Source organism: Nitrospirota bacterium (genome assembly GCA_040757595.1).
Taxonomy (GTDB): Bacteria; Nitrospirota; Nitrospiria; order Nitrospirales; family Nitrospiraceae; genus JBFLWP01.
On the sequence record JBFLWP010000004.1, the window covers coordinates 57,672 to 115,342 of the forward strand.

General features: G+C 66.1%; 49 protein-coding genes, 3 tRNA genes and 2 pseudogenes (2 of these 54 cut by a window edge). 12 read left to right on the top strand and 42 right to left on the bottom strand.

The features are described 5' to 3' along the window. From AB1411_05230 to AB1411_05265, 8 genes are all read right to left on the bottom strand, one after another. A protein-coding gene (locus AB1411_05230) for an O-antigen ligase family protein (GenBank protein MEW6542998.1) crosses the window boundary here: on the bottom strand, positions 1–184 show its beginning. The gene continues 1,772 nt to the left of window position 1, outside the view; only the first 184 of its 1,956 coding nucleotides appear in the window; the start codon lies at positions 182–184; the stop codon falls past the left edge of the window. Between the two features lie 223 nt (positions 185–407). Then, positions 408–941 carry a prepilin-type N-terminal cleavage/methylation domain-containing protein gene (locus AB1411_05235; GenBank protein MEW6542999.1) on the bottom strand — a complete coding sequence of 178 codons (534 nt, stop codon included), beginning with the start codon at positions 939–941 and terminating at the stop codon, positions 408–410. Positions 942–1,218: 277 nt separating this feature from the next. Further along, entirely contained in the window at positions 1,219–1,737 is a 519-nt protein-coding gene (locus tag AB1411_05240; protein MEW6543000.1) for a prepilin-type N-terminal cleavage/methylation domain-containing protein, read from the bottom strand. Between the two features lie 171 nt (positions 1,738–1,908). Beyond that, a complete protein-coding gene (locus AB1411_05245) occupies positions 1,909–3,768 on the bottom strand; it encodes a tetratricopeptide repeat protein (protein ID MEW6543001.1) in 1,860 nt (619 codons plus the stop codon). 90 nt (positions 3,769–3,858) lie between these two features. Beyond that, entirely contained in the window at positions 3,859–5,208 is a 1,350-nt protein-coding gene (dnaB, locus tag AB1411_05250; protein ID MEW6543002.1) for a replicative DNA helicase, read from the bottom strand. 75 nt (positions 5,209–5,283) lie between these two features. Then, on the bottom strand, positions 5,284–6,600 hold the full coding sequence (gene hisZ / locus AB1411_05255; GenBank protein ID MEW6543003.1) for an ATP phosphoribosyltransferase regulatory subunit: 1,317 nt from the start codon (positions 6,598–6,600) through the stop codon (positions 5,284–5,286). Positions 6,601–6,743: 143 nt separating this feature from the next. After that, the gene (gene serA, locus AB1411_05260; protein ID MEW6543004.1) at positions 6,744–8,327 is read right to left on the bottom strand and encodes a phosphoglycerate dehydrogenase; all 1,584 of its coding nucleotides are present in this window, start codon (positions 8,325–8,327) and stop codon (positions 6,744–6,746) included. Positions 8,328–8,367: 40 nt separating this feature from the next. Then, entirely contained in the window at positions 8,368–9,513 is a 1,146-nt protein-coding gene (locus AB1411_05265) for an alanine--glyoxylate aminotransferase family protein (GenBank protein ID MEW6543005.1), read from the bottom strand. Positions 9,514–9,734: 221 nt separating this feature from the next. On the opposite strand from AB1411_05265, the gene AB1411_05270 reads away from it, so the two are divergent. Next, complete coding sequence (locus AB1411_05270; GenBank protein ID MEW6543006.1) at positions 9,735–11,075, top strand: transglycosylase SLT domain-containing protein; 1,341 nt, start codon at positions 9,735–9,737, stop codon at positions 11,073–11,075. A gap of 12 nt (positions 11,076–11,087) precedes the next feature. On the opposite strand, the gene AB1411_05275 is transcribed toward AB1411_05270, so the two are convergent. Next, positions 11,088–11,876: a tetratricopeptide repeat protein gene (locus AB1411_05275; protein ID MEW6543007.1), complete on the bottom strand. Its 789-nt coding sequence runs from the start codon at positions 11,874–11,876 to the stop codon at positions 11,088–11,090. A gap of 136 nt (positions 11,877–12,012) precedes the next feature. Here AB1411_05275 and bioF point away from each other — a divergent pair, with 136 nt between their 5' ends. From bioF to AB1411_05290, 3 genes are all read left to right on the top strand, one after another. Then, positions 12,013–13,173, top strand: coding sequence for an 8-amino-7-oxononanoate synthase (gene bioF / locus AB1411_05280; protein MEW6543008.1), 1,161 nt, complete (start codon positions 12,013–12,015; stop codon positions 13,171–13,173). Between the two features lie 158 nt (positions 13,174–13,331). After that, the gene (locus tag AB1411_05285) at positions 13,332–14,396 is read left to right on the top strand and encodes a type IV pilus twitching motility protein PilT (protein ID MEW6543009.1); all 1,065 of its coding nucleotides are present in this window, start codon (positions 13,332–13,334) and stop codon (positions 14,394–14,396) included. A 33-nt stretch (positions 14,397–14,429) separates the two neighbouring features. Further along, complete coding sequence (locus AB1411_05290) at positions 14,430–15,602, top strand: PilT/PilU family type 4a pilus ATPase (protein MEW6543010.1); 1,173 nt, start codon at positions 14,430–14,432, stop codon at positions 15,600–15,602. A gap of 22 nt (positions 15,603–15,624) precedes the next feature. On the opposite strand, the gene AB1411_05295 is transcribed toward AB1411_05290, so the two are convergent. The 4 genes from AB1411_05295 to AB1411_05310 all read right to left on the bottom strand — a co-directional run bounded on the left by AB1411_05295 (position 15,625) and on the right by AB1411_05310 (position 18,074). Beyond that, positions 15,625–16,215, bottom strand: a complete 591-nt coding sequence (locus AB1411_05295; protein MEW6543011.1) for a c-type cytochrome — start codon at positions 16,213–16,215, stop codon at positions 15,625–15,627. A 48-nt stretch (positions 16,216–16,263) separates the two neighbouring features. Continuing rightward, the gene (locus AB1411_05300; protein MEW6543012.1) at positions 16,264–16,797 is read right to left on the bottom strand and encodes a thioredoxin family protein; all 534 of its coding nucleotides are present in this window, start codon (positions 16,795–16,797) and stop codon (positions 16,264–16,266) included. A 108-nt stretch (positions 16,798–16,905) separates the two neighbouring features. Continuing rightward, entirely contained in the window at positions 16,906–17,769 is an 864-nt protein-coding gene (locus tag AB1411_05305) for an SUMF1/EgtB/PvdO family nonheme iron enzyme (GenBank protein MEW6543013.1), read from the bottom strand. Positions 17,770–17,996: 227 nt separating this feature from the next. Continuing rightward, positions 17,997–18,074, bottom strand: a tRNA-Glu gene (locus AB1411_05310). A 406-nt stretch (positions 18,075–18,480) separates the two neighbouring features. On the opposite strand from AB1411_05310, the pseudogene AB1411_05315 reads away from it, so the two are divergent. After that, positions 18,481–18,932, top strand: a pseudogene (locus tag AB1411_05315) (hypothetical protein). Further along, on the top strand, positions 18,916–19,350 hold the full coding sequence (locus tag AB1411_05320) for a hypothetical protein (GenBank protein ID MEW6543014.1): 435 nt from the start codon (positions 18,916–18,918) through the stop codon (positions 19,348–19,350). The pseudogene AB1411_05315 and the gene AB1411_05320 overlap by 17 nt, the downstream one beginning before the upstream one ends. Before the next feature lies 1 nt (position 19,351). Here the strand turns inward: AB1411_05320 and msrA are convergent, their stop codons facing one another. The 8 genes from msrA to AB1411_05360 form a co-directional block, all read right to left on the bottom strand. Then, positions 19,352–19,912 carry a peptide-methionine (S)-S-oxide reductase MsrA gene (gene msrA / locus AB1411_05325; protein MEW6543015.1) on the bottom strand — a complete coding sequence of 187 codons (561 nt, stop codon included), beginning with the start codon at positions 19,910–19,912 and terminating at the stop codon, positions 19,352–19,354. A 311-nt stretch (positions 19,913–20,223) separates the two neighbouring features. Then, positions 20,224–23,922: a PAS domain S-box protein gene (locus AB1411_05330; GenBank protein MEW6543016.1), complete on the bottom strand. Its 3,699-nt coding sequence runs from the start codon at positions 23,920–23,922 to the stop codon at positions 20,224–20,226. A 10-nt stretch (positions 23,923–23,932) separates the two neighbouring features. Then, on the bottom strand, positions 23,933–24,751 hold the full coding sequence (locus AB1411_05335; protein MEW6543017.1) for a response regulator: 819 nt from the start codon (positions 24,749–24,751) through the stop codon (positions 23,933–23,935). Positions 24,752–24,760: 9 nt separating this feature from the next. Next, a complete protein-coding gene (locus tag AB1411_05340; protein ID MEW6543018.1) occupies positions 24,761–28,087 on the bottom strand; it encodes a PAS domain-containing protein in 3,327 nt (1,108 codons plus the stop codon). Between the two features lie 195 nt (positions 28,088–28,282). After that, on the bottom strand, positions 28,283–28,816 hold the full coding sequence (locus AB1411_05345) for a sigma 54-interacting transcriptional regulator (protein MEW6543019.1): 534 nt from the start codon (positions 28,814–28,816) through the stop codon (positions 28,283–28,285). 383 nt (positions 28,817–29,199) lie between these two features. Then, positions 29,200–30,594, bottom strand: a complete 1,395-nt coding sequence (locus AB1411_05350) for a sigma-54 dependent transcriptional regulator (protein ID MEW6543020.1) — start codon at positions 30,592–30,594, stop codon at positions 29,200–29,202. Between the two features lie 212 nt (positions 30,595–30,806). Beyond that, the gene (locus AB1411_05355) at positions 30,807–31,061 is read right to left on the bottom strand and encodes a type II toxin-antitoxin system RelE/ParE family toxin (GenBank protein MEW6543021.1); all 255 of its coding nucleotides are present in this window, start codon (positions 31,059–31,061) and stop codon (positions 30,807–30,809) included. Further along, a complete protein-coding gene (locus tag AB1411_05360; protein ID MEW6543022.1) occupies positions 31,058–31,324 on the bottom strand; it encodes a type II toxin-antitoxin system Phd/YefM family antitoxin in 267 nt (88 codons plus the stop codon). The genes AB1411_05355 and AB1411_05360 overlap by 4 nt, the downstream gene beginning before the upstream one ends. A 98-nt stretch (positions 31,325–31,422) precedes the next feature. On the opposite strand from AB1411_05360, the pseudogene AB1411_05365 reads away from it, so the two are divergent. Next, positions 31,423–31,638, top strand: a pseudogene (locus tag AB1411_05365) (hypothetical protein). Between the two features lie 6 nt (positions 31,639–31,644). Here AB1411_05365 and AB1411_05370 read toward each other — a convergent pair. Together AB1411_05370 and AB1411_05375 are read right to left on the bottom strand one after the other, a co-directional pair. Next, a tRNA-Lys gene (locus AB1411_05370) sits at positions 31,645–31,720 on the bottom strand. 103 nt (positions 31,721–31,823) lie between these two features. Continuing rightward, on the bottom strand, positions 31,824–33,137 hold the full coding sequence (locus AB1411_05375) for an adenylosuccinate synthase (GenBank protein ID MEW6543023.1): 1,314 nt from the start codon (positions 33,135–33,137) through the stop codon (positions 31,824–31,826). Between the two features lie 319 nt (positions 33,138–33,456). Between AB1411_05375 and AB1411_05380 the strand changes: the two genes are divergently transcribed. Both AB1411_05380 and AB1411_05385 read left to right on the top strand, forming a co-directional pair. Beyond that, positions 33,457–33,532 (top strand) — tRNA-Ala (locus tag AB1411_05380). Positions 33,533–33,690: 158 nt separating this feature from the next. Beyond that, the gene (locus AB1411_05385; protein MEW6543024.1) at positions 33,691–35,544 is read left to right on the top strand and encodes an ABC-F family ATP-binding cassette domain-containing protein; all 1,854 of its coding nucleotides are present in this window, start codon (positions 33,691–33,693) and stop codon (positions 35,542–35,544) included. A gap of 6 nt (positions 35,545–35,550) precedes the next feature. Here the strand turns inward: AB1411_05385 and AB1411_05390 are convergent, their stop codons facing one another. Then, positions 35,551–36,852, bottom strand: a complete 1,302-nt coding sequence (locus AB1411_05390) for a replication-associated recombination protein A (protein MEW6543025.1) — start codon at positions 36,850–36,852, stop codon at positions 35,551–35,553. Between the two features lie 129 nt (positions 36,853–36,981). On the opposite strand from AB1411_05390, the gene AB1411_05395 reads away from it, so the two are divergent. Then, positions 36,982–37,809: an alpha/beta fold hydrolase gene (locus tag AB1411_05395; protein MEW6543026.1), complete on the top strand. Its 828-nt coding sequence runs from the start codon at positions 36,982–36,984 to the stop codon at positions 37,807–37,809. Between the two features lie 58 nt (positions 37,810–37,867). Here AB1411_05395 and folE read toward each other — a convergent pair whose 3' ends face one another. The 9 genes from folE to AB1411_05440 form a co-directional block, all read right to left on the bottom strand. Continuing rightward, on the bottom strand, positions 37,868–38,500 hold the full coding sequence (gene folE, locus AB1411_05400) for a GTP cyclohydrolase I FolE (protein ID MEW6543027.1): 633 nt from the start codon (positions 38,498–38,500) through the stop codon (positions 37,868–37,870). Further along, a complete protein-coding gene (locus AB1411_05405) occupies positions 38,497–38,946 on the bottom strand; it encodes a 6-carboxytetrahydropterin synthase (GenBank protein MEW6543028.1) in 450 nt (149 codons plus the stop codon). Before AB1411_05405 ends, folE begins: the two co-directional genes overlap by 4 nt. A 147-nt stretch (positions 38,947–39,093) precedes the next feature. After that, complete coding sequence (gene erpA / locus AB1411_05410; GenBank protein ID MEW6543029.1) at positions 39,094–39,414, bottom strand: iron-sulfur cluster insertion protein ErpA; 321 nt, start codon at positions 39,412–39,414, stop codon at positions 39,094–39,096. 42 nt (positions 39,415–39,456) lie between these two features. After that, on the bottom strand, positions 39,457–39,816 hold the full coding sequence (locus AB1411_05415) for a 2Fe-2S iron-sulfur cluster-binding protein (protein MEW6543030.1): 360 nt from the start codon (positions 39,814–39,816) through the stop codon (positions 39,457–39,459). A 20-nt stretch (positions 39,817–39,836) separates the two neighbouring features. Continuing rightward, the gene (gene nuoF, locus AB1411_05420) at positions 39,837–41,153 is read right to left on the bottom strand and encodes an NADH-quinone oxidoreductase subunit NuoF (protein MEW6543031.1); all 1,317 of its coding nucleotides are present in this window, start codon (positions 41,151–41,153) and stop codon (positions 39,837–39,839) included. Between the two features lie 230 nt (positions 41,154–41,383). Next, positions 41,384–41,968 carry a urate hydroxylase PuuD gene (locus AB1411_05425; GenBank protein MEW6543032.1) on the bottom strand — a complete coding sequence of 195 codons (585 nt, stop codon included), beginning with the start codon at positions 41,966–41,968 and terminating at the stop codon, positions 41,384–41,386. 106 nt (positions 41,969–42,074) lie between these two features. Then, positions 42,075–43,016 (bottom strand): malate dehydrogenase, encoded by a 942-nt coding sequence (gene mdh, locus AB1411_05430; GenBank protein MEW6543033.1) that lies wholly within the window; start codon positions 43,014–43,016, stop codon positions 42,075–42,077. A 108-nt stretch (positions 43,017–43,124) separates the two neighbouring features. Further along, positions 43,125–43,535, bottom strand: coding sequence for a hypothetical protein (locus AB1411_05435; GenBank protein ID MEW6543034.1), 411 nt, complete (start codon positions 43,533–43,535; stop codon positions 43,125–43,127). A gap of 110 nt (positions 43,536–43,645) precedes the next feature. Then, positions 43,646–46,705 carry a VWA domain-containing protein gene (locus AB1411_05440; GenBank protein ID MEW6543035.1) on the bottom strand — a complete coding sequence of 1,020 codons (3,060 nt, stop codon included), beginning with the start codon at positions 46,703–46,705 and terminating at the stop codon, positions 43,646–43,648. A 101-nt stretch (positions 46,706–46,806) separates the two neighbouring features. On the opposite strand from AB1411_05440, the gene AB1411_05445 reads away from it, so the two are divergent. Together AB1411_05445 and AB1411_05450 are read left to right on the top strand one after the other, a co-directional pair. Continuing rightward, on the top strand, positions 46,807–47,226 hold the full coding sequence (locus AB1411_05445; protein ID MEW6543036.1) for a ferredoxin-thioredoxin reductase catalytic domain-containing protein: 420 nt from the start codon (positions 46,807–46,809) through the stop codon (positions 47,224–47,226). Between the two features lie 41 nt (positions 47,227–47,267). After that, complete coding sequence (locus AB1411_05450) at positions 47,268–48,557, top strand: M28 family peptidase (protein ID MEW6543037.1); 1,290 nt, start codon at positions 47,268–47,270, stop codon at positions 48,555–48,557. Positions 48,558–48,569: 12 nt separating this feature from the next. Here AB1411_05450 and AB1411_05455 read toward each other — a convergent pair whose 3' ends face one another. The 9 genes from AB1411_05455 to AB1411_05495 form a co-directional block, all read right to left on the bottom strand. After that, positions 48,570–48,923 (bottom strand): DsrE family protein, encoded by a 354-nt coding sequence (locus AB1411_05455; protein ID MEW6543038.1) that lies wholly within the window; start codon positions 48,921–48,923, stop codon positions 48,570–48,572. A 13-nt stretch (positions 48,924–48,936) separates the two neighbouring features. Further along, a complete protein-coding gene (locus AB1411_05460; GenBank protein MEW6543039.1) occupies positions 48,937–49,584 on the bottom strand; it encodes a methyltransferase domain-containing protein in 648 nt (215 codons plus the stop codon). Further along, positions 49,581–50,396: a sterol desaturase family protein gene (locus AB1411_05465; protein ID MEW6543040.1), complete on the bottom strand. Its 816-nt coding sequence runs from the start codon at positions 50,394–50,396 to the stop codon at positions 49,581–49,583. Before AB1411_05465 ends, AB1411_05460 begins: the two co-directional genes overlap by 4 nt. Before the next feature lie 12 nt (positions 50,397–50,408). Further along, positions 50,409–51,476 (bottom strand): AIR synthase family protein, encoded by a 1,068-nt coding sequence (locus AB1411_05470; protein MEW6543041.1) that lies wholly within the window; start codon positions 51,474–51,476, stop codon positions 50,409–50,411. A 12-nt stretch (positions 51,477–51,488) separates the two neighbouring features. Further along, on the bottom strand, positions 51,489–51,794 hold the full coding sequence (locus AB1411_05475) for a DUF167 domain-containing protein (protein ID MEW6543042.1): 306 nt from the start codon (positions 51,792–51,794) through the stop codon (positions 51,489–51,491). A 42-nt stretch (positions 51,795–51,836) separates the two neighbouring features. Continuing rightward, positions 51,837–52,277, bottom strand: coding sequence for a hypothetical protein (locus AB1411_05480; GenBank protein ID MEW6543043.1), 441 nt, complete (start codon positions 52,275–52,277; stop codon positions 51,837–51,839). Positions 52,278–52,390: 113 nt separating this feature from the next. Next, positions 52,391–53,230, bottom strand: coding sequence for a CbbQ/NirQ/NorQ/GpvN family protein (locus tag AB1411_05485; protein ID MEW6543044.1), 840 nt, complete (start codon positions 53,228–53,230; stop codon positions 52,391–52,393). Positions 53,231–53,264: 34 nt separating this feature from the next. After that, positions 53,265–55,448 (bottom strand): ATP-binding protein, encoded by a 2,184-nt coding sequence (locus tag AB1411_05490; GenBank protein MEW6543045.1) that lies wholly within the window; start codon positions 55,446–55,448, stop codon positions 53,265–53,267. Then, on the bottom strand, positions 55,445–57,671 hold the 3' portion of the coding sequence (locus AB1411_05495) for an ATP-binding protein (protein MEW6543046.1). It continues 860 nt past the right edge of the window; 2,227 of the gene's 3,087 nt are visible here — the last part of the coding sequence; its start codon lies off the right edge, out of view — the gene reads right to left on this strand; the stop codon is at positions 55,445–55,447. The genes AB1411_05490 and AB1411_05495 overlap by 4 nt, the downstream gene beginning before the upstream one ends.

Consider the following 57,671-nt stretch of genomic DNA (forward strand, 5'->3'; position numbering starts at 1 on the left):
GCGCGGAGACAGCGCCCAGCGCGAGAAAGGCAAGGATAGTCGGGCCGACCCGAAGCGACGCCCAGGGGAGCGTGCCGGTCCTGATGCCTCCGGCCAGCCAGAGGCCGACCAGGGCCAGAATCAGGAGTCGGATCACCATGACCGCCTGATGGGTCGTGCCCCCCTCCAGCAACGGGGTGAACATCACGAGCCCGCTCAGCAGGAGCAGCCAAGGAGGCCAACCGGACAGGAGGGGCTGAACCGACGAGACCGAGACCAGAGAGCCAGTCGAGAGTCGACCGAGGGGAAGTTGGCGCGGTGGGACAGGGTAACCGTTCACATCGTCAGGCGTCAGGGAAGCTCGTGAGCAGAAAGGGTGCGGGGAGGAGATCAGGAAGCTCCTCCCCGCCGGAGACCGCTCCCGGTTATTAGCCGGTCACGTCGTTCCGATCCGCGTTCTGGAGATTCTGCTTGATGTCGTTGACGTACCACCGATCCAGCGTGGGGTCATTGTCCAGGTTGGCCCAGGCTGCCGATGTAAAGCCGACCGTGGTCGTGCTCGCGCCGGCCACGGCACCCACCGTGCTGCCGGGATCGTCGCCCGGATCGGGAATCCCGGTCCCGACGAAGATGCAGCTCGTGGTCAGGTTGGTCGCTGCGCAGGAGGTCGGTGCGGCAGCGTTTCCGCCGTTCGGTGCAGCGGAGTACTTGTACCGGTTGCTGGTCCCGGCCAGGGCGAATCCGATCTCCTGGAAGCTCCCGAATCGGGACTGCTCGCCGAAATAGGAGGTTTCGGCGACGAAGATGCCGCCCAGGTTCGTCTTGGCCTCAGCCTGACGGGACTGAGCCTGGTACCTCAAGAAGTTGGGAATCGCGATGGCGGCCAGAATGCCGATGATCGCCACCACGATCATCAACTCGATGAGGGTGAAACCCTTTTGACTGCGCAATGACTTCAACATGATCCCTCCTCCTTCCGTTTGTTTCCCCCGGCTCATCCCGACATCCATAGTTACGTGGGTCCTTAATGGAGCCGCCTCCTCGCGAGCCTCCAAGCAGGAGAATGTGCGCTGGACTAGAGAAGTGAGCAGGTTTCATGCCGTACCGTCCTGCCCGGACATTCAGGAGATTTTCAAAAGAAACCGTCTGGTTAGCGCATGAGACGGGCATGAGAAACGGTGCCTTGCCCTCGGGGTCTCCATTTTTCGTCCTGATATGCCGAGAATTGGCAGCACGGCCCTAAAATGCCACGTCATCCTGGTCCGCCGCGGCGAGCCCCTGCTTGAGGTCGTTGACGTGCCATTGATCGACCGTCGCATCGGTGTCCAGGTTGCCGGCGGCGGTCGCCGTGAAGCCCGGCGGTGACAGCGATCCCATCGCGACGAGCCCGGCGGTTCCCTGTCCGTCGGCGGCCGAGGTACCGATCCCGGACAAGATGCAGGAGGATGTGGTGGCTCCCCCACAGGAGGCCCCGGAGTTCCCCCCGTCGCCCGGGCTGCGGTAGGTATAGCGATTGGACGCGGCCGCCAAGGCGAAGCCCACTTCCCCGAAGCTGCCGAAGCGCGAGTTGGCTCCGTAGTAGGACAGTTCGGCGGCGAAGATGCCGCCCAGATTCGTCTTGGCTTCCGCCTGTCTGGATTGGACCTGCCACCTCAAGTATTGCGGAACGGCGATGGCGGCCAGAATGCCGATGATCGCCACCACGATCATCAACTCGATGAGGGTAAAGGCTTCTTGCTCGCGCAGACGATTTCGCATTGCCCACCTCATTCTTGCTGAGACCGCCCATCCAAGTTGAAGGCACAGGGATACTGGGGATAAGCACATTCAGTGCCAGAGCCGTGGCTCGTGCGACGATGGGCCGGCCCTCCGAGAACTAGCTCAATGTTTCCAGGGCTTTTTTGTACGGAGGCAGACGGTCAGAAAGGTTCACGGGGTGGGCTGCGGGGACGTGCCGCCGTGCTGGGAGACACGGTTCTTTGCCTGACGGACCCGCTCCTCCGAGGCCGGATCCCCCATGCCGCTCGCACGGAATCGCTCCATCAGCTTGACGTTGGTCGGATCCAGTTCCAGCGACCGGAGCCAGGCCTCTCGCGCTTCCGTGAGCCGGTGCTGCTTGAGGTAGATCTCGCCCAGGTGCTCGAAGATGACCGGATCGTCCTTGACCAGCGACACAGCCTTCTTCATCTCCGCCAGAGCCTCGTCGAACCGGTTCATCTTGAAGAAAGCCCACGCGAGGCTGTCGATGTAATACCCGTTGTTGGGCTTCAGGGACACGGCCCGCTGGATCAGCGACAGCGCCTCCTCGATCTTGATGCCGCGCTCGGTGTAACTGTAGCCAAGGTAATTCAGCGCGTCCGCGTGCTGTGGGTCCAACTTGAGCGCCGCTTCCATCGCCCGGACCACGTCGTCGAAACGGTTCAGCTTGTCGTAAGCGGTCCCCAGGTTGAAGTGGAGGTCCGCGCTTCCAGGATGCTGGCGGATGCCCTCCTCGAACACCTGCGAGGCTTGCGCGTACTGCTCGATCTGCAGGTAAGTCAGCCCCAAGAGCAGGTGCGCGTCAGGCTGCTTGGGATTCAGCCTGACGGCCTCGGCGAAATGCGTAATCGCCTCCTGGTACCGCTTCAGCCGGTACTGCAGGAACCCCATGTGCATGTGCCCGTCCACGTATGCTGGCTGCATCCGGACATTCTGTTCGTACGCGGCCATCGCCTGGTCGTACTGCTTGAGCTCCTCGTACATCAGTCCCAGGTAGTCCCGAACCCGCAGCTCGGCCGGACGGGCCGCCAGGATCTTCTGCAGCCGCTCGATGGCTTGGGGATAGTCCTTCATCTCGCCGAAGATCAGACCGATGCGGAGCTGGGTGTCCAGGTCGTCGGGGTCCTCGCGGAGCATGACCTCCAGCTCGTCGAGGGCCTCGCGGTAGAGCCGATCCTGCAGGTACAGGCGAATCAGGTGCTGCCGGACCTCCCGGCTGTGCGGGCTCACGGCCTGGAGGTACCGACGATACACCGAGGCGGCCTTATCCCGCTCCTCCCGGGTTTCGTACACCGACGCCAGCGCGATGTAGGCCGGCTCGAAGCTCGCGTTGACGGCGATGGCCCGCTCGAAGTTCGCGATGGCCCGCTCGTGCTGCTTGGTTTCGACGCCGATACGCCCCAAGTAGTAGTAGCCGAGCGGAGATCCCTGGGCCTTCTCGACCCCCTGCTCGAACGCCCGCTCGGCCTCGGGCAGCCGCTTCAGATTGACGAGCAAGACGCCCTTCGAGAAATACGGCTCGCTGCTCGCCGGATGGTGCTGGATCGCGCGATCGTAGAGGGCCAGGGCCTTGCCCGCCTGTCCCGCCCCTGCAAAGACGCCGGCCATCTGCAGGAGAATGTGCAGGTCGCGCACGTCCGCCTCGGCCACCCGGTCGGCGAATCGCACCGCCTTGACGACGTCGCCGGTTGCAAAGTAGAGCGAGGCCAGCCTGGATTTGAGCACGACCGAGGAGGGATCGCCGCGGAGGGCCGCGAGGTATTCCTTGATCGCCTGCTCGGAGTCCTTCTCCAGCTCAGCCTGGTAACCGAGAATGAAGTGGTAGTAGGAACGGGGATCGGCGGGAGGAGCTTGCGGCACCGGGCCGGCCGCCTGCTTGTCCGGCGCCGGGCCGGCCTCCGTGCCCGCTTGCGGCACGGTCGTGCAGGACACGACGATCGAGAGAATCAGGACGAGGCTGGCCAGCGACCGGGCCCATGCCCTCCGGAGCCGCCGCGGCGCGGTCACGCAGCCTCCCCCCCCGTTCGTCACGATTCTGTCCTTCCCCGTTGAGGCGCGCGAAATCGGCGCGATGGCCCGTCCTTCGAGTGACCGGATTATACGGGCTCCCCGGAGGGGGAGTCAAACGGCGTGGTCCTCTTCCATGTTCTCGAATTTCGCGAACTTGTCGAGGAAGACCAATTGGCGATCGCCGGTGGGCCCGTTCCGGTGCTTTCGGATGAGAATGTCCGCGATGCCCTTGCGCTCCGTCTCGGGCTCGTAGACGTCCTCGCGATAGATGAACATGACCACGTCGGCGTCCTGCTCGATGGCCCCGCTCTCCCGGAGATCGGCGAGCATCGGGATCGGCGGTTTGCGGCTCTCCACGGCGCGGCTCAACTGGGACAGGGCCATCACCGGCACGTTGAGCTCCTTCGCCAGGGCTTTCAGGGAGCGGGAAATGTCCGAGATCTCCTGCTGGCGCGACTCGGCGTCGGTGCGTCCCTGCATGAGCTGCAGATAGTCCACGATGATGAGGTCGAGGCGCTTTTGCTCCGCCAACAGCCGCCGCGCCTTGCCCCGCATCTGCTGCACGGTCAGCGAGCCCGTGTCGTCGATGAAGATGGACGCCTGCTCGAGCCTCCCGGCCGCCTCCGCCAGCCGCCACCAGTCCTCCTTCTGGAGCTTGCCGGTCCGGAGAAGGTGCGAGTCCACGCGAGCCTCCGAACTGAGCATCCGCAAGACCAGCTGGGCTTTCGACATTTCGAGGCTGAAGATGCCGACCACTTTCTGATGGTGGATGGCCGCGTGCTGGGCCATGCCCAGCGCCAGGCTGGTCTTGCCCATGCTGGGACGGCCGGCGACCACGATGAGGTCCGAGGGCTGCAATCCCGCGGTCAAATCATCCAGTCGTTCGAACCCGGTCGGAACCCCCGTCACCTTTTCCTTCCGCCGGGAAAGCGTATCGACGATGTCCAGGCTCTCCTTGATGATGTGCTTGAGCTCGGTGAAGGACCGGCCCAGCTTGCCCTGCGCCAGGCTGAAGACCGAGCGTTCCGCGAAGTCCAGCAGCTCGTCGACCGGCACGGTCCCGTCGTAACCCCGCTCGATCACGTCGGTCGAGGTCGTGATCAGCCCCCGCAGCAGCGCCTTGTCGCGCACGATCTTGCAGTGGTACTTGACGTTGGCGGCCGTCGGCACGACCTGGACCAGCTCGGCGAGATAGGCCGAGCCGCCCACCGACTCCAGCTCGCCCTTGGTCTTCAGGTGCTCGGTCAGCGTGATCTGGTCGATGACCTCGCCGTGCTCCGACAGGTCGAGCATGGCCTGGTAAACTTTGCGGTGGGCGGTCCGGTAGAAGTCCTCTTCCGTGAGCAACTCCATGGCCTTGGCCATGGCGGCATTGTCCAGCAGGATCGCGCCCAGGACGGACTGCTCGGCTTCGAGATTTTGGGGAGGGAGCCTGGGTTCCGACAGGTCCGGAGGCGTCATTTTCGTGATGGGTGATGGGTGATGGGTGATGGGGTCAGTTTAATCCTCATTCGTTCCGCCTTAACTTGTCACGCATCACCGATCACTTTTAATTAAGAGAGCGGGCAGTTCCTTGATCCTGACCGTCCTGCGCACGGACAGCCTTGGACCGGCCGCGACCAGGGCTTCCTCGGCGGACAGGCCCGGCGCGCCGAGAATCACCACGGCCGACGCCGCTTGCGCCCTTCCCTCCTCCACGGCCGACCGGACCGGGTCGGCCCCGGACGGGCGCAGCCGGCCCTGCAGGACCCGGAACCCGGCCTCGCGCAGCAGCCGGGAGACCTGGAACAGCCGGTCGCCCCGGCTCGCTTGGGCCGACACCAGCACGCCGGCGACGGACCGGGCACCCCCGTCCCCCCGATCCAGGGCGCGGAAGAGGCGATCCACGTCGAACGCGAAGCCGGTGGAGGGCAGATCCCGCCCGAACCGGCCGATCAGGTGGTTGTACCGCCCGCCCCCGCCCAGCTCGCAGCCGATCCCGTCGGCAAACACGTCGAAGACCACGCCGTCGTAGTAGTCGAACCCGCGGAACTCCCCCAGATCGAGCACCAGCCGCTGCTTGAGCCCGCAGTCGGCGAGCAGGCGATAGACCCGGGTGAGCCGGTCGAGCGCCGCGCGCAGATCCCGGTCCCGCCCGGCCAGCTTGCGTCCCTGCTCGAGCACGTCCTCCCGCCCGTAGAGGCCGGGCGCCGCCAGAATGCCGCGGGCCTTCGGCTTCGCGACCCGTTCCTCGGCCAGGATTTCCTCGAGCCGGGGCAGGTCCTTGCGCGCGGCGGCCTGCTCCGCCCGCTTCTGAGCGTCCGCCGAGAGGCCGGACTTGGCCAGGAGCCCCTTGAAGAACCCCACGTGGCCCAGCGAGATCGTAAAAGCCGACAGGCCGATCTGCTCCAGACAGTCGATCATCAGCGCGAGGATCTCCCCGTCCATCGCCACGTCGTCGACCCCGATCAGCTCCGCGCCGACCTGGAACAGCTCCCGTTCGCGTCCCGCATGCTCCGGCTCGTCCCGGAACACGGTCGTGCGGTAGCAGAGCCGAAGCGGCCGGTTGGGCTCCAGCAGCCCCATCGCGACGATCCGGGCGATCTGGGCCGTGACGTCCGGCCGCAGGAGCAGAATCCGCCCCGTCGTCCGGTCCGCGAACTTGTAGCACTGCTCGATCACCTCCGGCTCCAGGCCGGCCGAGAGGACGTCCAGGTACTCGAAGGTGGGCGGGATGATCTCCCGGTATCCCCAGCGGCCCAGACAGGCCAGCAGAGTCCCCTCCAGCCGGCGGACCCGCTCCGCGGTCTGGGGGAGGATCGTGGTCATGCCGGCCGGGATCAGGGCGCGGTCGTGGCGGGCGCCGATGGTCACGGGCTCGCGCAATGGGCGCTTGGGTCGACTGGCTTGCGACGGGCGGGGCATGGTGAAACAAGGCACGAGGCGAGAGGCACGGGGCAAGGGGAGGATCGGAACACCTCGCCCCTTGCCTCTGGCCCCGAGCCTCGCGCCTCTCCTTACGAGAGATCAACCAGCTTGACGGAGAGGATGTTCTGCCCGCGCCTGATCGTCTCGAGCATGCCGGACGGCAGGGGCGCGTCCAGCCCGATGATCAGCAGTGCGTTGCCGCCGCGCTCCTCGCGGGAACATTGCATCCTGGCGATGTTGACCTGGTGATCCCCCAGGACCTGGCCGACGCTGCCGATGACGCCGGGCCGGTCCACGTTGAGGATGAACAGCATGTGCCCTTCGGGCGCGACTTCGACGCGGAAGTCGTCGATCTCGATGACCCGGGGATCCTTGCGGTGGTAGAGGGTCCCGGCCAGCCGGTGCGTCTGCTTCCCGGCTTCGACGCGGACCCGGATGACGCTCGTGTAGTCGCCCGCGTCGCTGCTCTTGACCTCTTTGACCTCGATCCCCCGCTCCTTGGCGACCACCGGGGCGTTCACGTAGTTGACGGCGTCCTCCAGGATCGGCGTGAACAGCCCCTTCAGGACCGCGATCGTCAGGGGCGCGACGGCCAGGGCGGCCACGTCGCCGCTGTACTCGACCGTGACGCGCTCGAGCCCGCCCTCGAAGAGCTGGGCCTGCAGCCGGCCGAGCTTCTCCGCGAGCGTCAGGTAGGGCTGCAGTCGCGGCAGCAGCTCCGGGGAAACCGACGGAATGTTCACCGCCCCGCGCGCGATTCCTTTCGTGAAGTAGTCCACGATCTGCTCGGCGATCCCGATCGCCACGTTTTCCTGCGCCTCGGCCGTGGAGGCGCCGATGTGCGGGGTGCAGATGAAGTTGTCGAGGGTCAGCAGCGGATTGTCCGGCTTGACCGGCTCCTCCTCGAACACGTCGAAGGCCGCAGCCGCCACCCGCTTGCTCTTCAGAGCCTCGTAGAGGTCCCCCTCGTTGACGATCCCGCCCCTGGCGCAGTTGACGATCATCACGCCCGGCTTCATCGTCTCGATCACGTCCTTGTTGATCAGCGAACGGGTCTCGGGCGTGAGCGGGGTGTGGACCGAGATGATGTCGGCGCGCCGGAACAGATCCGCGAGATCCACCAGCTCGACGCCCATCTTGCTGGCCCGCTCCTCGGCCAGGTAGGGGTCGTAGGCGATCACGTTCATCGAGATGCCCTGGGCCAGCTTGGCCAGGTAGCCGCCGATCTGGCCGATGCCGACGATGCCGAGGGTCTTGTTGTAGAGCTCGACGCCCATGAACCGCTCCTTCTCCCACTTCCCCCCCTTCATCGAGGCGGTGGCCTGGGGAACGCGGCGGGTCATCGAAAAGATCATCGCCATCGTGTGCTCGGCGGTGGTGACCGTGTTCCCGCCGGGCGTGTTCATCACCACGATTCCGCGTCGGGTGGCGGCCTGGGTGTCCACGTTGTCCAAGCCGGAGCCGGCCCGGCCCACGACCTTCAGCCGCTCGGCCGCCGCGATCACGTCCGCCGTGACCTTGGTGGCGGAACGGACGACGAGCCCGTCGTACTGTTTGATCTCCCTGAGCAGGTCCTCCTTGGACAGCTTGGTCTTCACGTCCACCGTGAAGCCGGCCTTCTGGAGGATCTCGAGTCCCTGTTTCGACAGGCTGTCACTCACCAGAATCTTCATCGAGGTTCGCTCTCAACTCCCAGCTAGCAGACACCCGCCCTCAGCTCTTCACCATCAACAGTTCCTGAGCCTTGGCGACCCCGCTGCCCAGCTTGACCGGGTGTCCCAATCCCTTGAGCACCATTTCGGTCGCGGCCAGCGCCGTGATCACGTCGAAGGTGTCCATGTAGCCCATGTGGGAGATCCGGAAGATCTTGCCCTTCAAATGATCCTGCCCGCCCGCCGCGGTGATGCCGTACTGCACGCGGAGGTTCTTGTAGATCGCCTGGCCGTCCACGCCCTCCGGCGCCGAGACGGCGGTCAGGGCGTCGCTGGGCGACTCCTTCGGAAAGAGCGCGAGGCCGGCAGCCTTGACCCCCTCGCGCATCGCCTGGGCCAGACGGGCCTGGCGGGCGAAGACCGCCTCCAGCCCCTCGGCCTTGAACATCTTCAGGACCTCCTGCAAGCCCAGGATCATGGAGACGGCCGGCGTGTAGGCCGTCTGGTTCTTGCTCTGGGATTCCCGCTCTTTCTTGAAGTTGAAGTAAAAGGCGGCGTTCTTGGCCTTCTCGGCCAGTTGCCAGGCCTTCTCGCTGACGCTCACGAACGCCAGCCCGGGCGGCAGCATGAGGGCCTTCTGGGAACCGGTCACGACCACGTCGAGCCCCCAGGCGTCGGTCTTGATGTCGAAGACGCCCAGCGCCGTGATGGCGTCCACCACCAGGATCGTGCTCTCGCGGGGCTTCACGACCTCGGCCAGCGCCTTCACGTTGTGGGCCACGCCGGTGGAGGTCTCGCTCGCCTGCACGTAGACCGCCTTGATGGCCGGATCCTTCTTCAGCGCGTCGCTCACCTGCTGGGGATCCACCGAACGTCCCCACTCCACCTTGATCTCCGTCACCTGCACGCCGAAGGTCTTGCAGAGCTTCCCCCAGCGCTCCCCGAACTTGCCGCCGTTGACCACCAGCGCCTTGTCGCCGGGCGAGAGGAAGTTGGCCACCGACCCTTCCATCCCGCCGGTGCCCGAAGCGGCCAGGGTCAGCACGTCGTTACGCGTCTGGAAGAGCCACTTCAGGTCCTCCCGAACCTCGCCGAACAACTGGGCGAACTCCGGCGCCCGATGGTGGATCACGGGCCGGGCCATTGCGAGCAGAACCTCGGGCGGAACCGGTGTCGGACCCGGCGCCAGCAAATACCGCTTCAGCATCGTTCGGATCTCCTTCACGAGACGGTGAGCGTGTGAGCGTGCAGGAAGGCCGGTACGCTATCATTCCGGCGCCCCGACTGTCAAGGCAACCGAACCGTCAAAAGGGACTCGCGCGCGCACGATTCCGCCTCTTGCCTTCGGCGCAAGCCGGCAGGTTGACGACCTCCGCCGTCGCCACATCTTTCTTGACAACTTTCGGCGCCGCCATTACTTTAGAGGCCATGTGGAAGCGCGTCTCGTCGCTGTCGCTCCTGGCCGGGTCCGCGTGGTTTCTCTTTGCGGGAGCGGTCCCGATCTATGCCGGTCCACCCGAGGTCCAGGCTCAGACATCCGTGCCGGGCGAGCCGGAGGGAACCGGGCCGGACGCCCAGTCTGGGGATATGGAGCCGGTGGCCACGGCCGTCGCAACCCCGTCGGTGTCCGACGACGCGGAAGGACAGGCCGTCTCCTCCGCTCCGCTCCCTGAGTCCGGGACCCCGGCGCCCCCCACGCCGCCTGCCGAATCGCTCGAGAATCAATTGCCGCCCGTTCCGGTCTCCACCGCAGCCGCGCTCGCCGCGAGCGACTCCCTCTACAACATTCCGGTCGTGCGCGACCACAAGGTGGAAGGCCACCTGCGCTATTTCCACACGACGATCCGCAGCAAGTTCGAGCAGTGGCTGACCAGGCTCGGCCGGTACAAGCCGCAGGTCGAGCGGATCTTTTCGGAGTTCGACCTGCCCAGCGACCTGATCTTCCTCTCCCTGGTCGAGAGCGGCTTCAATCCCAACGCTTACTCCCGCGCCCGCGCGACCGGCCCCTGGCAGTTCATGAAGGGCACGGCAAAGCTCTACGGGCTGCGGGTGGACCAGTACGTGGACGAACGGCGGGACCCGATCAAGTCCACGGTCGCAGCCGCGCGGTATCTGCGCGACCTGTACGACCTGTTCGGCACCTGGCCGCTCGCAATGGCCGCCTACAACGCCGGCGAGGGCAAGGTCCTGCGCGCCTTGCAGAAGTCCAGCGCCGACAGCTTCTCGGAGATCGCCGAGACCAGGCACATCCGGCGGGAGACCAAGGAGTACGTGCCCCGCATCATGGCGGCCACGATCATCGCCAAGAACCCGGCCGAGTTCGGGTTCAGCCTGGACGAGCCGGTGCTGCACGAATTCGAGGAAGTGGTGGTCCACCGGGCCGTGCACCTGCGCGAGGTGGCGCAGGTCGCCGGCCTCTCTTTCGCCGAGCTGAAACGGCTGAACCCGGAGCTGCGTCGGGACGTGACCCCGCCGGACGATTCCGAATACCACCTCAAGGTCCCGGTCGGCACCAGGACGCTCGTCGGGCAGAAACTGGCTCAGGTTCCGACCTGGAAGCCACCGGCCCGTTTCGCGAAGATTTCCAAGCGGAAGGGTCACGCGGAATCGGCGGATGAATCGAGCGGCTGGTATCGGGTACGGGTGGGCGACAGTCTGTGGACGATCGCGAAGCGTTTCCGCGTGTCCGTCCGGGAGTTGAAGGAGCTGAACAACCTCTCCGGCCGCCGCATCAGGATCAAGCCCGGCGACCTGCTCGCCATCCGCTAGGATTCGTTCCGCCTACTTGGTCGGTGCCGAGGCGGGAGGGCTTCCGGCCGGAGCCCCGGCCGCCGGCTCAGCCGGCTGAGTCCCTTCCGGAGCCTTCTTCACTTCCAGCGCCTTGATCCTGATCGCAGCCTCGTTGGCGAAGGGCGAGGCGGGATAACTCTTCGTGAGGTCCTGGTACCGGGCCAACGCCCCTTCCGGGCGAGACTGGGCCTCCTCCAGCTTGCCGAGCTCGAACAGCGCCTGGTCCTTGTTCAGCGCGCCGGTCACCTCCAGCACCGCGGAGAAGGCCTTTTCCGCCTGGCTCCGATCGCCATTCAGCAGATACGCATAGCCCAAACGTTGATAGACCAATCCCAGCATGTTCTTGTTGGCCCCGTAGGTCGCGACGTATTTCTTGTACGCCTCGATCGCCCCGGAAAGATCGTTGATCTGCACGAGCGCGTTGCCGAGATGATAGAGGGCCAACTGGCCCGCGACGGTCCGGGGGTACTGGTCCGCCACCGCACGGAGTTGGCCGACGGCCTTCTTCAGATTCTCGTCCGCGAGCGCCGGCTTGTCGGCCGGACGGTTTAGGTAGAGCGTCATGGCTTGGTGGGTCAGTTCCATGGCCTCATCGGCCTGGCGATTGTAGTACCAGACCGCCGCCGCTACCGCCGCCACCACGGTGATCAGCACCGTGCCGGCCAACAGGACCCACCGGCTGTGCTGCTCGACGAGGACCAGGAGCCGCTCCATCCCGCTCAGGAGCTGCGCCTCGTCCGGAGTCGTCCGTCTGGGCTCGGTCTTGATCTTGAAAGACATGGTGCGGCTCGCCGCGCCGTTATACAAGGTTGCCGGAAGCGATGTCAATTCACGCAATCGGCCGGCTCCCGTCCCTTCACTCGTTGACAGAGCTGCACTGCCGGTATAGCGTACCGTCTACCGTTCTCCGCGTCCCATGTTTGAAGACCGACTCCAAGATCTGACCGAACGACACCTCCTGCGCCGGCTCAGGCTGGTCGAGTCGCCTCCCGGCCCGGAGGTCGTCGTGGACGGCCGCCCGGTCGTCCTCCTGGCGTCCAACGACTACCTGGGGTTGGCCACGCATCCGGCTCTGAAACAGGCGGCCGTCGCCGCGATCGACCGGTTCGGCGTCGGTTCCGGCGCGTCGCGGCTCGTCTCCGGAACCCTCCCGCCCCATCGGGAGCTGGAAGACGCGCTCGCGCGATTCAAGGGGACGGAGGCCGCGCTGACCTTCGGGTCCGGGTATCTGGCCAACGTGGGCCTCATCCCCGCGCTGATCGGCGCCGGCGGCCTGATCCTGGCCGACCGGCTCTGCCATGCGAGCCTCCTGGACGGCTGCCGGCTGAGCGGGGCCGACCGCCGGCGGTTCCGGCACAACGACCCGGATCACCTGGCCTCGCTCCTCGCCAAGCGCCCGGTCGGACGCGAGACCCTGATCGTCACCGAGGGGGTCTTCAGCATGGACGGAGACCTGGCCCCCCTTCCGGACCTGCTGGCTCTGGCGGAGCGGTACGAGGCGCGCCTCCTGGTGGATGACGCCCACGGGACCGGCGTCATGGGCCCCAACGGACGGGGAACGATAGAGCACTTCGGCTTGGAGTCCCGTCTCCCCTTTCACATGGGGACCCTGAGCAAGGCCTTGGGGACGAGCGGCGCTTACGTCGTCGGGCCGGCCGCGCTCGTCCAGTATCTGGTGAACACGGCCCGCTCCTTCATCTACACGACGGCCCCGCCGCCCGCCTGTGCGGCCGCGGCTCGGGCGGCGCTGGCGGTCTTGAGCGCCGAGCCGGAGCGGCGCACCAGGCTCTGGGACAACCGGAAACGGCTCCACGCGGGACTGACCGCCCTGGGCTTCCGTACGACCGACACGCAGAGCCCGATCATGCCGGTCCTGATCGGGGACGCCGAGCGGACCGTCGCCCTCGCCGACCGGCTGCTGCAATTGGGGGTCTACGCCCCGGCGATCCGCCCCCCCACGGTGCCCCAGGAGACCAGCCGCATCCGGACGACCGTCACTGCGGACCACCGGCCCGAACACATTGACCGGGCGCTGGCTGCCTTCCGTCAGGCAGGCAGCGAGCTGGGCCTGATCTAGTCGCCGTTCCCGTCGCCTCCCGGAATCGTTTTTTCCGTTCACTTGCCCGGGCAGTATTGGTATAGTTTCATCCACCGAACTCATGGCCCGCGCCCCGGGCGGCCCCTCTCCTATTTCCCCCGGGCGGTCCGGCCGAGCCTGGCGCAGCAGGAGGTTATATGGACATTACGCAGCTCCTCACCTTCGGCGTCGAACAGGGCGCCTCGGACTGCCACCTCAGCTCGGGCGAGCCGCCCATGTTGCGCATCCACGGAGACCTGAAGAAGCTGGACCATCCCCCCCTCTCCAAAGAGGAAGTCCACGACATGGTCTTCGACATGATGAACGACCTCCAGCGGAAGATCTTCCAGGAGCACCACGAGTGCGACTTCTCGTTCGAGATGGGCGAGATCGCGCGCTTCCGGGTCAACGTGTTCATGCAGCGGCGCGGCGAGGCGGCGGTCTTCCGGACCATCCCGACCAAGATCCTGGCCCTGGAGCAGCTCGGCATGCCACCGATCCTGCGGCAGCTCTGCGAGAAGGAGAAGGGCCTGATCCTCGTGACCGGCCCGACCGGCTCGGGCAAGTCCACGACTCTGGCCGCCATGCTCGACTTCCTGAACGACACCTTCGAAGGCCACATCCTCACGATCGAGGACCCGATCGAGTTCGTGCACAAGTCCAAGAAGTGCCTGGTCAACCAGCGGGAGCTGGGCCCGCACACCCATTCGTTCGCCAACGCGTTGAAGTCCGCACTGCGCGAGGACCCGGACATCATCCTGGTCGGCGAGATGCGCGACCTGGAGACGATCCAACTGGCCCTGACGGCCGCCGAAACCGGCCACCTGGTCTTCGGCACCCTGCACACCTCCAGCGCGCCCAAGACCGTGGACCGGGTCATCGACGTGTTCCCGCCGAACCAGCAGGCCCAGGTCCGCGCGCAGTTCGCCGAGTCCATCGAGGGGGTCATCACCCAGACCCTGCTCAAGAAAAAGGGCGGCGGGCGGTGCGCGGCGCTGGAGATCATGGTCGGCACGACGGCCGTGCGGAACCTGATCCGCGAGGCCAAGCTCCATCAGATTCCGGGCATCATGCAGGCCAGCAAGAAGGACGGGATGCAGACCATGGACATGGCCCTGGTGGACTTGGTCACCAAGGGGCTCGTGACCAAGGCGGAAGCCCAGGCCCGGAGCATGAACCCCAACCTGTTCGGCGGCGTGGCCGGGGCCGGCGGCGCCGCGTGATGTCCGGGTCGGCTCGATGAGGTCGTCGTCATGATCGACATCCACGAGGTTCTGAAGGTGGTGGTGGAGAAGGACGCGTCGGACGTGTACCTCACCGTGGAGTTGCCGCCGATGTACCGCATCCAGGGCGTGACCCAGCCGGTCGGCACCCAGCCGCTCACGAACGAGGAGCTCGAAGCCCTGGCCCAGAGCGTGATGCGGGACAAGCAGAAGAAGGAGTTCGAGCAGACGAACGAGATGAACCTGGCGCTCTACTATCCCGACCTGGGCCGCTTCCGCGTGAACATCTTCCGCCAGCGCGGAAACGTCGGGTTCGTCATCCGGCAGATCAAGGTCGAGATCGTCCCGATCGACAAGCTGGGGCTGCCCCCCATCATCAAGGACATCGCGATGACCAAGCGGGGCCTCGTCCTCTTCGTCGGCGCGACGGGCTCCGGCAAGTCCACCTCGCTGGCCGCCATGATCGACCACCGGAACGCGAACTCGCCCGGCCACATCATCACGGTCGAGGACCCCATCGAGTTCGTGCACCGGCACAAGAAGTCGGTCGTCACCCAGCGGGAGGTCGGGTTCGACACCCTGTCGTTCCAGGCCGCGCTGAAAAACACCCTGCGGCAGGCGCCGGACGTGATCCTCATCGGCGAGATCCGCGACACCGAGACGATGGAGGCCGGGATCGCCTTCGCCGAGACCGGGCACCTCTGCCTGGGCACCCTCCACGCGAACAACGCCAACCAGGCCATCGAGCGGATCATGAACTTCTTCCCCTCGGAGCGCCACGCCCAGATCTACCTGCAGCTCTCGATGAACCTGCGGGCCATCATCTCCCAGCGGCTCGTTCCGGGCGTGGACGGCAAGCGGGTGGCGGCCCTGGAGATCCTCATGGATACCCCGCGGGTCAAGGACCTGATCAAGAAGGGGGAGACGGACAATCTCAAGGAAGCGATGGAACAGGGGATCCAGGAGGGCTGCCAGACCTTCGACCAGGTCCTCTTCACCCTCTACCGGGACGGCAAGATCACCCTGGACCAGGCCTTGATCAACGCCGACAGCGCCAACAACCTGCGCCTGAAGATCAAGCTCGCCGGATTGAAGACCGACGAGACGCCCGGCGGCAAGATCGAGCCGGAGAGGCAGCAGGAGAAGCCCAAGGGCTTCCAGATCCAGGGCTTGCCGCCGGGCGGCGGCACCTTCCGCAAGCTCTGACCCCTCTCCCCTCGCCTCGCGCCTAGCGCCCCTCGCCGGGTTGCGGCGCATCTTCGGTCAATGATTCCAGGTAGGCTGCGACCTGGTCCAGCGCCGTCGCGCTGAGCTTCTGCCCGTACCAGGCGGGCATCGTCCGGTCCGGATAGCCGGGCACCACGTAGGCGCTCGGCTCCACGACCGACTCGACGATGTAGTCCCGCACCGTCTTGGCTTTCCCCCGATAGGACGGATCGGCCAGCCGCTGCCGGCCCGTCGTGCCGAGCGTGAGCGGGGGCCCGACCCGGCCGTCGGCTCCCTTGATGCCGGGAATCGTGTGACAGACCGGGCAGCCGGCCTTGACGAAGAGCTGGTCGAGCGGCTCCTCGCCGGTGACCAGCGGCACCATGGCCTGGGTCAGTTGGGGAAGGCCCCGCGCCGTCTTGGGGATCTCCGTCGGCCGTTGCGGCTTCTTTGCCGACGTCGTCAGTTCTCGAAAGGACCAGAGGGCCGTCAACAGCACGACCCCGACCACGAGGAACACCAGGGCCGTCTGGTTGGAACGGTCCTCCCCATCCTTCTTTGAGACCGGTCCGGACGGTTGCCGGTCCTCGTGCCGGTCGGACTGTTCGCCCAATGACTTCTCCTTCTTCTCGACGAGAGGGGATCGGACGGAGGGATCCGGCTAAGAGGCCCACTTGATCGTACAGCCGATGGCGTAGGTCGTCGGCTCGGCCGGCTCGGCCCCTTCGAGCAGGGCGTCGAGGGCCTCGCGCAGATAGTGGCGCGTCACGGCCCGGGGATTCTGCCAATTGTCGTCGATCTTGCCGGTGTAGGCGAGCCGGCGCCGGCGGTCAAACACGAAGAGCTGCGGCGTGTGGGTGGCGCCGTACGCTCGCGCGACCTCCTGCGAGGCGTCCCGCAGGTAGGGGAAGTTGAACCCCTTCGCCTTCGCGCGCGCGATCATCTCCGGGAAGCCGTCTTCGGGATAGCCCACGTCGTCGTTCGAGTTGACGGCGACCAGTTGCACCCCGCGCGCCGCATAGTCCCGCTGGATCGCCACCAGCCGGTCTTCGTACGCCTGGACGTAGGGACAATGGTTGCACGAGAAGATCACGACGAGGACCGGCTTGTCGGCGAAGCCGGCCAGGCTGGCCGTCCGCCCGTCCACGCCGGAGAGTGAAAAGTCCGGCGCCGGATCACCGATGTGGAGCGGCATGGGAGATCCAAGAGCAAATGGCTGATGGCTGATGGCCAATGGTTGGGCCCCTCTTCTTGTCCTGATTCTCAGGCGTGTGCCATACGCCATTCGCCATAGGCTCTTATCCTACTTCGGCACGTCCATCGCGCAGCGGAACCCGATGGTCCGGTCCTGAAAGTCCGGCTCCGCGGAAAACCGGGCCGTGACGCGGATGTTGCGCGGGGGGTCGTTCCAGCTTCCCCCGCGGAAGACCTTGCGCTCGCCGCTCGGAGGCCCGGTCGGGTTCTCCTTGGGGCTCTTCTGGTAATACTCGCGGTCGTACCAGTCCGCCACCCACTCGGCCGCGTTGCCGGCCATGTGATAGAGCCCGTAGGGGCTCTTCCCGCCGGTCTTCAACCCGTGCCGGATGCTCATCCCCTCCACGCCGCCGGTGACCGCCACGAGTGTGATCGCGTCGCTGACCCAGGCCCCCCGGTTGTAGTCCGCGATGTCCACGAACGGCTGCATGTCCCCCCAGGGATAGCGTCGGCCGTCCGTCCCCCTGGCCCCCTTCTCCCACTCGGCCTCCGTCGGCAGACGCTTGCCGGCCCATTTGCAGTAGGCCTCCGCATCCGTCCAGCTTACCCCCACCACCGGACGGTCCCCGGCCGACGCCAGCGCGTCGTCGTCCCAGGTCGGCGGGAGGGGGTGGCCCGACTCCTTGGAGAATTTCGCGAACCGGGCGATGGTGACCTCGTACTGGTCGATATAGTAGGGCTTCAGAAGCACCTTGTGCTCCGGCGCCTCGTTGTGGCTCCCCTGGTGCCAATCCATGCCCACGTTGTTCGTGCCCATGATGAACTCGCCCTCGGGGATCTGGACCATCGGGGCCTCGTCCTTCCCCATCGGCTTGGCCGCCGGCCCCTGGCCGTTCGGCGGCTCGCCGGCCCCCATGATCAGAAGAGCGGTCAGCAGCAATGCAGCTCCTTGCCCCAGTTGCGTTCGCGTCATGGTGTCCCCTCTGGATTCGGATCTCTAAGGACAGACCCCAGCATGGTTCATCCACGCGGCTTGGGAGGGAGCATGGGCGGAAGAGGGCGGCACGGAAGAAGAACGAAAGAGATTACGAACAGACCAGATTGACGTGCCTGAACCCCCGCCTCCCATCGTCCCCCCGCATCAACCTCGGGAGCAGCCGCCATCGGCCGGGAGGTAACCCAAACGGGATTCGGAAATGGTGGCGTCCCCAACGGGATTTGAACCCGTGTTGCCGGCTTGAAAGGCCGGCGTCCTAGGCCAGGCTAGACGATGGGGACGGTTCCCTGCTCAGTCTTTCAGCGACCGCGCCGCGTCCGCGCGAGCAGGCAAGGCGCGGCGCCGTCCGATGCCGGTCTTACGAACGATCGGGCCGTAGCCCTTCGCTCCGAAAATCAGGAGGCGGACGGGCAATTCACTCGAAGTCCAGGAAAACGCGCGGGATTCTAGCAGATGCCGTCCGGTGAGTCAAACCTTGGGCAGGCGGCTTGCTCCGTGAGCGGGCATCTGGCACCATGTCCTCCCGATCCATCGCCGATCCTGGTTCACGAAGGTCGCCGGCCGTTCTTCAAAAGGAGTTGCCCATGCCCGCCACGGACCACGTACTGGCTGCGAGACGAGACCCGGCCAAGAAACAGAAAAAACTCCCCGAGGAGACAAAAAACTGCCGACCCGCCTCTGCCGGCGGTCGGCGAGGCCATCGCCGACTTTGCCATGATCGAGGAGAGCGACCGGGTCATGGTCTGCCTCTCGGGCGGCAAGGACAGTTACGGCCGGGCGGTCAACCTGGATCAGAAACAGCCGGGCTTCCCCGCCCGGGTCCTGCCAGACTACCTGACGCGGCGCGGCACGTCGTGATCCGCCCCCTGGCCTATGTGAAGGAGGAGGACCTGGCGCGCTATGCGGAGCTGCGGCGGTTCCCGATCATCCCCTGCGACCTCTGCGGCTCGCAGGAGAACCTCAAGCGCAAGGAGGTCAAGGCCCTGCTGCGCGAGTGGGAGCGGCGGTTCCCGGGGAGCGTCGAGAACGTCTTCCGGGCCATGACCGACGTGGTCCCCTCCCACCTGATGGACCGGACCCTGTTCGACTTCGCGTCCCTGCGCGCGACCGGCCAAGCCGACGATGGCCCCCTCCGCTGAGCAAGACGGAGCGCCTCGGTCCAGACAGCCCCTGCTGGCGATCAGCCTGATCGTCGCCGTCATGTTGATCCTGCCCGCCTTCCTCTATTCGATCGCGCCGGAAGAGCCGCTCAAAACAGGGGTGGTGGTCTTCTCGAACGGACGGCACCGGGTGGCCCTCGCCGAGCCGGCCCGCTACCAACGACTGGGTTACGAGACCGCCTGCGTGCTGGAGCCGCACGACCAGTTGCTGATCGTCCAGGGGCTGGGACAGCGGCCGGACGGGACACTCCTCGTCCAAGCCGACGCGAAGAAGAAGCCCGAATTCCCCTTCTGTCCCCCGCAGGCCGAGGTCGTGGTCAAATCCCACCAGGTGGCGCAGAAGGAGAGCCTGTGGAGCCGGGTCAGGCTCGGACTGGCCGGCCTCTTCTCTCGGTAGGTCAGCCCTTCAACTTTTGGGAGAAGAGCTTGCGGAACTTGGCGACCTTGGGAGAGACCACGTAGGCACAGTAGGGCTGGGCCGGATTGCGGGCGAAATAGTCCTGGTGATAGTCCTCGGCCCTGTAGAAGGTCCCGGCCGGGACCACTTCCGTCACGATGGGCTTGTCGAAGACCCGCTCCCTCGCGAGCGACGCGATCACCTCCGTCGCCGCGTCCTTCTGTTCCGGCGAGTGGAAGAAAATCGCCGACCGGTACTGGGTGCCCACGTCGTTCCCCTGTCGGTTCAACTGCGTCGGATCGTGGATCGCGAAGAAGACCTCGAGCAGCTCCCTGTAGGAGACGACCTTGGGATCATAGACGATCCGCACCGCCTCGGCATGGCCGGTCCGGCCCATGCAGACCTGCTCGTACGTCGGGTTGGCGATCTGCCCGCCGATGTAGCCGGAGGCCACCGACTCCACCCCGCGCATCCGGACGTACACCGCCTCCAGACACCAGAAGCACCCGCCGGCCAGCGTGGCGATCTCCTTCCCTGACGGAGCCGCTTGCGCATCAGACATGGGGTTGCCCTCAGAACGTTGGATTATAGAGAAGGGATGAAGGGAATGGAAGGCAATCCCCGCAGCGGGCCTGCTCACTACGGCCAAAAGGCGAGAAACCGATGGTTGCACGCATAGCATTCGAAAGGACGGAAAAAGAACAAGCGGAACAGTTGCTCATCGGGCCGGCATCGCATCCGGAGTCCATAGCGATACCGGCAGACCGGGCAGCGAGCGGTCAACAGGGATATGAGCTTATTCAGCATCAGTCCTCATCCTCCTGGTTCGTCAATATCCTTTGCGCGCGGCAAAGGAAAGGCTGAAGCCGAGGTTCACACCATGTCGTTCACGAAGACCGTCTTGAGCTCCTGGGCCAACTGCTGCAGCGAAACCGGCTTGCTGACCACCCGACATTCGGTCTCTCTGAGAAACTTCTCGACGGCCGCCGCTTGGCTGGCCCCTGTGAGCAGGATCGTCCGTCTGGCGAGGTCCGGCTGGAGCGACACCGCCCGCATGTAGAGGGACGCGCCGTCCATCTTCGGCATGGAAAAGTCCATGATCAGCGCATCGTGCCGGCCACGGCTCAAGGTCTCCAGCGCCTCAAGCCCGCTCGTGGCCCGCGACACCCGGTAACCCAGCCGTTCCAGATAGGTGCCGAGCATCTGCACAATCGCCGGCTCATCATCCACCAGCAGCACGGTATGGTCATCGGCCAAAGGCGAATCCATTCCGGCTGGCTCGGCTGTGCCGGAAGTCTGGCTCCCAAGCTTCCCCTGTGCCGGCGGAAGCCGGAGGATGAACGTCGCGCCCTTCCCGACCTCGCTTGCACAGGTCAGGGTCCCTCCGAGCTCGGAGACGATCCGATGGGCCATGGTCAGGCCGAGGCCTGTCCCCTGACCGACCGGCTTGGTCGTGAAGAAGGGGTCGAAGATCCGGAGCAGGGTCTCGCGGTCCATGCCTGGCCCGTCGTCTGTCACCCGAATCTCCACCCAAGGCGTCCGGAGCTCATGGACGAGCCTGGTGACGAGGCGGAGGGTGCCGCGTCCATGGGCTTCCACCATGGCCTGCCGGGCATTGATGCACAGATTCAGCAGGACTTGGATCAGCTCATTGGAGTCAGCGAGCACGGAAGGCAGCGTCGGATAGAAGTCCGGCTGAACCTCGATCCGATGGAGCTCCAGATCGTTCGCCACGATCGTCAGAGCCTGTTTCACGACGGCGTTGCAGTCGCACAGCCCACGTTGCTTCACGCCGGTCCGGGCCACCCCGAGGAAGCGGTCCACGATCGCCGCGCTTCGTCGGGCGGCTTCCTGGACTTTGAGCATGGCGTCAATGAGGGCGGTGTCTTCTGTGCGCTTCGCCCGGTCCAAGGCCATCTCCACGAACCCGCTGATGATGAACAGCGGATTGTTGAGCTCGTGCGCGACCCCGCCGAGAAGAGTCCCCAGGGACGCCAGCTTCTCGCTCTGCCGGAGCTGCTCCTCGAGCTGCTTGCGCTCGGTCACGTCGAGCAGCACGCCCCGCAGCTTCACGGGACGCCCGTGTTCCACCACCACGGTCGTCTCATCCCTGACCCACTTCACGTGGCCGTCCGCCGCGAGCATGCGGTATTCCAAGGAATGGTTCCGCCCCGCGGCGGTCTCGGTCCTGCACGTCTCGAGCACACGCTCGAGGTCGTCGGGATGGATGAAATCCTTCCACGCCAGCTCGTGGAGCCACTGCTCCGGCCTGTAGCCCAACATCGGTTGAACCTGGGGACTCACGTAGGTGATCCTGAAGTCGGCCGGGTCCGCCTCCCAGACGACCGCCTGGAGGGAGTTGACCAACTCTCGGTACTTCCGTTCCGATTCGGCCAGTTGGGCTTCCGCCCGCTTCCGCTTGGTGATGTCGCGAATGAGTCCGGCGACATATTCCTTTCCGCCGAAGGTCACATAATTGGCCGTCACCTCCACCGGGACGACCTCGCCGGTACTGCGCCGGTGCAGCGTCTCGAACGTACGCGACTTCTCGACTTTGAGCGCCCGCCAGACCTTCTCGCATTCCTCCAGCGTAAAGTTGGGATCCCAATCCGGAACCGACATCCGGAGCAGGGCCTCCGCCGGATACCCGTAGTGCCGGCAGGCCGCCTCGTTCGCGTACACGAAGCGAAACCCTTCCTCCGGGCTCAGCCAATAAATGGGGTCTTGAGTCTGATCAATGACCTGCCTGGCAAAATGCAGCTCGGCCTCCGCCCGTTTCCGTCCGGTGATGTCCTGTGACTGCGCGATCATGGTGAGCGCCTGCCCCGCCGTGTCGCGTACGGCCGAGACGCTCACGGACGCCCAGACCGTGTGGCCGAGCTTGTGCCGGTACCGCTTTTCAATTTGGAGGGACTTCTCCTGGCCGGCCAGCAGTCGCTCGACGGCCCGGTTGTTCCAGTCCAGGTCATCTGGGTGCGTGATGTCCCGGAACGTCATGGCGAGCAACTCGTCTTCGGCATAGCCCACCATATTAGAAAAGGCGCGGTTGGTTCGCAGAAACCGGCCCTTGGGATCGAAGAGCACCATGCCCACCGCCGTCTCTTCGAACGCGCTCCTGAACCGCTCTTCGCTCCCTCTGAGTTCCTCCTCGGCCCTCTTGCGCTCGGTGATGTCGTGGACAAAGGCGTTGAAGACCAAGCGTTCGCCCAACCGAAGAGGGTTAACCGTCAACTCGGCGGGGAATTCGCGCCCGTCCCGGTGCAAAGCGGTCACTTCGATGCGCTTGTTCAGGACCGTGCCTTCCCCGGTCGCGAGAAAGCGGCGAAGGCCCTGTTGGTGCGCGTCGCGGAACCGGGGCGGAATGATCAGCTCCGACAGAGTCTGCCCGATCGCTTCTTCCCTGGTCCAGCCAAAGGTCGCTTCCGCCTGGCGGTTCCAGTCCCTGATCCCCCCATCGGCGTCCATTGAGACGAAGGCATCGTAGGCGGTGTCCACGATCTGACGATACTTGGCCGCGCCTTGAACCAGTGACTCTTCCGCGCGTTTCCGCTCGGTGACGTCTTGGGTAATGCCCATCAGCCTCAGGACCGATCCGTCGGCGCCTTTGATGGGCACGAAGCAGGACGAAAAATGGAGAATGCCCTGGGCCGTGGTCGCCGAAAACTCGAACTCGGAGGCCTGGCCCGCGAAGGCTCGACTCAGCAGTCTGCCGATGCGCTCACGGTCCTCCGGAGCGACGACGTCCAGATAGGCGTGGCCGCGGATTTCCGCTTCATCCTTCACACCCATCATCTTGAGTCCGGCTTGATTCATGGACACCAAGCGGCCGTCCAGGTCTATTTCGTGAATGCAGACCGGGGCGTTCTCGACGAGCAGCCCGTACCGTCGTTCGTTCTCTTGCAACGCATCCCCGGCCCTCTTCCGTTCCGAGCCGAGCGCAGTCGCCTGCTGCTGAAGCTGGCTGACGGCCTTGAGGCGCTCGTCCGGACTGGCCAGTCTGGTGTAGCTCTCGGCGGGGACGACGTGAGCGTGCGCCTGACACACCTCGCGGAAGGGTCCGCTGTCCGCCTCCCGGCCGAATGCGCTCATCGGGTACGCGCAGAACAGCGAGAAGGAATGGCGTTTGCCCAGGCGGTTCCAGAACTCTTCGAGGCGGAGCGCGGCCTCCGGCTTCCCCTCCGCCCAGAGGAGCGCGACCATCTCCCCGAAGGCTCGCACGCGCGGATGCCGGCATTCCGCCCGCGCGACCACGGAACCGACCACCTCGACGAACCGCGTCTCGTCCGGCCCTCCGTCGGCCATGAGCGTCGCCAGGGTCTCGGCCGCATCCAACGCCACGTACTGTCCCCGCTCGATGGCGGCGGCGAGATCCAAGCCCCGCGCCTCCAACCGTTCCGCCAGACTCTCTCGACAGGCCGGCGTCGCGATCACGATGCCGGCTTGCCCCGCTTCGAGGCCCGCGCCGATGAACTGGCTCACCGCCCCGACAAGAAACGCCCGATCCTCGTAGAACTGGACGAAATGCCCGGACTCGGCCAGCTTGCCGAAACGGACTCGCTCATGACCTGCCATGGCAGACTCCCTATCGCGCGGGCGCCTCTCTCCCCAGTTGCCGATCATCTGGTTCCGAAAGAATCTCCCCGATTTCGAGGACCAGTGCCAGCTTCTCCAGGTCCACCGGCTTCGCCAGGACATCCACCGAGCCGAGTCGTAGGGCCTCTTGCAGCAACGCTTCGTCTTGGGAGGCCGTCAGGAACACCACCGAGCTCCGGTACCGCCGCTCCCGCATTGCGCGGCACACCTCGACCCCGTTCATACCCGGCATGTACATGTCCAGGATGACCGCGCTCGGACATTCCTCCGCCATCAGGGCCAGGGCCTCACGCCCGTCCCGAGCCAGCCGCACCCGATACCCGCGCATCATCAGATACCGGCCCAGGAGCAGGCGGATCATCTCTTCGTCGTCCACGACGAGGACGGACCGGTCAGCCTCGCCGTCAAGCTCTTCGTCGGATGCGCCTGGGAGCCCGGCGAGGGCCACCGGCTGCCGCGCAACCCGGTTCACCGCCTCCACCAGAACATGGATCGGCTGACCCTTCTGGAAGTAGCCGGTCGCTCCCAGCGATCGGGCCTGACCGTCGCATGTGCCCAATCCACCACCGGTGACGATCATCACCGCCGCGTCCGGGTCCACGACCCGCATCCGCCTGAGCACCGTCAGCCCGTCCATGTCGGGCATGTGCAGATCCAGGAGCGTGACCCTTGGCGCGTGCCGGCGAAACAGCTCGATCGCTTCGCGCCCGCCGGTGGCGACGAGCACCTGGTACCCCTGCTGCCCCAGGGCGGCCTTCAGCAGATCACAAATCAGCCGATCGTCGTCCACGACCAAGACCGTCGCCATGCGTCCCCCTTAGCCCCCCAGCACCTCGCAAATCTTCCGTTTGAAGGCCGACGGAGTGAACGGCTTGGAGATGAAATGCAGGCCGCTCTCCGGCAGATGGTGATGGTTCAGCACGTGGTCGGTGTAGCCGGACATGTAGAGCACCTTGGTCTCCGGATGCCGCTCCTTGAGGCCCTCGGCCAGGTCTCTCCCGTTCACCGCCGGCATCACCACATCGGTCACGAGCAGGTGGATCGGGGCGGAATGCCGCTGCCCGATCTGCAGCGCCTCGGCCCCGTTCCGAGCAGCCAGGACGGTGTATCCGGCTTCTTGCAGAACCCGGCACGCGAGCGCGCGCAGCGAGTCCTCATCCTCGACCAACAGGATCGTCTCGGCGCCCGGTTGCGCTGCGACCGGGCGGAGATCCTCGGCATCCGGCGCCTCTTCCGGGCCTTCGGCCAGCGGAAAGTAAATTTTGAACACGGTGCCCCGCTCCACGCCGCTTTCGACGACGATGGAGCCCCCGCTTTGCTGCACGATGCCGTACACGGTGGCGAGGCCCAGCCCCGTCCCGCGTCCCTGGGGTTTGGTGGTGAAGAACGGCTCGAACAAGTGGGCTTTGACTTCGGCATCCATCCCGCAGCCCGTATCCCCGACGGCGAGCATCACCGATTGCCCCGATTGGCCGCCGTCCGGCCTGGAGGAGCTGCGCGCGGCCCGTTCGACGTTCGCCGTCTCGATGGTGATCCGGCCGCCGTTCGGCATGGCGTCCCGCGAATTGACGGCCAGGTTCAGCACCACCTGCTCGATCTGACTCGGGTCGGCCTTGATCTTCCACAGTCCGTCTCCCTTGACGGTCACCAGTTCGATGTCCTCCCCGATCAGACGCCGCAGCATGGGTTCCACGTTGCCGACCGCGGCGTTCAGATCCAACAGGACCGGCCGCAGCACCTGGCGGCGGCTGAACGTCAGGAGCTGATTGGTCAGACTCGCGGCCCGTTGTTCGGCCTTCTGGATTTCCCGGATTTCTTCCCGCAGGGGGGCATCTGGACTCAGTTGCTCCAGCAGCATCTCGCAGTATCCCCCGATGACCGTCAGGAGGTTGTTGAAGTCGTGGGCAATGCCGCCGGCCAGCCGGCCCATGGCCTCCATCTTTTGAGACTGGCGCAACTGTCCTTCCAATTCCGCCGCCCGCTGCTGGTGCCGGTAGCTGCCGTACAGGATGCTCGCGGTCTGGGTAAGAAGCTCGATCTTCTCCTGCTCGGTTCCCGTGAACCCGCCCGGGCGATTGGCCAAGCCGATCATGCCCACGACGTCCGCGCCTTGCATGATCGGCACCCCGAGAAAGTGATGCAGGAGAGGATGGCCGGGAGGCAGGCCTCCGGCCCGGGGATCGGCGACCGGCTCATTCGACAGCACCACCTTCCCGGACGTGATCACCCGGCCAAACAGGTTCTCGAAATTGGTGAACTCCAGGTAGCCTTGCTGGCGATAGGTGCGCACGGCGTTGTCGTAGAACTCGCGATTGACCTCACGATCCCATTGAACGCCTTCATGGGCGAGAATCCGCAGAGCCGGCCCTTCCACGACCACCCCGAGGAACCCGTACTCGCTGCTCGTCTGGCGCAAGGCGCTCCTGAGCAGCCTGGCGCTGGCCTCGCGCCAATTTCCGTCCTGCAGGAACCCCAAGATCACGTCGGTGATGGCGTGCAACTGGCCGGTCTTGACCTCCAGCGCTTCCTGCACGCGCTGCCGCTCGATGGCAAGCCCGGCGATCCGCGCGACGTTTTCGATCATGGCCCGTTCCGTCGTGCCAGGGCCGCGGCGTTCGCGAAAATACAGGCAAATCGTGCCCAAGACCCGACCTGTGGTCGCCAGGATCGGGCTCGACCAGCAGGCCCGGATTTCGCATCGCTCTGCCAGATCCCTGAACGCCTCGCACAAGGGGTCGCGCGAGATGTCCGCCACGGTCACCGGCTCGCGGCGGAACGCGGCGGCCCCGCATGCACCCGAACTGGGGCCGATGTCGAGCCCGTCCACCGCCTCCGCGAATTCGCGCGGAAAGCTCGGGGCGGCGGCGAAATGCAGCAGCCGCCCTTGATCGTCCGCCAACAAGACCGAGCACCGGAGTTCCGCGAACTGTTCCTCGAGGGCCTGGATCAGCCGCGTGAGCACCGTCTCCAGGGGGCTTCCCGTCGCGATGAGCTCGAAGGCGGAGTTCAAGGCGATGGCCAATCCCTCGGACTTCACTTGCTCCGTGACGTCCTGCGTCACGCCGACTATCGCGATCGGGCGGCCGGCCCGGTCTTTGACCGCCTCGCCCAGCGTGCGAATCACCCGCACCGTTCGGTTTGGGCGAACGATTCGGGCCTCGTACTCGATGGAACGGCCGTCCTCCAAGGCCCGTTTGACGCAGTTCCGAACCATCTCCCGGTCATCCGGGTGAATCCGGTCGAGCAACGCCTCGGGGGTCGCCCCGAGCTCGCCGGGAAGGACGCCGAAGATCCGGCACAGCTCATCGGACCAGCGAACGGAATCGGCAGCGAGATCCCACTGCCAGGTGCCCAAATGGGCGAGCCGCTGAACTTGGGCGAGCAGCCTGACGAATTCACGCGCCTCAGGCTCCAAAGATGACCCCTCGCGCATATCACCTCCTATTCCGAGCACTTCGACCGACTCACCGTCTCCGCGGGCCCGCCGAACGAAGGTCCAGGAGATCACCCTCGGCTCCCCGACCTTCGGGATCAAAGCCGTTTCCAGGCGGAACGTTTCCCCTTCTCCGGACTGTCCGAGCAGCCGCTCGAACCGCGCCGCCGCGTCGCCCGATCCCATGAGGTCCCACCAATTCCTTCCGATGACCTCGTCGGCCTCGTAGCCGATGAGGCGGGCTGCGGCTTGGTTGGCGAAGGTTGCGGTGCCGTCCGGCAGGAGCCCGCAGATGAGGGGCCGCGGCGCGGCCAGCGCCAGATCCGTCTCATCCATCTCCTTCCGCAGTTCCACGACTGTTTCATTGTGGGCGGCGACGTCCACGATAAATCCGATGATACGAACGGGGAGGCCCTGCTCGTCGTAGTCCACGTGGGCATGATGAAGGACTTCGTCATGAAAGCCGTCGGCACAGCGGAAGCGATAGTCGTCCGACCAGGCGGTCAGGCCGGCGTTGAAGACGGCCTGCAGGCCCTCGAGGACGCGCGTCCTGTCCTGGGGGTGGAGCCGGCTGGCCCAGGAGTCGGTTCCCGGTTCAAGCGCTTCCGGGGAATGCCCGAAGCACAACTGCATCCCTTCCGACCACCAGGCTTCGTCGGCGAGGAGATCCCAGTCGAATGCGACCAGGTTGGCCGCCCGTCCGGCGTGCATGCTTCGCCCGCTTGTCCCGGACCGCCGCATCCGCGTTTCCGGCGGCTCGTGCCGGTGTGGCGCGGGGGCTTCCCCGCCCGAACTCTGAGAAGGGCGAGATGCGGGTTCAACCCGTTCCATCGGTGCCTCGCATGCGATCCGGTCCCCGCCGCACCGAGCCCGTCGCCGGACCCGGACCTGTCCGCCGGCGCGCCTTCAACAGAGAGGAGCTTCCCCCGCGGCGTCATGCTGCGCCAGCTTGAGCAAGGGGGACATCCTCAGAGGGAATCCTCCGCCGACATACCGGAGAAAGGCGGAGAGCTCTGATCGCTCGAAAGCCTGCTCGCGCGTGTCGTGGGACACGGCGACCATGATGCGGACGTCCAACGGGGCTCCGTCGCGGTCTCCCAGCCTCTCAAGCGATTGCCTCTGGATCGCGTCCTCCAAGCGCTTGAGCGCCCACTTGGGCATGAGCTCGACGTGTTCGACCAGCAAGCTGCCGCCCCGCGCCAGTTCGAGTCCCCCTCGCACGCCCTGTGGCACGGCGGGCCAAATGCCGAACGCGGTCCCGAACAGGGCGGAGCCGATCTCCTCCTGGGTCTGGGCCATGCCCCGACAGTCGAAGACGACGAAGGGCCCGCTTGCATAGGAGCTCTGCCGGTGTACCCGTTCCGCCAGTTTCCGCACCAGAGCCGGGTCGTCCCCCTCCAACAGGAGCGGGAGCCCGAAATGATCGGACGAAAACGCCATCCGGCGAAGCCTCATGCTCGGATAGGCGTTTCTCGCTCGATGGGCTCTGCGGTCCCGCCCTCCTTCGCCTGCGCTCTGAAGTCGCTCCGGAGCCGATGATAGAGTCGCCATGTCGGGCCTCCTTCGTTCCACTTGCTCAGGAGAAAAGGGCGCTGCGCCGGACATGAGCAGGCTCCGTGCCGCGGGTTTCCGGCCTCCTGCTCGAACGGGCAAGGCGAGGATTGCCAACCTAACCTGCGGATTTCACTTTGGGATCAGCTAGACTTTTCCTGGCAGGAAGTGGGAGACGGGACGATGTCGTCGTCTGATAGGCGGCCATGGCACAACTTCCATAGGAGAAAATGCCATAGCCCGCAAGGCCGAGCCGGCGCCAAGCCGGGGGATCAGGACTGGGTCGGCATGTGAATCCCGTACTTGAGGATCTTCGTGTAGAGCGTTTTGTAATCCACGCAGAGGCGGCGGGCCGCTTCGGATTTGTTCCAGCCGGTTTCTTTCAGCGTCAGGAGAATGGCCTCCCGCTCCGCCGCCTCGACCGCCTTCCTGCGGATCTCCGACAGAGACCTCCCTCCCCGACCCTCCCGCGGCGCCGACTTGATCTCTGCATGCTCTCGGATCTGGGTCGGCAGGTGCTCCGGCTCCACGACTCGATCCGCCAGAATCACGGACGCCTGCATGCAGTTCTCGAGCTCCCGCACGTTGCCCGGCCAGGGGTAGGACTCCAGCAGCTCCATCGCGGCCGGACTGATTCCGCGAACCGGCTTCTTGTAGGACCTGGCGGCCAGCAGCAGGAAATAGTGGGCGAGGAGGGGGATGTCCCCTTTTCGCTTGGCCAGAGGCGGAACGGTCAGGATCACCGTGTTGAGCCGGTGATACAGATCCATGCGAAACCGGCCGTCGGCCACTAGTGCGTCCAGGTTCTCGTTGGTCGCGGAGACGATGCGGACGTCCACCGTGACGGCCCCTCGCCCTCCCAGCCGCTCCACCGACTTCGACTGCAGCACCCGAAGCAGCTTGGGCTGGATGTGCAGGGGGATGTTCCCGAGCTCGTCAATGAAGAGCGTCCCCCCATGAGCCTGTTCCAACCTGCCCACCTTCCCCTGGACGGCTCCGGTGAAGGCGCCCTTCTCGTATCCGAAAAGCTCGGCTTCGATCAGCGTCTCGGGCAGCGCGCTGCAATCTATGGGCACGAACGGCCCCTTGCGCCGCTCGCTGAGACCATGGATCGCCTTGGCGACCAGGTCCTTGCCCGTTCCGTTTTCTCCCGTAATCAGCACCGGCACCTCGAACGGGGCCACTTGCTTCATTTTCTCGATCAATTGCTGCATCTGTTGGCTCGTGCCGACCAGGTCCCGCAGCCTGAACGGCTTCACCGCGGCGCTGGTGAGCTCCTCGACCTCGGCGGTCAGTTCGTGAAATTGCAGGCAGTTGCGGACGATCACCTTCAATTTGTCCAGCACGATGGGCTTGGTCAAGTAGTCGTACGCCCCGTTATCCACCGCTTCCAGGGCATCATCCTTCGTGCCATAGCCCGTCAAGACGATCACCCGGTTTCCGCCCAATTCCGGCCCGAAGAATTGCTTGAGCAGATCGAGGCCGTTCCCGTCCGGCAGCCGGACGTCCAGCAGGACGAGGTCCGGGCGCTGCCGCCTCAACAGCGTGACTGCGTCCTTGGCGTTGTTGCACGCGATCGGTTGGTACCCCTCCTCGCCGAGGAATTCCTCGATCAGGTCCGCAATGTCGCGTTCATCGTCAACGATGAGAATCCGCTCTTTGGCCATCATCCACTCCGGTCATGTTCCGAGCATCCGATTGTGCGAAAAGCGCGCGGTTCGGAGAGACGTTCTGGGCACCGACAATTGCTCCCTCATCTGACGTAAACCACGCCGGGCAGGTCCTTGAGATCGGCATCGCTCGTTGTCACCTCGGCTCCTTGGTCCTGGGCTGTCGCGACATGTATAGCCTTTTTCTAGCAATATTCACTCAAGCGAACTCAGCGGTACACGTCTTTCCTGTGCTCGATTGACAGCACATCCAGCCATTCAGAGCCGGCCCGCCGGTAGAGAACCCGATAGGGCCACACGCGATAGGACCAGACCCTCTCTTTCTGAAACCTTCCTTTCAGCGGCTTCCCTTCCAGTGGGTTCGCGGCCAGATAACGTAAAGCCTCTTTAATCTTCTCTCGTGTCCCTGCGACAAACGTCTCCAGATCCTTTTGCGCCTGGGGGGTGAGACGGACCTGTCTCACTGATCTTCCCCAAAGACGTCCTTGAACGAGCGAAACTTACCGGCCTTGGCCTCCCTGAGCCCCTGTTCTAGGGCCTTGACCGCCTTGGGGTTCGCCATGAACTCCAACGTTTCCATCCAGCTCTCAAACTCCTGGGCACTCATCACCACGGCCTTTGGCGCACCGTTCTTGGTCACGACGAACCGCTCCGAGAGCCGGTCGGCTTTGTCCACGAGTTCAGAGAACCGATCGCGGGCCTCCTTAAGTGGAATCGTCTTGGTCATTGTTCTCCCTCCGTGACCATGAGTGTACAGAATTCTGGCGACTTCCTCAAGGGTCGGGCTGAGTCCTCGTTCAAGGCCCGCCAGTTCTCTTCGCGGCACTGGCGCAGCGAGGCGTGGACTTGTACAAGGTGCAGCGGCTGCTTGGGCACAAGACCGGCGTGATGACGCAACGCTGCGCGCACCATTCGCCGGAAAGCCTGGGGGATGGAGTGAGGGTGCTGAAAGACCCGCGACCGGGGCCGGTTATCACAAATTTAGCACAATGGGCCGGCCCGAGGGGCCTTGGGACCGAGAGGAGTCTCGGAGCCCATTGATGGAATTGGTGAGCCGGCTGGGGATCGAACCCAGGACCCTCGCCTTAAAAGGGCGATGCTCTACCATCTGAGCTACCGGCTCGTTCTTAGGGACGTCGTTCGTCACTCGTCATGCGTGAAGCGCAAGGAGCAGGCAGTATCCTACCATTAACGATTGGCGAATGACGAGTGACGATTGACCCGCCTCAGCGGCGGCTGCGGCGACGGGTCGGCTTCATCGGGTTCCGGAGGACGATCGTGTCCCGGCGCTTGGAGCCGGTGGAAATGATGTCGATGCGGCAGCCAGCCAGCTCTTCGACCCGGTCGAGGTACCGTTTGGCCTCACGCGGCAGGGCCTTGTAGGCGGTGATGCCGGTGGTCGCCGTGCTCCAGCCGGGCAGAGTCTCGTACACCGGCTCGCACTCCGTGAGCACCTGGATGTCCGCAGGCATCTCCCTGTACAGCCGCCCCCCGTGCTTGTAGCCGGTGCAGAGCTTGAGCTCCTTGCAGCCGTCCAGTACGTCCAGCTTCGTGACCGCCAGCGAGTCCAGGCCGTTCACCCGCGTCGCGTAGCGGACGACCACGCCGTCGAACCAGCCGCAGCGCCGCGGCCGGCCGGTGGTCGCACCGAATTCTTTGCCCCGCTCCTGGAGGCCGCCCCCGACCTGGTCGTTCAATTCGGTCGGGAACGGGCCGCTCCCCACCCGGGTCGTGTAGGCCTTGGCCACGCCCATGACCGCATCAATCTTGGTGGGCCCGACGCCGGTGCCCGTGCAGGCGCCGCCGGCCGCAGCGCTGGAGGAGGTCACGTAGGGATAGGTCCCGAAATCCACGTCCAGGTGGGTGCCCTGAGCCCCCTCGAACAGCACGTCCTTGCCCCGGTCAACCGCCTGGTTGAGGAGCAGCGCGGCGTCGCCGATGTAGCCCTTGAGCCGCTCCGCATAGCCCATGTACTGTTGGTAGACCTTCTCCAGCTCGAACCCGCCGGCCTGATAGAGCCGCGCTAGGAAGCAGTTCATCTCGGCCAGGTTCTCCTCGAGCTTCCGCCGGAAGAGCGGGGGGTTCAGCAGGTCGCCGACGCGAATCCCGATGCGGGCCATCTTGTCCGCATAGCTGGGCCCGATCCCCCGGCCCGTCGTGCCGATGCGCCGCGAGCCCTTGGACTGCTCGCTCGCCTTCTCGATGGCCTTGTGGTACGGCAGGATCAGGTGGGCGCGCTGGCTGATGACGAAGTTCTTCCCAATCCGCACCCCCTTGGCTTGGAGCCGGTCCATCTCCTCGATCAGGGAGCCGGGGTCCACGACCACGCCGTTGCCGATCACGCAGAGCTTGCCTCGGTAGAGGATGCCGGAGGGGATCAGGTGAAAGACGAAGGTGTCGCTATCGTTGACCACCGTGTGGCCGGCGTTGGAGCCGCCCTGGAAGCGCACGACCACGTCGGCGTCGCGGGCGAGGATGTCCACGATCTTCCCCTTGCCCTCGTCGCCCCACTGGGTCCCGATGATGATGAGGTTCGGCATGATTGGTCCCGATTCTGTCCAAAAAAAGAGCCCTGACCGCGCAGATCAGAGCTTCATGCGGCCCAATCCTATGATGCCCCCCACCGCTTGTCAAGCCGGCGCAAAAGCGCGGGTGCGGGGCGAGAGGCGCGAGGTGCTAAGGGGCTAGCAGAGAGATGTCCTCGTGCCTCTTGCCCCGAACCTCTGGCCTGGCGCGGCTGCGGTAGAGAGCCGCGCCTTGACTGCCTCCAGACCCCGTGGTAGCATGCGCCCGGACTTAGCGGTAGTTGTCTTTCGACAACTCATCACTCAGCATTCATCACTCATCAGCGGGCTAGGTGGGGCTGTGGCGCAGTTGGGAGCGCGCGTGAATGGCATTCACGAGGTCGCCGGTTCAATCCCGGCCAGCTCCACCAAACCTTTGGCAGGCGAGAGGCGCGAGGTGAGCGGCTAGAGGGAAGAACGTTCTCGCAACTGGATGGTCCCTATCGGCCTCGTGTCCGACCCTCACTTTTCCGATTCTTCGCTCTTCTACCCCTAGCCTCTAACCCCGCACCCCTCGCCTTGTAGAGCCATGCTCCAAATCGAATCGGTCAACAAACAGTTCGCGAACAAGGTCCTGCTGACCGAGGCCTCGGCTCACCTGCGGCCCGGCTCGCGCGTGGGCCTCGTCGGGCCCAACGGCTCCGGCAAGACCACTTTGATGCGGATGATCCTCGGGGAGGAGTCTCCCGACAAGGGCCGGATTCGCAAACGCCCGCATCTCCGCCTGGGCTACCTGCCCCAGGAATTGGAAGTCCTGTCTGGCAAGACGGTCCTGGACGCGGCCCACCGCGACCAGTACCCGGAACACGAGGCCAAGCGCATCCTCTCCGGCCTGGGCTTCGGGGAGGCGGACTTTCCCCGGCCGGTGGAGACCCTCTCGGGCGGCTACCGGATGCGGGTGGCACTCGCGCACCTGCTCCTCTCCAACCCCGACGTGCTGATGCTGGACGAGCCGACCAACCACCTGGACAAGGCCACCCAGCGGTGGTTCGAGCAGTTCCTGCTCCAGTCCGGCATGACGATCCTGGTGATCAGCCACGACACGGCCTTCCTGGACCGGATCGCGACGCACGTCTGGGAGCTCCGCCACCACCGGATCCAGGAGTACCGGGGCAACTATTCCACGTTCCTCGAGCAGCGGGCCGAGCGGGACGCCCACCTGGAGGCGGCGGCCAAGCGGCAGACCAAGGAGATCGCGCGCGTCCAGAAGTTCATTGACCGGTTCCGCTACCAGGCGAACAAGGCCAGCCAGGTCCAGTCCCGGATCAAGCAACTCGAAAAGGTCAAGCGCATCGAGCTGGCCCGGGACCCGAAGCGGGTGCGGTTCAAGTTCCCCATGCCGCCGGCCAGCGGGCGGCAGGTCCTGGAGCTGCGCGGCGTCGCGAAGAGCTACGGCTCGACCGTGGTCTACACCGACCTGGACTTCTCCGTGGAGCGGGGCCAGCGGGTGGCGCTGGTCGGCGAGAACGGGGCCGGGAAGAGCACGCTGCTCAAGATGCTGGCCGGCGTGTTGCCGTTCGAAAAAGGCGCCAGGACCCTGGGGCACGGGGCGACCCTGCACTATTTCGCGCAGCACCAGGCCGAGACGCTGAACCCCGAGCACACGATCCTGGACTCGCTCGGCGAGGTGTCCAAGCAGGCGGAGATGAACTTCCTGCGCGGGATCGCCGGCGCGTTCCTCTTCTCCGGGCCGGATCAGAAGAAGCCGATCAAGGCCCTCAGCGGCGGGGAGCGCAACCGCGTCGCCCTCGCCCGCATGCTCGTGGAGCCGGCGAACACGCTCCTGCTCGACGAGCCGACCAACCACCTGGACCCGGCCTCGGTGGACGTGCTCACGGACGCGCTGACCGACTTCCCCGGCACGATCGTCTTCATCTCCCACGACCCGACCTTCCTCGCCCGCATCGCCACCCGCGTGGTGGAGATCGAGGACGGCCAGGCCAGGGACTACCTGGGCGACTACGAATACTACCTCTGGAAGAAGGCGCAGGAAATGGAGCCCATCAAGGAAGCGACCGACGAGCTGGGCCGGGGCCGGCAGGCTCCTCCGAAGGCGGCGAAGGCGGGCGGCGGCGCGCTTCCGGTCCCGCCTCCCCCCAAGTCCAAGGCCGCGGACCGGCGCGAGCTGTCCAAGAGCCAGGCCCGGCTGGAAAAGCAGGTCGCCAGGGCCGAGGCCGACATCGCCGACTTGGAGGCCCGCATCAAGGCCAGGGATCAGGAGCTGGCCGACCCGACCCTCTACCAGGATTTCGCCCGGTGGCACCGCCTGCACGAGGAACAGGAACGGTGGAAGAAGGAACTGGACCGGCTCACGGGCAAGTGGGGCGACCTGTCCCGCGAGCTGGAGGACGTGACGAAGAAACTGAGCCCCTCAGCCGGCTGACCGGCGTTACTTCTTCTCAGGTCCTTTGGGCCGGTAGTACCGTTTACCTTTCAACGGCTCCGGCAGATGCGTCTGCTCCCCCTTCGCTCTCGGATCCTCGTGCACGTACCGGTAGCCCTTCCCGTAGCCCAGGTCCCGCATCAGCGACGTGACCGCGTTTCGCAGGTGCAGCGGTACGCCCAGGTTCCCCAGATCCTTCGCGTCTTTGAGCGCCTCCAGCAGCCCGACGTAGGAGGCGTTGTCCTTGGGTCTGGTGGCCAGGTAGGTGGTGCCCTGCGCGAGGTTGATCTGCGCCTCCGGCAGGCCCACGAACTCCACCGCGTGGAACACCGCGGTCGCCACGAGCAGGGCCAGGGGATCGGCATTCCCGACGTCCTCCGAGGCGAAGATCACCATGCGCCGGGCGATGAACCGGGGATCCTCGCCCCCCTCCAGCATCCGGGCCAGCCAGTAGAGGGCCCCGTCCGGGTCCGAGTCCCGCAGGCTCTTGATGTAGGCCGAGATCAGGTTGTAATGCTCCTCCCCCGCCCGATCGTACCGGAGCGCCTTCTTGAGCAGCGCCGCGTCCAGCGCCTGCTCGTCAACCCGCACGCGACCGTCCTGGCCCGGCGGCGTCTGGGTCACGACGAACTCCAGCACGGTGAGCGCGGTGCGGGCGTCCCCGTTCCCGAACCCGACCAGGCGGCGGCGGGCTTCCGGCGAGAGCTCCGCCTTGAACTGGCCCAGCCCCCGCTCGGCGTCGGCCAGGGCCCGGTCCAGGATCAGGCCGAGGGCCTCGTCGGAGAGCGGCTGCAGCACCACGACCAGGGAGCGGGACAGGAGCGGGGCGATGACCTCGAACGAGGGGTTCTCGGTGGTGGCGCCCAGGAGGATGACCGTGCCCCGCTCGACGTGGGGCAGGAAGGCGTCCTGCTGCGCCTTGTTGAACCGGTGGATCTCGTCCACGAAGAGGATCGTGCGCCGCCGGTGGAGCGTCCGCCGCTTCTCCGCCTCCTTGATGATCTTTCGCAGCTCCGGAATGCCGCTCGTCACGGCAGAGAAGAACACGAACTCGGCCTTGGTGTGGCGGGCGATGAGGCGGGCGAGGGTGGTCTTGCCGGAGCCGGGCGGCCCCCAGAGGATCACCGAGGAGAGGGTGTCGGCCTCGATCGCCCGCCGCAGCGGCCGGCCCGGCGCGACGATCTCCTCCTGGCCCAGAAACTCGGAAAAGTCCCGCGGCCGCATCCGCTCGGCCAGGGGCGCGAAGCCGTCCCGATCGTCCGGCTCCGGCTCGAACAGGTCCAGGGCTTCGTCCTGATCCTCGCGCATGGCGGCCTCACGGAAATGGCGCGCCCATTGTATACGCAAGCGCGGGAGCGCCGCAAACGAGCCGGCGTTGACGTGATCCGCGGCCCTGTGTTAGCAGAAGCGCGACACCCGAGCAGGAAGGAGGCTCCCGTGCGCGCACAGATCAACGGCATCACCCTGGCCTACGACGACCGGGGAACGGGCCTGCCCCTGGTCTTCCTCCACGCCTTCCCCTTCAACCGGACCATGTGGGAGCCCCAGCTCAAGGGACTCTCGGACCGGTTCCGGGTCGTCACGGTGGACCTGCGCGGCCACGGGGAGTCCGACGCGCCCCTCTGGCACTACACGATGGACCAGTTCGCCGACGACGTGAAGGGACTCCTGGACCATCTGGCCGTCGAGCAGGCGGTCCTGGCCGGTCTCTCCATGGGCGGATACCTGGGCTTCGCCTTCTATCGGAAGTATCCGGAGCGGATCAAGGCCCTGGTGTTCGCGGACACGAGGGCCGAAGCGGACAAGCCGGAGACGGTGGCCTGGCGGTTCAACCTGGCGCAGAGGGTGTACAAGGAGGGGGCCAAGGCCGTGGCCGACGAGATGGGACCGAAGCTGCTCTCTCCCAAGACCTACCAGACGAAGCCGGACCTCGTGGCGCTCGTGCGGGCCATCAGCTTGAGCACGCCGACAAGCGGGGCACTGGGGGATCTGATGGCGCTCGCGGAGCGGCCGGACTCGACTCCACTCCTCGGACGGATCGCCTGTCCGACCCTGGTGCTCGTCGGACAGGACGACGCGCTCACGACGGTGGAGGAGAACCGGCGGATCGCCGAGAGGATCAGGGGGGCCCGCTTCGAGGTCATCCCCGCAGCCGGCCATCTGAGCAACCTGGAGCAGCCCGAGACCTTCAACCGGGCGGTGCGATCGTTCCTGGAGACGATCGCACCGCCGGGCATGAGGCTAGAGGCGCGGGGCTCGGGGTAAGAGAAGAGGACCCCGCCCCTTCGCCTTGAGCCCCGCGCCCCGTGCCGTTTTCGTTCTGTCAATCGGAGTCGCCGGCACCGCCGCGTCGGATCAAGCGGAGAAACTCCTCGCGGGTCTGCTGCTGGGTCCGGAACGCGCCGAGCATGGAGCTGGTCACGGCTACCGTGTTCTGCTTTTCCACCCCCCGCATCATCATGCAGAGGTGGCGGGCTTCCATCACCACCCCCACTCCCTCCGGATGGAGCTTCTCCTGAAGGGCTTCCGCGATCTGGACGGTCAGCCGCTCCTGCACCTGCAACCGCCGGCTGAACATGTCCACCACCCGCGGAATCTTGCTCAAGCCGACCACGCGCTTCCTGGGCAGATACCCGACGTGGCAGCGGCCGAAAAATGGCAGGAGATGATGCTCGCAGAGCGAAAAAAAGTCAATGTCCTTCACGATCACCATCTCGTCATATTCAAGCGGAAAGAGGGCCCCGTTCAGGAGGTGATCGAGGTTCTGCTGGTACCCCTGGGTCATGAACCGGAGAGCCTTCTCCACCCGGTCCGGCGTTCTCAGCAGGCCGTTGCGCTTGGGGTCCTCGCCGAGCAGCACCAGCAGCCGCGACACCAGATCCCTGATGTCGCGGACATCGGAAAGCCGCCCGTTGACGATGACCGAGTCCTTCTCCCTGACCGGCTTCTTCCTCATCGGCTTCCTTCAGCCGGCCCGGTGGCAGGGCCGGCATATTCGAAGTAGTTGTCGCGGGTCTCGACGATCCCGACCTTCTCCAGCAGGCACCCGGGAACCAGTCCGCGAACCGGCTCGGCCAGCAGGTCCCAGATGAAGAGCGCCAGATTCTCGCCGGTCGTCGGCCGCTTGGAGAGCTCCGGGTCGTGGTTCAGGTCCCGGTGGTCGAAGCGGGCGACCACGGTCTCCCGGACGAGCCGGTCCAACGCGGCCGCGTCCGCCGCGCGCCCGGTCCTCGGATCAATCGGGCCCCGCACGGTCACGAGCACGACGTAGTTGTGCCCGTGCCCGTTCGGGTTGTTGCACTTGCCGAAGGCGGCCCGGTTCTCCTCCGGGGTCAATTCGTCCGTATGGAGGCGGTGCGCCGCGGCGAACCGGTACTGTCTGGTCAGGCTGGCGGTTTCCATGATCGAATCGCGCTTCGGCGACCAGCGCTCAGCCGGCGGCGAAGAAACCAAAAAGAGAAAAGCCGGAATTGCATCCCCCAGGGAAGCGCAACCCGGCTTTCTCCGCCTTCTCTTCGCACTGCGACGGCTGCGTGCTGACCGCGCTCCTTACGCGCTGAAGGAGCTGCCGCAGCCGCAGGTGGTCTTGGCCTGCGGATTCTTGATCGCGAAGCCCGACCCCTGCACGCTGTCCACGTAGTCCACCTCGGCGCCGCTGAGCAGCGGGGCGCTCTGGGAGTCCAGGATCACCTGCACCCCGTCCTTCTGGATGACCGTGTCGTCGTCGCCGACCTTGCTCTCGAAGGCCATGCCGTATTGGTAGCCGTGGCAGCCGCCGCCGCGCACGTAGATGCGCAGGCCGACCACGTCCTTTTCTTCCTGCATGAGTTCCTTGATCTTGGCTTCCGCCACCGGCGTAATCGTGATCATGTCCTCCCCCCTATCAAATGAGCCTGACGGCTCCGTTGCTGTTTATCCTACACCACAGGATTGGCTCTTCACCACCCCGCCCTGATTGCCCGAGGCCGGGGGCTCCCACTTCTTCTCCGGCACCCGCACCACCACGTCGCCGCGGATCCGCGCCTGGCAGCCCAGCCGGTGCCACGGCGCCGTAAGCGCCTCCCGGTCCAGCAGGTCCTGCTCGTCGAACTCGATGTCCGAGAGGTGCTCCCCGCCCTCCTGCACCTCCACCCGGCAGGTCGTGCAGGAGGCGTTCCCCCCGCAATCGTGGTTCAGCGGAAACCCGAGCGCCTGCGCCGCCTCAAGCAGCGACAGGTTCTCCGGCACTTCCCCGCTCTTGCCTTCCGGATGCAGAAACGTGACCCGCGGCATAGCGTCACTGCTCGTCGCTGTCAGCTCACGGCTTCCGCTCCGGTCGCTGCGACGGCCGGGGCGGGACGATACGGACAGCGTTTGAGCGCGATGTGCTCCTCGAACTCGTGCCGGAAGAGCTTCAGGCTGCTCTGGACGAGCACGGCCGCTCCGGTGACCAGCGTGCAGTAGCCGGTGCCCTTCACGAACCCGCACAGTTGCAGGAGGCTGTCCAGGTCCTTCTGAGCCCCCTCTCCGTTTTCGATCTTGGCGACCAGCGTCGCCAGGTTGATCGTGCCCATCCGGCAGGGCGGGCACTGTCCGCAGCTCTCGTTCTTGAAGAAGGTGGAGAACTTCAGGGTCTGGGCGACCATGCAGGTGGCGTCGTCCACGACGATGACGCCCGCCGAGCCCAGGCCGGTGCCCGCCTTCTTGAGCGCGTCGAAGTCCATGGGCAGGTCGAGCTGGTCCGCCGTGACCATCGAGAAGGCCGGGCCTCCCGGAAAAACCGCCTTCACCTTCCGCCCGCCCGGCACCCCGCCCCCATAGTCCTCGATCAGCCGGCGCAGGGGGGTGCCCAGCGGCATCTCGTAGACGCCGGGCCGGCTCACGGCTCCGCTCAGGGAGAAGAGCATCGTCCCCGGGCACTTCTCCGTGCCGACCTGGGCGAACCAACCGGCCCCCTTCAGCAGGATGCGGGGAATGTTGCAAAGGGTCTCCACGTTGTTGACCAGCGTGGGCTTGCCGTAGAGCCCGAAGTCGGTCGGATAGAAGGGCGGCTTCTGCCTGGGCATGGCCGGCCGGCCCTGCATGGATTCGAGCATCGCGGTCTCCTCGCCGGCCACGTAGCTCCCGTGCCCCTCGAACAGCTCGAGGTCCAGGTCCACGCCGGTCCCGAGGATGTTCTTGCCCAGGAACCCCTTGGCCCTGGCCTGCTCGACGGCCCGCTTGAGGTTCTGCCGCTCTTCCTCGTATTCGTGGTTGACGTAGATGAAGGAGGCCTTGGCCTGAACCGTGTGGGCGGCGATCAGGCAGCCCTCCAGCAGTTGATGCGGGTAGTGCTTGAGCAGGTACCGGTCCTTGAACGTGCCCGGCTCGTGCTCGCCCGCGTTGCAGACGAAGTACCGCTCCTTGATCCGGTGGTTCAGGACCTTGTCCCACTTCGTGCCAGTCGGAAAGCCGGCCCCGCCGCGGCCCCTCAGGCCGGAGCGCTTGATCTCCCCGACGATGTCCTCCCGGCTCAATTCCTTGACGCACTTGCGCCAGGCCTCGTAGCCCCCCACGCGCAGGTAGGGCTCGATCTCCCAGGGAGATCCCTCCAGCTTCTGTAACAATCTCGGCTCTTGGGTCGCGGTCACGGATCGAGCCCTTTTCCGATGAAGATCGCTAACTATACGGCCCGCCTTCTCGGTCCGTCAAGCCGAAAGAGCCGAAAATGGGCCAGATTCTCAACCGGTTAGGGCTTGCGGCCTAACCCGGCGAGCCTTCCTGGGTCCTTCAGACCATGACGGGGCGGGAGGAGACAGAGCGAGAGAGGACCGGCTGGCCCCTCCCCGATGTGGGAGGGGCCAGCCGGTTTGAGTAAGTGCTATTTCAAGTGGCTGCCGGCTCCCATGAAGAACAGCATCGGGATCGACAGCAGGAAATTGGTGCGCGAGGCGAGCAGCGCGGTCCGCCCCCAGGCCGCCATCTCGGGCGGCGCGGGCGTCCCGTCCTTGGCCGTCCTCTCGACCGCCGCGATGATCTTCTTCTGGTTCGGCCAGATGATCGCGTGCACGTTGACCATCATGATCAGCCCCAGCAGCCCGCCGATGCCCACGGCGATCGCGCCGGTCCCGCCCTTGGAGTAGAGGTAGAAATAGAGGGCGAGGCCCGCCAGCACCGTCACGGTCGCCCCGTGCCGGAACCAGTTCAGCGCGCTCGGCATCAGCCTGGGGATCACGACGTTCTTGGTCGGCCCGTCGAGGCTCTTGAGGAACGCGGCGTTGATCAGGTTGAAGAAATACAGCAGTCCGATCCAGGTGATGCCCGCCAGGAAGTGGACCCAGCGCAGGAGCATCCCCACCCAATCTGTATCGGTCGTGCCGGCGAGCGCCGTGAACAGGACGGCCAGCACGATGGCCAGCGCGAATCCTGCTCCCATGGTCTGGAAGGGATCTTCGAGGAATTTCATCGGCTCCCCCTCTCCGGTTGACGGCTCAGGTTAATTGCTAGGTGCAAGTCTCTACCGCAGCGGCGACCGACTTGTCAAGAGAGCCGCGGCTGCCTCGGGCCGCCCGTCAGCGGGCCGGCATCCGGTCCACGGCGTCGCACAGCTCTTTCACCGCCTTGGCCGACTGGGCCAGCGCGGCCCGCTCCTCCGGCGCCAGCTCGTACTCGACGATCTGCTCCGCCCCGCTGCGCCCCAACTTCACCGGCACGCCGACCACGACGTCCCGCAGGCCGTACTCCCCCTCGCAGAGCACGGCGCAGGGAAGAATCCGCTTCTGGTCCTTCAGGATCGCTTCGACCATTTCGACCGCGGAGGCGGACGGCGCATAGTAGGCGCTGCCGGTCTTGAGGTGGTTCACGATCTCCGCCCCTCCGTCCCTGGTCCGCTTGATCAGCGCTTCCAGCCGATCCTTCGGCAGCCATTCGGACAGCGGCCGGCCGGCCACGGTCGTGTACCGGAGCAGCGGCACCATGGAGTCCCCGTGTCCGCCCAGCACCATCGCCTGCACGTCCCGGACCGAGACCTTCAGCTCATCCGCGACGAAGGCCCGCAGCCTGGCGGAATCCAGCACGCCCGCCATGCCGAGCACCCGCCCCTTGGGGAAGCGGCTCACCTTCCGCGCCACGTGCACCATCACGTCCAGGGGATTCGTCACCATGAGCAGGATCGCCTCCGGCGACCGGGCGGCCAGCTCCCTCACCACCCCCTCGACGATGCGCGCGTTGGTCGCCAGCAGCTCGTCCCGACTCATCCCCGGCTTGCGCGGCACTCCCGAGGTCACGACGGCGACGGCCGAGCCGGCCGTCTCGTCGTAGCCGTTCGTCCCGACCAGGCGCGAGTCGTACCCGCAGATCGGCCCCGCCTGGGCCAGGTCCAGCGCCTTGCCCTGCGGGACTCCCTCGACGATGTCCACCAGCACGATGTCGTAACAGTCCTTCTCCGCCAGCCGCTGCGCGACCGTGCCGCCGACGTTGCCGGCTCCCACCACCGTCACCTTGGGTCTTGCCATGCAGCGCTCCTTGCGTCGCTGTGTGAGTCAGCGACCCGTGGTCGGAGGTCAGGGGTCAGTGAAAGACCTTCGGGGCTCACTGACCACCGACCACTGACCACCTCCGCGTTAGTGTTCCTCGTGTCCGGTCCAGCCCGCGACCTTGAAGTTGATCGTGCAGACGAAGTTCTCGCCGTCGTAGAAATTGACCTTGATCTTCTTTTTCCCGTAGGTCTTCGCCAGAAACTCCTCCGGATGGTCGATCAGCTCCTGGTACATCCCCGGTCCGTAGGTGCCCAGCTCGGTGAAGCTGACGATCATGCCGGCCTTGACCTCCTCGAGGATCTTGACCGTACAGCGCGGGAAGACTTCCCAGAACTTGGCCCTGATCGCCTCGGCCGTGGGCTCCGGCCGCTCCTCGCCCGGCTTCACGTCCCGGTTGGCGAACTTGGCCAGCCGCCGCACGTAGGGGTACTGGTGCCCCGTGAACAGTTTGTAAAGCCACCCAGGGACCGTGGGGCTCTCTGACTGGTCTGCCACTTCCCGCTCCATCCTCAGTTTCCCGGCGCGGGGCGTGAGGCAAGGGGCCTTTCGGAAGCCCGTTCCGTTTCATGCCTCTCGCCTCTCGCCTCGAACCGCTCGCCAGCGCCTCACGTCGTGAGGCGCTGGTACATCCGCGGCAGGCGCGCCGGCAGGTCGGCGATCCGGTCCACGACCAGGAACCGCACGTCGCCGTACATCCGCCTCAGATAGTCGTCCGCTTCCCGGTCCACGGTGATGCAGAAGGGCTCGATGCCGGCCATGCGGGCCTCCCACAGCGCCATCTTCGTATCCTCCAGCGAATATTCGTCCGCGTACCGGTCGTCCAGCGGGCGTCCGTCGCTGATCAAGACCAGCAGCCTCACCCGCGCCGCGCGGGCCGCAAGCCGGCGCGCCGCGTGACGGATGGCGGCCCCGTCCCGGTTCTGCTGCAGCGGCGCCAGCGCGTCCACCCGCAGCGCGGCCCGCCCCCCCGCCGGCTCGTCGAAGTCCTTCACGACGACGAAATCCACCTGCCGGCGCCCTTGGCCGGAATAGCCGAAGACGGCATACTGATCGCCGACCGCGTCCAGCGCGGCGCTCAGCAGCACCAGCCCCTCCTTCTCCACGTCAATCACCCGGCGGGTTCGATCCCCCTGCGACTCGATCTGCCGGCTGGTGGAGCCGCTGAGGTCCACGAGAAAGGCTGCGACCACGTCCCGCTCCCGCTTCTCGTGCCGCACGTAGATCCGGTCGGAGGGCTCGGCACCGGCCGCAAGGTCGGAGAAGCGGCGGACCATGGCGTCCAGGTCCAGCTCGTCCCCATCCGTCTGCCCGTGGACCCGGCGCAGGCCCGGCTGGCGCAGCGCTTCGAAATAGCGGCGCAGGAGCCGGACCTCCGGTCCGTGGAGGGCCAGCGTCGCGTCCACGAAGTCCGCGGACCCCTCCGGTGCCACCCGCTCGACCACCCGGCACCAGCCGGACCGGTAATCCTGGAGCAGCCCGTCCCACTCGTCATAGAGGAACGCTCCGCCACGGGCCCTGCCGGTCCCGGCCGGCTCGCGCCGATCCTCCTCAAGCGCCAGCACCCGATCGAGACCGGAACCGGTCATCGCGCGGGGGACGGGCAGGTCCCCGGTCACGTCGCCGGGCCGATGGCCGGAGCCAGGAGCCCGCCCGCCGCCCGCCCCGGCCCCTTCCGGTTGGGCCGGCTCCGGCGCGAGCCCGGCCTTCGCGTCGTCTTGGACTTGGGGCTCGCCACCGCTTCGATCCCGAACCAACTCGGGATCCATCGCGCCCCGATAGGCCCAGTTCGTCACCGGCCGGTACTGGCCGGAAGCCTCCGACGCCCTGGGTCCGGCCCCAAGGTCCGGCTCTTGAGCTGGCCGTGTCCCTTCCTCCTGACTCAGCGATTTGACCCCGCCCACTTGCTCGTCCAGCAGGACGTAGAGGCGATCCACCAGCCGGATGGTTTCCTCCGCGGTCGCCGCAGGGGTCAAGACTGTCCGGCATTGATCCCAGATGCGCCGCACGAGATCGGCGATCGCCTCCGGGATGCGCACCGTCTCCGGCCCTTCGGTGGACAGGAGCAGCAGGACATCCACGACCATCTCGCGGACCGACATCCCGTGCAAAAGGGACCTGGTTGTGACCGCTTCACGGGCCAGCGCAGCCAGGTCGGCTCGCAGCCCCGGATACTCGTGCCGCAGCCGGGACTCCACCCGCGCATCCTCCAGCACCGTCCAGAGGTCTCGAACCAGCCCCGGTTGGGGATAGAGCGAGAAGAGCTGATCGAGCGTCGTCAACGTCCGGCCCGGCTCGCGGCCATAGCGTCTGCAGACCCTGTCCGTCAGATCCGCCAGCCGGTCGAGCGGCAGGTCATAGGTTCCGAACTCCAAGTGCCCTGCCTCATGGGCCGTCATGACCGTATAGAGCCGGACGTTCTCCTCCCGCGCCGGATAGCGGCGCAGGATCGCCGGCAGCGAAATCGTGCGCCCGTCCGGGCTGACCGTGGCGCGGACCGGCTCTTTGGCAGCGGCCCGCCCCTCCGAGGACTCCGTGCGGTCCGGCAGAGCCTTGATCGTCACGTCAGTCCCGCAGAGTCCCTGGGCGAAGAGCTTGAGCGAGCGGGCCACCTGCCGCAGCGGCACGCCGCTCATGGCCTGCTCCAGCGAGGCCAGGGCCTTCCTGGTTTCCAACGAGAAATAGGCCCGCGCTCCCTCGGGGCTGTAGGCCAGCACTTCCATCCCGCTTCGGAACCACTCCTCGAACTTGTCCTGCCTGCCCGCCCCCTCTCCGAATAGCGTGAGGATCTCAGGGGCCCGGCGCAGGTAGGCCAGGACCGATTCGGCGTCCAGCTCGGCGACCAACAGACCGTACTGCAAGACCCTGGTCCGCCATTCCTCGGACGGCAACGTCCGCAGGAGTGAGGGGGCCTCGGACAGAAACACGATGGCCGTCTGCTGGTCCCGATCCGCCAAGGCCGAGCCGAGGGCCACCACCCGCTTCCGGACGGCAAGGCCCTCCACGTCGCCCAGGATGGCCGGGCTCGTCCGGAAGAACTCCAATGTGCCGACGTAGTCGGTCTTGCCCAGGCTGTTCTGCGTGATCAATTTCATCCCGAAGGCCACCCAGGACCGGACCTGATCCAACGGAAGCACCGAGGCCACGGCCGGGCTTTGTTGGAGGAACTCGATCGCCAGCACATAGTCCTGGTTGGCCAGCTCCGCCCCCACCTCCGCCCAGGCACCGAGATCGGCCACGGGCAGGATCGCGAGCAGCTCCGGCGCCTTCCTCAGAAAGTCCAACGCCAGGTTGGCCTGCTCGTCGGCCAGCTCCAAGGCCACGGTCAAAACCTGCGCACGGGCCTGCTCCGCCTCGATCAGCCCCAGCACGAGCGGGCTCTCCTTGACATACTTCATCGCCGCAGCCCCGGATGAGCCGGCCAGCGCCACCCCGAGGTCCAGCCACGGCACGACCGATCCCAGTACGCCCCGACGGCGCAGCTCCGGCAGGGCTTCCACCACGAGCCGCGCGACCTTGGCCGAGGCCTCCTGGAGCTCGTCCAGGAGGGTCAGGACCGCCGGCGCCTCCCCCGTCCGCTCCAATTCGGCGGCCAGATCCGCGGCCGTCGCCTGGCCCAAGGATTCGGACAGACGGGCGATCAGTTGTTCTTGCCCACGGTTCGCCATCGGAAATTCCGCGAGAATTTGCGAATTGTAAAGGAGGCCGCGCTGCTTGTAAACTAGCGCGCAAACGCTTCGCCCCCTTCACTGCACCGGGAGACGCACGGATGAATCGACCGAACCAGGCCAGTCTCGACAAGATGTGGAAGTTCGCGAAGGGTTTCGCCGAAAAGAGCGGCACGACCTTCCATCCGAACAAGGCCGTGACCGACGCGGTGGTGAACGGCCTCGCGGCCCACGCGGACGAGCTGGGCAAGCCCCTCTGCCCCTGCAACTTCTACCAGGACAAGCAGGCAGAGGCGAAGCTGCGCCGCTGGATCTGCGCGTGCGACGAGATGCAGGTCTACAAGTATTGCCACTGTCTCCTGTTCGTGCGCGAGGACGGACTGCCGATCACCGAATACCTGCCGGAGGACCATGAAGGCCGGCAGGTCTACGGGCTGGTCCCAGACCCGACGCCGGACAAGGGCCGGGCCCTGCGCCACAAGGCCCGGCAACTGGCAACCGAGCGGACGTCCCAATCTTGACGCGTCCTCCGTCGCCTCGGCGCCGATTGCTGCTTTCCCTCATGGCGCTGGTCCAGGTCGTCTTCGCCTCCTTCTCCCCGGTCTCCATGACCGCCGTTGATCCGAAAACGCTCCCCGTCACCACCGATCTGGCCCGCCAGCTCCGCGCCCACGTGGACGAGCTGGCGAGCCCGAAGCTCCGGGGGCGGAAGCCCGGCACGGAGGGGAACCGAGCCGCCGCCGCCTATCTGGAGGCGCGTTTCCGCGAGGTCGGCCTCCACCCCCTGGCCTCGCTGGGCGGCTACCGGCAACCGATCTCCGACGAGTTGGGGGACAACGTGATCGGGGTCAGACCGGCACAAGCAGGGACGAGCGCGCGCTGGCTGCTGATCGGGGCCCACTACGACCACCTGGGAGGGAACTATCTCGGCGCCGATGACAACGCCTCGGCCCTCGCGATCCTCATCGAGACCGCCCGATCGCTGCCGCCTCTGCCGACCCATCCGGTCCTGTTCGTCGCCTTCAACGCGGAAGAGCCGCCGTACATCCGCACCGAGCAGATGGGCTCCCAGCACTTCGTGGATCACCTGCCGGCGGAGATCGGCTCGCCGTCGGACATCCAGGCCGTCGTCATCATGGACCTGATGGGCGGCGTCCATTGGGCGCCGTTGCAGAACGTCCTGTTCGCCGCCGGCGCCGAGAAGAGCCCCGCCCTTTATCGGCGCCTCTTGGAGACAATGGGGGCGGCCGATCGTGAGACGTTAGACGTAAGACGTGAGACGTTGGGTGAAATGCACAAAGGAGTAGGACCTTCCTCCCCCTCGTCACGCTTCACGTCTCCCGGTTCACGTCTCACGGTTCTGCCGGTCGGCATGCACCTGGTCGAGGAAATTCCGCTCATGGGGCAGGTCGCCTTCAGCGACTACGATGCCTTCCGCAACCGGTCGGTGCCGTTCCTCTTCCTCTCGGCCGGCCGGACGCCCCGCTACCACCAGCCGACCGACCTGCCGGACACCCTCCACTACGAGCGGATGGCGGCGACCGTCCCTTGGCTCCGAGACTTGATCGAGCGGCTCGATCAGGATCGCGAACCCTACCGGTTCGATCCGACCCGGATCGAGTTCGCCGACGAGGTCGCGACGTTCCGGCCCCTGGTCGAGCAGGCCGCCGAGTGGGGCACCAGGATTCCCGGCACCTCGCCGATCTCCCTCTGGAAGCTGAAGCGGGATCGAGACTGGCTGGCGCGGCTGGACCCGGCCGCGCCCAGACCGGAGGATGTCACCAGGCTGGAGCGGCTTTCGCTCCGGATGCAGTGCCTCCTCACCGACTTGCCCGTCTGCTTTTTACTCTGACGGTATCGTCCCTCAAAACGTCAGCACCTTCTCCGACTCGACCACCCATTGCGCCAGTTGGCTCATCGTGCTGATTTCGGCCCCCTCAATGAGCTTGAGCTGGTGAATCCCCCGCCCCTCGGCGCAGGTGCCGCAAATCTTGACCTGTCCGCCTTTGGTGATAACGGCCTTGAACATCCGTTCAACGTTGTAATACCCCTGCGGCGTCGTCTGATTCGGCAGGACCCCCGTCACCGCATCCGCCATCAGAAAGACGCGAATGGCGACATCAGAATGCTCCTGCTGCAACTTCATCGCGAGGCGCAAGGCGTTGTAAACTTTCTCGGAACCATAAGGCGCATCATTGATGACAATGAGAATCTTCATGGCCTCCCCCCGCTCACACTCTGTCAGCCTTTAGCATAACAAACGCGCCTTCGTCGCATCCCTCGCGGACCTCCACACATTCCGGGGACATATCGCTGGGCAGACCGAACAGTGTTTGGCAAAACCGCAGCGCCCCAAAGCCAGCTTCTTCTACCCAGCCAGCCACACGCTCCACCGAATAGAAGTGCGCGTCCCGATAGAACGCGCTCCCTTCCTTGCGTTGCTCGTACAGTCGCCCAAGCTCACTGTTCCGGTTAATGAAGCCGATGAGAAGATGCCCACCTCGCTTCAGCACCCGCCTGAGTTCTCGAATCAGAGTCGGCACGTCGTCCACAAAGCAGATCACGGTCACGAGCAGGACCGTGTCAAACTGCTCGTCACGGAAAGGCAACCGCTCCCCCACGGCCTGGCAGACGCGAACGCCGCGCTGGCGCGCGACTTCCAGCATCTTCCGGCTTGGGTCAATCCCAAAGCCGACGCCGAGCGGGACTGCAAACCGCCCGGTCCCCACACCGATCTCCAGGCCCAGGCCGGTCGGAGGAACGAATCTCCTCACCGCCTCGACCTCGGCCTGATAGACAGGCTCATGCTCGTCGAACCATCGGTCATACTCCTGGGCACGATCGTCGAAGACTGTCGCGCCGCGCATCACCGCGCTCACTCGTGACTCAACGGATAGGCGCCGACCGCCCCCGTCAGCGGCAGCAATAGCATTCCCGGGAGGGTGAGCCGGGCCGGGTCGCGGAACTGTTGGAGACCCAGCACCATCCCTTCCTGGCCATGCGCCGGCTCGGCCCGATAAGTCCCCAGCAGACGGTCCCACCAGGGGAGGTTAAAGCCGAAGTTCGTGTTGGTCTCCCTCGGCAGGATCGAATGGTGGATGCGGTGCATGTCCGGAGTCACCACGATCCAGCGGAGGCACCGATCAACGGCCGGGGGCATCCACACGTTACTGTGGTTGAACATCGAGGTGGCGTTCAGTACCACCTCAAAACACAAGACCGCCGCCGGCGACGGGCCGATCGCCGCCACCGCCGCGAATTTAAGGACCATCGAAAGGGCGACTTCGACTGGATGGAACCGCGCACCGGTGGTGACATCGCAATCCAGGTCCGCGTGGTGCATCATGTGAAAGCGCCAGAGGATGGGCACCGCGTGGAACATCACGTGCTGGAGGTACAGGACAAAATCCAGCGCCACGACTGCGAGGAAGCCTTCCAGCCAAGTCGGCCAGCCCAGACTGTTGAGCAACCCCCAGTCTCGCTCTCCAGCCAACACCGCCAGGCCCACGGCCCCGCTGGCAAACAGGAGGCGGAGGACCATCGAGTTGAGGACGACGACCGAGAGGTTCGCCACCCAGCGTCGCAGCTTGGAGGTGGTCAGCCGACGGCGTGGCCTGAGGACTTCCCATCCGGCCATCAGGCCCAGCACCCCGAGAAACGCAGACAGGCGGATGACCGTCTCAACGTTCATGCTCGTCGTCTCCTACCGTGCACCGGGGGCGGAGCCCCTCTGATCAAGCAACCGGGCAATTTCGTCCACCGCGAAGCGCGGGAGGGGGCGGGGCCGGCGCCCATCGGTCACGAGGCGGACTCCCTCCCTTGCTGGCACGATGGTCCCGATGTGGGCCGCCGCGATGCCGGCTCTAGTCAGGCAACGGAGAATGGCCGGAGCGGAGCGGGGAGCCGCGCAGATCAGGAGCGAGCCGGAGGCGATGGCCCCCAGCGGATCGAGTCCGCAATCGGCGCAGAGCCTGGCCCCTTCCGGCAGCACCGGGATCGCGCGCTCCTCGATCCGCAGCCCGACCTTGGAAGCTTCGGCCAGCTCGTAGAGCGCGGTGCTCAAGCCCCCTTCGGTCGGATCGTGCATCGCGTGGACGCCGCCGGCCGCGAGGGCGAGCCGCGCGTCCTCGAGGACGCTGATGCCGGGATCGTCGAGATACCGCCGGCAGCGGGCCGCGAACCGGACGCCGTAGCGCCGCCGCAGCTCTCCGGCTCGCTCGCGCGCCAGGATCGAGACCGCTTCGATCGGAATGCCCTTGGTCAGGAGGACCGCGTCGCCGATCCTGGCGCCGGCCGCCGTGACCAGTCGCCCCTTCGGACAGTCGCCTAGCAGACAGCCCACGATCACCGGCCTGGCCGTCGCGGTCGTGATCTCCGTGTGGCCTCCGATCAACCGGACGTCCAGCCGGCGGCAGGAGGCGGCAAGTTGCGTGAAGATCTTCGCGGCCGTCGCGCCCGTGGTCTTTCCCGCCGGCAGCAGGATCGTGGCCAGGAACCATCGGGGCGTGGCGCCCATCACGGCCAGGTCGTTGGCGTTGATCGTCAGGGCGTAGGCGCCGGTCCCTTCCGAAACGAAGGTGATCGGGTCGGTCTTGGCCACCAGATACCGGCCGCCCCAGTCCAGCACCGCCGCATCCAGGCCGATGCCCGGTCCCACGACGACGCAACCCGTTCCGCGAGGCGCCGCCTGCGCCAGCAGTCTGCGGAGCAGGGAGACCGGCAGTTTGCCGGCAGGCAAGGCGTTGAGACGGGCGCTTCGTCGGGCTCTCATGAAAGGCGCGCCCTAGTGCGAAAGAGAGAAGACCTCGCGGACCCGCTGCGCGGTCACGCCTTTGAGCAGGATCCGCTTCCGGCGCGACGACTGGCCGGCCTGCACGACCACGGAGGATCTTCTGAGGCCGAGCTGCTCGGCCAGGTAGGCGCAGAGTCCCTCGTTGGCCGCTCCCTCGACCGGGGGCGCGGCCACCCGGAACTTCAGCGCCGCTCCGTGCAGCCCCGCAAACTCGGTGCGCGAGGCGCCGGGCTGGACGTGCACGGTCAGGACGACGCCGTCCGGCCCGTCCTGCGCGACGGCTTGCCTTGGGTCCATCATGAGCGGGGAGAGAAAGGGAGGATCGGGAAGCGCGCAGACTCAGCCCTTCACGGCCTGGAGCGCCTCGCGCAGCTCCCCCACCCGCCTGGCGAGGAGGTCCAGGTGCATGTCCCGCTGGGCCCGATCGTCGCGCGTCTTCCAGAGGCGCCGGAAGACGATCCCGACTTCCCACCGGAGCGTTCTCGCCTTCGCATAGGCCACGGTCTTGGCCTGCTCCTCGGTCACGTCACAGGCGGATTTTTTCAGCGCATAGAGCTGGTTGTGCAGCGCGTCAAAGCTCTCTTCCGTGTACTGCCCGCGCACGGCCTTGATGCTGGACTCGATCATGTTGGTCAGGTTGATCTGGGTCTCGATCCCGCTGGGTCCCTTTGCCTGCTCCAGGAACTCGCCGGCCCTGGGGTGCATCAGGCTTCCGCAGCCTGATAAGCCGGCTAGCAATGCGGCAACGACCAGCGAGCGTCCGAACGTTTTCCTAAACATCCGTGCCTCCCTGGATTAAGTTTCGGCGAGAGGCAAGTGGCGCGGGGCTAGAGGTAAAAGTTCTCGTCTAGTTCCGACCCCTTGGCCCCTAGCCTCGTGCCTCTAGCCTGATCCTAGAAAATCGCCTTCACCAGTTCCTGGATGCTGCGCTGCATGTCCGGATCGTCGGTGATCGGCTTGGCTACCGCCGCCTCGCAGGCCCGGGCCGGCTCGATGCCTTTTCGAATCAAGGAGCCAGCGTAGATGAGCAGCCTCGTGCTGACCCCTTCCTCGAGCCCGTGATTCCGGAGATTGCGCACCTTCTCCCCCAGCTTGACCAGCTTGATCGCCGTGTCCCGGTCCACGCCCGCCTCGTGCTCGATGACCCGCGTCTCGATCTCGCGCGGCGGATACGAGAACTCGATCGCCATGAACCGCTGTTTGGTGCTCTGCTTCAGGTCCTTGAGCACGCTCTGGTAGCCGGGGTTGTAGGAGATGACCAGCATGAAGTCGTCCACCGCCTCGACCACCTGGCCCTTCTTTTCGATCGGCAGCAGCCGCCGGTCGTCGCTCAACGGGTGGATGATGACGGTCGTGTCCTTCCTCGCCTCCACGATCTCGTCCAGGTAGACGATCGCGCCGTGCTTCACCCCGAGCGTCAGCGGCCCGTCCACCCAGACCGTCTCCTGTCCCTTCAGCAGGAATCGCCCCACCAGATCGGAGGCCGTGAGGTCCTCGTGGCAGGCCACCGTAATGAGCGGACGGCCGAGCCGATAGGCCATGTGCTGGACGAAGCGCGTCTTCCCGCAGCCGGTCGGGCCCTTGAGCATCACCGGCATCTTGCTCCCGGCCGCAATCGTGAAGAGGTCGGTCTCGCCGCGCACGTCGGCGTAGAAGGGCTCCTGCCGGATGCGGTACCGGTCGATCTCCAGCTCGTGCCCCTTGCTCCGCGTCTGTTCCCCCTGCCGGCTCATGTCAGGTCACCATTAACCGAAACCGGCCGCAAGATCAAGTCGGCGCACGGCCCTCCCGGTCCGATGCCTCATCTTTCGCACCGGGGCGCGATCCACCAGGCGCCTCCTCCAGCACCAGGACCGGCAGCCGGATGACGAAGGTGGCTCCCCGCCCCAAGTCGCTCTCGACCGTCAAGGTCCCTCCCAGCTCCGTCACGATGCGGTGGCAGATCGCCAACCCCAACCCGGTTCCCTCGCCGATCGGCTTGGTCGTGAAAAAGGGCTCGAAGATCCGGGCCTGGTTCTCCGGCGTGATGCCGGGCCCGTCGTCGCCGACGCGAACCTCGACCCACCCGCCTTCACGACCCGACACGGGGAAGGGGCGAAGGGGGGACGCGGCGATTTCTCGATCACCCTGTCGCTCCTTCTCCGCGTCTCCGCGTCCCCGCGTCCCCGCGTCGTCGGCCAGAGAAGCGGACACCGTCAGCGTGCCGCGTCCGTGCGCGGTGGCCATGGCCTGCCGGGCGTTCGTCATCAGGTTGAGCAGGACCTGCGTGAGATCCTGGGGGTCGGCGAGGACGCGCGGCAGGTCCGGCGGCAGGTTCGTGCGGACGGCGATCTGATGGATGCTCAGGTCGTTGGCCATCAGTTCCAGCGTCCTGGCGATCAGGCCGGGGACGTGGCACACCTCGCGGCGGCCGCCGGCGGTGCGGGCCACCCCGAGAAACCGGCTCACGATCGCCGAGGCCCGGTGGGTCGCTTCGTAGATCGCCGCCAGATCCTCCTGCAGCCCCTCGGTGGTCGCCCGATCCAGCCGGCTCCTCGCCAACTGCGCGTGTCCGCTGATGATGAACAACGGGTTGTTGAGCTCGTGGGCGACGCCGCCGAGGAGCGTGCCCAGCGCCGCCAGCTTGTCCGCCTGCCGGAGCTGCTGCTCCATCCGCTTGCGCTCGGTCTGGTCCTCGATGACGACCACGCGCTCGCCGCTCTCCGGCTCTCCGATGCAGCTCACGCTTAACCGGAAGAGATGCCGCCTGTCGGCGGGCATCAGGCATTCCACCTCGACCTCGCCGGAGCCTGCCCGGTCCAACCGGACCGCCCCCAGGACCTCCTCGATCCTGTCCGCGGGAAAAGCCTCCCCGATCGGGCGCCCGACGGTCTCTTCGGGAGACCGGTCGAAGGTCCGGTAGAACGTCCGGTTGGCGAACTGGACGGTGAAATCCTTGCCCAGGCGCACGACCGACACGGGGAGGGAGGTCACGGTCGCGCGGTACTGCTCCTCCAGCACCTGCAGCGCCTTGGTCCGCTCGGCGACCCGCTGCTCCAGCCGCAGGTTGGCTTCCCGGAGTTCCTCCTGCTGCGCCTCGACGAGCTTCTTGAGCTCTTTGAACCGGTCGGTGAGGTGTCCGATTTCGTCTCCCCGCGGCGCAAAGACCGGCGCGGAGCCTCCTCCGCCCGCGCCGCCGGCCGGCTCCATCAAGCCGGCCAGCAGGGCCAGGGGTCGCGAGATGGTCCGCCTGGTCCCCAGCGCGATCACCCCCAACACCAGCAGACAGAGGCCGGCCCCGCCGGCCACCGTGAAGAGGAGGTCCCGACGGCTCTCCTGCACGTACCGCCCTATGGGCAGCACGATCTCGAGGCCGCCCATCACGTCGTGAAGCTTGAAGTCGCGTCTGGGACTCTGCGGATGCGCGTTGTGACAATCCACGCACGACTGGGCGGAAGCCCGGTCCGCCCGCAGCACGCGCAGCACGGGACGGCCGGCCATGACCTCGGTCCTGACGTACTCGCCGGACGGCTGGGCGGCCAGATAGGCGAAGGCCTCGCGCTGGAACTCGTCCGTCAGCCCCATGGCCGGGTTGATCGGCCAGGGGCTGACCAAGCGCGCCGCGAACCCCTCCGGATTGGCGCCGGTGAGAATCTCGGAGACCTCGCGCAACAGCGTGGCCGGCAGCGGCAGGCGGCCGTGTACCTGCCGGTAGTCGGCCCCGAACGTCCCGCCCAGCTCCTGGACCTTGGGCACGACTACGGAGGCGTAATATTCCCGCTCCGCCATGATCTGGTTGGACAGGCTCCTGGCCCGCTGCGTCAGCTTCTCCTGCAGGTTGGCCTCATTCCGCACCCAGACCGCCCAGGCCGCCAGGCTCGCCACGAGGATGACGGGCGGGACCGTGAACACCATCAGCTTGGTGCCGATCCGCCACCCGTCGGGCGGACGTATGAGTTGCAGGAGCTTCACGGGGCGTCCAGCACTTCCCGGAGCTTGCGCGCGAGCGCCGCCGGGGTGAAGGGCTTCGCCAGGAACGCCGTGTCCGCCTGCAACACGCCCCGCTGGACGATCACATCGGTCGTGTGCCCGGACATGTAGAGCACCTTCATCCCGCGTCGCAGCAGCACGAGCCGCTCCGCCACCTCCCGTCCGTTCATGCCCGGCATGATCACGTCGGTGAGCAGGATCTGGATCGGCCCCTGATGCGCGCCGGCGATGCGCAGCGCCTCCTCGCCGCTCCGGCTCTCCAACACCTGGTACCCGTACGAGCGCAGCACCCCGCTCAACATGGTCCGGATCGAGTCTTCATCCTCCACCAGCAGGACGGTCTCCGAGCCGCCGGGGACCTCGCTCGGCGGTCGGGGCGGCTGGTCCGCCTTCGCCTTTTCCGCCGACGGCGGGAAGTACACCCGGAACGTGGCCCCCTGCCCCGGCTCGCTGTCCACCAGGATGTAGCCGCCGCTCTGTTTGACGATGCCGTAGACCGTCGCGAGCCCCAGCCCGGTGCCCTGGCCCTTCTCCTTGGTCGTGAAGAACGGCTCGAAGATGCGGGCCCGGGTCTGGCGATCCATCCCGCCCCCCGTGTCCTGCACCGCCAGCACGGCGTAGGAGCCTGCCGGCACGATCACGTGTTCGTGCACGTAGGGCTCGCGCAGCTCGACGTTGGCCGTCTCGACCGTCAGCCGGCCTCCCCGCGGCATGGCGTCCCTGGCGTTGACCGCCAGGTTCAGGACGACCTGCTCGAGCTGGGTGGGGTCGGCCTTGATCCGCCGCAAGGCCGGATCCGGCCTCGAGACCAGCGTGATGTCCTCGCCGAGCAGCCGCCGCAGCATGCCCCCCATGGCGGCCACGGTCTCGTTCAAGTCCACCACCTGGGGCGTGAGCATCTGGCTTCGGCTGAAGGCCAGCAACTGCTTGGTCAGCGCACCCGCCCGTTCGCCGGCTCTCTTGATCTCTTCGACCTGGTCCCGAAGCCCTCCCTGATCGCGCATCTGCTCCGACAGCAGTTGGCTGTGGCCGATGATCACGGTCAGGAGGTTGTTGAAGTCGTGGGCGATGCCGCCCGCCAGTCGTCCGATCGCCTCCATCTTCTGCGACTGGCGGAGCTGCTCTTCGAGCTGGCGGCGCTCGATGAACTGGCCGAGCTTGACCCCGATGTCGGCCATCATGCCGAGCAGGTCCTGGTCTGGCTGGCGAATCTCGTGGCTGAAAAATTCCAGTATCCCGAGGACTTCCCGTCCGAGCAGGACCGGAAACCCGAAGGCGGCGTGCAGGCCGACCTTGGCCGCGACCGGCGCCCGCGGAAAGTTCGGGTCCTTGACGACGTCGGGAATCCAGGCCGGCTGGCCGCTCTCCCACACGCGCCCCGGCAGCCCGACGCCGGGCGTGAAGGTGCGCGACCGGCTGAGCGTCACGAACTCCTCGACGCTGACGGCGGGGACGTGCCAGATGGTCTCGCACCGCAGGACCCCGGCGATCCGGTCCACGCGCCAGACCGCTCCCAGCTCCCAGCCCGTCGTGTCGCACACGGCCTGCAGGAGTCTCGGCGCGGCATCGGCCAGCGTCGCGGACTCGACCAGGACTTGGTTCACGGCCAGTTGCGCCACCTGGCGCTTCTCCGCCTGCTTGCGCTCGGTGATGTCCCGGACCGATCCGATCATGCGCACGGGCCGGCCCCGTCCGTCGTACAGGGCGTGGGCCCGGTCAATGACCTCGGCGTACGTGCCGTCGGCGCGGCGGAACCGGTACTCGCCGACCCAGAAGCGCTCCCCCGCCTGCAGCGCCGCCAACCGGCCAGCCAAGACCTTCTCGCGCTCGCCGGGGTGGACCCCCTCGTACCAGAATTCGAGGGACGGGCGAATCTCCCGACTCTGATAGCCGAAGAGGACTTCCAAGCTGTCGTTCCACCAGACCTCGTTGGTGGCCACGTTCCAGTCCCAGATCCAATCATGGGTCGCCTGGGTGACCAGCTCGAACCGTTCGTTCTGCTCCCGCAGGTTCGCTTCGGCGGCCCGAGCCCTCCCGCTCTCCTGCCGGGCCTGCGCCCATTCCCGCCGAACCCGTCCCGTGCTCCACAGCAAGAGACCGAACATGGGCAGCCAAACCACGGCGCCGGCCAGGGCCAACTTCCAGAGCACTTCGTAGATCGGCGTCAGGATGTCCAGCCGATCCATGCGGACCAGCACGGTCCAC

Bases quoted from the DNA above. Each gene is read 5' to 3' on its own strand.
- AB1411_05285 (MEW6543009.1), top strand. From the start codon at position 13,332: ATGGACATTACGCAGCTCCTCACCTTCGGCGTCGAACAGGGCGCCTCG.
- dnaB (MEW6543002.1), bottom strand. From the start codon at position 5,208: ATGACGCCTCCGGACCTGTCGGAACCCAGGCTCCCTCCCCAAAATCTC.
- AB1411_05470 (MEW6543041.1), bottom strand. From the start codon at position 51,476: ATGAGAGCCCGACGAAGCGCCCGTCTCAACGCCTTGCCTGCCGGCAAA.
- AB1411_05360 (MEW6543022.1), bottom strand. From the start codon at position 31,324: ATGACCAAGACGATTCCACTTAAGGAGGCCCGCGATCGGTTCTCTGAA.
- AB1411_05450 (MEW6543037.1), top strand. From the start codon at position 47,268: ATGGCGCTGGTCCAGGTCGTCTTCGCCTCCTTCTCCCCGGTCTCCATG.
- AB1411_05440 (MEW6543035.1), bottom strand. From the start codon at position 46,705: ATGGCGAACCGTGGGCAAGAACAACTGATCGCCCGTCTGTCCGAATCC.
- AB1411_05455 (MEW6543038.1), bottom strand. From the start codon at position 48,923: ATGAAGATTCTCATTGTCATCAATGATGCGCCTTATGGTTCCGAGAAA.
- AB1411_05265 (MEW6543005.1), bottom strand. From the start codon at position 9,513: ATGCTGAAGCGGTATTTGCTGGCGCCGGGTCCGACACCGGTTCCGCCC.
- AB1411_05415 (MEW6543030.1), bottom strand. From the start codon at position 39,816: ATGCCGCGGGTCACGTTTCTGCATCCGGAAGGCAAGAGCGGGGAAGTG.
- AB1411_05305 (MEW6543013.1), bottom strand. From the start codon at position 17,769: ATGACGCGAACGCAACTGGGGCAAGGAGCTGCATTGCTGCTGACCGCT.
- AB1411_05275 (MEW6543007.1), bottom strand. From the start codon at position 11,876: ATGTCTTTCAAGATCAAGACCGAGCCCAGACGGACGACTCCGGACGAG.
- AB1411_05340 (MEW6543018.1), bottom strand. From the start codon at position 28,087: ATGCACGCCGGACGGGCGGCCAACCTGGTCGCATTCGACTGGGATCTC.
- AB1411_05345 (MEW6543019.1), bottom strand. From the start codon at position 28,816: ATGGCGTTTTCGTCCGATCATTTCGGGCTCCCGCTCCTGTTGGAGGGG.
- AB1411_05475 (MEW6543042.1), bottom strand. From the start codon at position 51,794: ATGGACCCAAGGCAAGCCGTCGCGCAGGACGGGCCGGACGGCGTCGTC.
- AB1411_05465 (MEW6543040.1), bottom strand. From the start codon at position 50,396: ATGAACGTTGAGACGGTCATCCGCCTGTCTGCGTTTCTCGGGGTGCTG.
- msrA (MEW6543015.1), bottom strand. From the start codon at position 19,912: ATGTCTGATGCGCAAGCGGCTCCGTCAGGGAAGGAGATCGCCACGCTG.
- AB1411_05480 (MEW6543043.1), bottom strand. From the start codon at position 52,277: ATGTTTAGGAAAACGTTCGGACGCTCGCTGGTCGTTGCCGCATTGCTA.
- AB1411_05385 (MEW6543024.1), top strand. From the start codon at position 33,691: ATGCTCCAAATCGAATCGGTCAACAAACAGTTCGCGAACAAGGTCCTG.
- bioF (MEW6543008.1), top strand. From the start codon at position 12,013: ATGTTTGAAGACCGACTCCAAGATCTGACCGAACGACACCTCCTGCGC.
- AB1411_05335 (MEW6543017.1), bottom strand. From the start codon at position 24,751: ATGGCGACGGTCTTGGTCGTGGACGACGATCGGCTGATTTGTGATCTG.
- AB1411_05320 (MEW6543014.1), top strand. From the start codon at position 18,916: ATGGCCCCCTCCGCTGAGCAAGACGGAGCGCCTCGGTCCAGACAGCCC.
- AB1411_05375 (MEW6543023.1), bottom strand. From the start codon at position 33,137: ATGCCGAACCTCATCATCATCGGGACCCAGTGGGGCGACGAGGGCAAG.
- AB1411_05330 (MEW6543016.1), bottom strand. From the start codon at position 23,922: ATGGCAGGTCATGAGCGAGTCCGTTTCGGCAAGCTGGCCGAGTCCGGG.
- folE (MEW6543027.1), bottom strand. From the start codon at position 38,500: ATGAGGAAGAAGCCGGTCAGGGAGAAGGACTCGGTCATCGTCAACGGG.
- AB1411_05300 (MEW6543012.1), bottom strand. From the start codon at position 16,797: ATGCCGCTCCACATCGGTGATCCGGCGCCGGACTTTTCACTCTCCGGC.
- AB1411_05390 (MEW6543025.1), bottom strand. From the start codon at position 36,852: ATGCGCGAGGATCAGGACGAAGCCCTGGACCTGTTCGAGCCGGAGCCG.
- AB1411_05350 (MEW6543020.1), bottom strand. From the start codon at position 30,594: ATGGCCAAAGAGCGGATTCTCATCGTTGACGATGAACGCGACATTGCG.
- AB1411_05425 (MEW6543032.1), bottom strand. From the start codon at position 41,968: ATGAAATTCCTCGAAGATCCCTTCCAGACCATGGGAGCAGGATTCGCG.
- mdh (MEW6543033.1), bottom strand. From the start codon at position 43,016: ATGGCAAGACCCAAGGTGACGGTGGTGGGAGCCGGCAACGTCGGCGGC.
- AB1411_05445 (MEW6543036.1), top strand. From the start codon at position 46,807: ATGAATCGACCGAACCAGGCCAGTCTCGACAAGATGTGGAAGTTCGCG.
- AB1411_05405 (MEW6543028.1), bottom strand. From the start codon at position 38,946: ATGGAAACCGCCAGCCTGACCAGACAGTACCGGTTCGCCGCGGCGCAC.
- AB1411_05240 (MEW6543000.1), bottom strand. From the start codon at position 1,737: ATGCGAAATCGTCTGCGCGAGCAAGAAGCCTTTACCCTCATCGAGTTG.
- serA (MEW6543004.1), bottom strand. From the start codon at position 8,327: ATGAAGATTCTGGTGAGTGACAGCCTGTCGAAACAGGGACTCGAGATC.
- erpA (MEW6543029.1), bottom strand. From the start codon at position 39,414: ATGATCACGATTACGCCGGTGGCGGAAGCCAAGATCAAGGAACTCATG.
- AB1411_05485 (MEW6543044.1), bottom strand. From the start codon at position 53,230: ATGAGCCGGCAGGGGGAACAGACGCGGAGCAAGGGGCACGAGCTGGAG.
- AB1411_05270 (MEW6543006.1), top strand. From the start codon at position 9,735: ATGTGGAAGCGCGTCTCGTCGCTGTCGCTCCTGGCCGGGTCCGCGTGG.
- AB1411_05235 (MEW6542999.1), bottom strand. From the start codon at position 941: ATGTTGAAGTCATTGCGCAGTCAAAAGGGTTTCACCCTCATCGAGTTG.